Genomic DNA, 57,671 nt, shown 5'->3' on the forward strand with positions numbered 1-57,671 from the left:
TGCTTGGATTACGGGACAACGTAAAGATCAAAGCCACGGCACACGCAACCAACTGGATTTCGCTGAACTTGACGGCGCATTCAGCTCAAAAGACAAACCTCTTTACAAATTTAACCCGTTAGCCAACTGGTCATCAGAAGACGTTTGGAACTATATCAAAGTATTCGAAGTTCCGTTTAACGAATTACATCAAAAAGGCTTTATCAGTATCGGTTGTGAACCTTGTACACGTGCCGTACTACCGAACCAGCATGAACGCGAAGGTCGCTGGTGGTGGGAAGAATCAGAGCATAAAGAATGTGGTCTGCACATCGGAAATATCATTCCAACAAAGCAAGCCTAAATAAAAGCGCCTAAAGATCACTCTTTAGGCGCTTTTTCTTGAGTGCTCTTCAGGCTTTTTTTCAGCAATATGACTTTGCCAATGATGAACAAACTTCTCGTAGCAGTTACCTAAATCCTGCACATGCTTATATAGCACTTTTCCAGCTTCGGTTAACTCCGTCGAGCGACCGTGACGAATCAACAGCGGTTCGCCAAGTCCTTTTTCTAGCTTCTGAATATGCTGACTCACCGCAGGCTGGGTTAACCCAAGCTTACGAGCCGTCTGCGTGAAACTTCCTGTTTCTACTAGCGTTCTAAATGTGATGAGATGTTGTGTATTTAGCATAATGTTTCCTTATGATGGTGAACATTATGCCCACTCCAGCTGAGTCAGGCATTGACCTATATCGTATTTTAATGAAAGACTGCCTAGACAACATTGGTAGAGCCATAAAGCATGATAAACGACAATTTTGACCTAACCGAATGGATGGTCCGGCGCTCGGGCCCTCGCGTAGAAAGAAGTAACGATCATCGTGATGTGTACCAACGAGACAGAGCCAGGATCATTCACAGTGCCGCTTTTCGTCGACTTCAGTCAAAGACCCAAATCCTTGCTATACGCCAAAACGACTACAGTCGAACACGCCTCACACACTCACTTGAAGTTGCCCAAATAGGCGGCGGCATTGTTTACCAGCTGCAATCATCAAACCCTAGCAATGCACCATTTCAACCTTGGCTTGCCAGTGACTCGCTTATGGAAACCATTTGCTTGAGTCACGACATTGGTCACCCGCCTTTTGGGCACGGTGGCGAAGTGGCTCTCAACTATATGATGACGGAGCACGGTGGCTTTGAAGGTAACGGCCAATCCTTACGTATTTTAGGCAAACGCGGTTCCTATTCTGAAACCTATGGAATGGATGTGTCGCGTCGAACTATGCTGGGCGTTTTAAAGTACCCTGCGCTCTACCAAACGGTTGTTGGGCATTACCCAAATAAGCCTGATAACTTACGTCAATTCAAAGCCAAAGACTGGCATCCACCCAAGTGTATTTACCAAGAGGAAAGTGAACTCTTAGAGTGGATTCTCGCGCCATTTGAACACTCAGATCGAGATACTCTAAGCCAAGTAACACGCAACCATCCAAACGCTCATGGCCGAACGGAACACTGTGGTTTTGACACCTCCATCATGGATTTAGCCGACGACATTGCCTACGGCGTACACGATATGGAAGATGCCATAGTATTAGGCATGGTGACGCGCGACATGTGGCAACAGTATTTAAAACCCAAACTGGACGCGATCGACTGCGATTTTCTAAACCACAACCTTGAACGTATAGAATCTCAGCTGTTCAGCAAGCAAAGTCACTTACGCAAAAAAGCCATTGGTGACTTAGTTAGCTGGTTTATCACATCGTGTTATGTCATGGAAAAAGAAGCATTCAAGCACCCCTTACTCAGGTTCCAAGCGAATTTACCCGATGCAGAGCGTCAAGCACTGAACCTATTTAAAGAGTTCGAGATGCAACACATTATCCTGCGTCCTGAAGTGCAAATATTGGTTTATAAAGGGCAACAAATGCTGCTTGAAATGTTCGAAGCGCTGGCAGCGGATCCGGCTCGCTTATTGCCAAAAGATTTGGCTAAAGAATGGCGCCAAGACACTGAAAATGGAGGCCATGGTTATCGTATTATTTGTGACTACATGGCGTCGATGAGTGACGATTACGCGAGTAGAATGTACAAAACTCTGTTCGTACCCAGCTCAGGCTCTGTTTTTGAGCCTATTTAGTTTCACTACTAACGTCATCAAGTTGGCGACCTAATAATTTTAGGTCGCTGACAGCCCCACCGCTACGCACTACCGACGGTAAGGTCCCCCATTCAATAAAGCTATTTCGCAAAAAGAACTGCAGGCTGCTGTGATTATCAGACAAAATATAAGCCACTAAAGAGTGCCTATTGTGATCAACGCCATGCCGCTCCATTAATGCCAATAGCTCTGCGCCTAGGCCTTGTCGTTGATACCGTGCGGTAATATAGATCGCCACTTCGGCTACACCACCTAACTCAGGTAAACCGTAAAACGCTTCTAATCCACACCAAGCAATAACGGAGTCGTCTTTTTCAAGCACCCATAGAGGATATTGATCGCTCGCATTATCAATCCAGTCGATAACACTGAGGAGATTGATTCCTCCTTTAACGTCAGTTTGTTTTACTGATTCAAGGAAGATAGAAAGAATAGACGGCGCGTCATCTAAAGTAGCCGGACGCGCCGTTTTAGCTAAATCATTCACGATTAGCCTTGTTTTAACAACCTAACTAGGTCGATGATCTGTGCGTTCGCACGAGACATATAAGACGCCATAACCAATGAGTGGTTAGCCAGTAAACCAAAGCCACTGCCATTCAAAATAATTGGTGACCATACTGTTTCTTGCGTTGCTTCTAACTCACGAATAATTTGACGTAAACTAACCATGGCATTTTTCTTTTGTAGCGTCTGCGCAAAGTCAACTTCTACAGATTTAAGAATATGAATCAATGCCCAGCTTGCGCCACGTGCTTCATAGAACACATTATCAATCTGTGTCCATGGCGTCTTCACGTTCTGGTAAGAACCGTTTTCAGTCGATTGACGCGCTTCGGCATCGCCTGCCAAATCTGTATTTTCGCGCTCTTTTACAACACTGGCAGACAACCGCTGAGATAAGCTACCAAGACGCGTAGAGGCATCAGATAAGTAGTCCGCTAAGTTGTCAGCACGAGAATAGAACTGCGCGTTGTCGGCTTTATTGGCCAAACGATCTAGATATTTAAGCAATTCAGCGTTACCACGACGGTACTCACTTTCACTCGAAGGAAGTGCCCAGCTGCGAGTATCGAAATTGTATTGCGGTTCTGCAATTTTAAGATTCACATCTTCTGTAGACTGAGATTGGCTTCGACTGAACTCTTTTCGCAGAGAACGAGCCAAATCTCGGACCTGAACCATGACGCCAAATTCCCACGAAGGCATGTTATCCATAAACACGCCTGGAGGCATAATATCATTGGAAATAAAGCCGCCTGGTTTCTCAAGGAGTGTATCAACCAAGCTGTAAAGTGTATTGGTCATTGTGTAGCCAGTAACCAACTGCTTACTATTATTCAAATAGCCACGCTCTTCAGCACGCTCTTTTGCCACAGACACCACATCGAACTGATCTGGTTCAGAGTTCCAATAAATGCCCAAAGCAAACAAGAAAATGACCAGTACTACGACTGCTGCAGAAACAGACTTACCTGCTTTAGGTAGGCTGGGCAGTGTTTTCCAGAAGGCTATCTTATCGATAAATTTCGCCATTGATGCGTTCCCATGTTAATTGACTAAAACTTCAACTGTGTGTTTCGAACTATGAAAGGTCATGGCTCGCACACGAAAATTCGGTGTTCTACTATTAATGATTTGATACAGCAGTCGACCTTCTTTGTCGCTCGGCCAATTGATCTCAATTGAGCCTTGTGTCTTTTCAACTCTATCAATAATAGGCTGAATTTGAGTAAGAATCTTCTCTTCACTCAATTGAAAAAGGTTATTGGGCAGATAAAATACATCTTCCGATGTTGGCTGCTGATCTGCTCGCACAGAGTGGTCAATGACGACCCGCTTCTGCTTAACCCGCGTCTCAATTTCTTGAATACTTGGATCTCTTGGATTGACTTGTTTGGCCTGCTCGATAAATTGCTTAGCACTTTTAAAATCAGCAGCATTTGCTGACTGAATTGCCCAAGCCAAGTATTTATCAACAATCGCCGCAATGCCCAGCGTTGCGTCGTAGTTGCCTGGGTCTCGACCTAATGCAATTTGAAAGTACAAATTTGCATTATCCCCTTCTGGGGTCAACAAGCGATTTTCCGATAAGGCTATTTGCCCTTCACGAACAATATTCGCAGTTATTGTTTGCTTTCGCGTCACGCTAGAATTACGCGAAACGCCAGCCTTATTGTCAGTTCTCTGCGTTACGGGTGCATGCCTATACGCGCCATTTTGCTTTTTAGATGTCTCAACAGGCAGATCGGTATGCCACCAATTATCGCTCGATAACGTTGAACAAGCCGACAGAAACATTGCCGAAGTAAGTAAGAAAAGCGCTTTTTTTATCAAGAGAACTCCTAGATATTTGGAAACTTTCACGCCCGTTGTTAGTCTATAGCGCCTTTGATACTGAAGAAACCTCTCTCGCAACAATACGAGCTATATTCTATGATGCGTTTCATCGCTGTGATTACGACCCTACTTTTAACCAACGTCGCCCTGGCGTTCAACTTTAGCTCGCCTTTTAACTCTGAACCGGAGTTTCTTCCTGTTGATCAAGCTTTTAGTTTGTCAGTCAACAGCGACGCAGAAGGGCAAGTATGGGCCACATGGCACATCACCGATGGCTACTACTTATACCGCCATCAACTAAACGTCACAAGCGATCAAGAACCCTCGTTAGATTTCGCCGAGATTCCAAACGGTGAACTAAAACAAGACCCTTACTTTGGTGAAGTCGAAGTCTACCATGAACGTTTAAAACTCCCGCTTTCTTTGGATAACCGAGACACTTCCAAACAAGTCGATTTTATCATCAGCTATCAAGGTTGTGCTGAAAAAGGGCTGTGCTACCCGCCTCAGAAAGTGCCAATGTCAGTGGAGTTTCCGCCACAAGCTTTAGCTACAATAAGTAACAGCACTGACACGACCCCTACTAAAACATTCGAACTGTCCGAAGCACAGCAAGTAACAAACCTTATTAGCCAAGCGTCCTTTGTTAACATGCTGCTTATTATGTTTGGAATAGGCCTACTGCTGTCACTCACACCATGCGTGCTGCCTATGATACCAATAGTGAGTGCTATTGTTGTGGGCAGCAAAGCTAAAGGTTGGTCTGGTCTCTATCTTTCAGCAGTCTACGTCCTTGGTATGGCGACGACTTACGGCCTTATTGGCGCGCTGGCAGGCTGGTTTGGAACTCAACTAAACCTTCAAGCAGCACTTCAGAGCCCATCCATCCTGTTCGTCAGTGTCTTACTCTTCATTGCACTCTCACTGGCGATGTTTGGTGTTTATGAATTGCGTTTACCCAGTGGCCTTCAAGATCGCCTTGATAGACTTTCTAATAAATCTCAAAACAGTCGTTCACGTATACTCGGCATCTTTTTCGCTGGCGTATTTGCAACATTGGTCGTTTCCCCCTGTGTTTCCGCACCGCTAGCGGGAGTTGTACTGTATATCAGCACCACGTCAGATGCAGCCTATGGTGCAATGGCATTATTCAGTATGGGTCTTGGCATGGGAATGCCACTGCTGCTTGTGGGCGCACTGGGAAGCAAGGTGTTACCTAAAAATGGCGCTTGGTTAGAAGATATTAAAAAACTGATGGGATTTGCCATGCTAGGCCTTGCGATATGGCTTGCCAATCGCTGGCTAGCTGAAGCCTACCATCTGTTCATGTGGGGGTTACTAAGTCTATCCTTGGCAGCATTTTTCTTTCATCGTATCAGTACCGGCACGTCTCATCCGGTGCGATGGTTTATTGCCTTGCTTGCCTTCACTGTTGGCTTTGCAGAAATAATAGGCGGTTTTACAGGCAGTCATAGCCCAATAACGCCACTGAACCGGCTAACAACTGCGCAAAATAATGCTCAACAGCAGAGTATTAGCGTGCCCTATTATGAAACAATTGGTTCTTTAGAGGAGCTAAATGTCATTCAACAAAAAAGTACATTGCCTGTTGTTATCGACCTTTATGCCGATTGGTGTATCAGCTGCAAAATCACAGAAGAAGAAGTATTTAAACACCCTGACATATTACCACTTTTGAGCAAGGTCACCTTTGTTCAAGTCGATGTCACAGAGAATAACGAGCAAAACCAAGCACTGCTAAAACAATTTCAGCTGTTTGGCCCACCTGCCATGTTGTTTTTTGATACCAATGAACAACTATTAGACAACTATTCTTTAGTAGGTGAGCCAACCAAGGAAGAAGTAAAAGCACGTCTTGACGCCCTCTTGTCAAATAACCCAACCAAGATGGTATACTAGAGGTTAATTTTTAACCTCTTTTACAAGATATAGGTTTTTTATCTACAAAACTGGACAATATCGCGCTTTTTACTGATAATTTCCCGTTAATTGGATTTCTTACTGAGTTCTACTCTGCAGCCTAAGCGTTGCTTTTAGCTCTCAGTGCCGCCTGCCCTGTCGTTCCATCACAGGACAGAACTAGACTGAATACATAGACAGAGAAAAGAGAGTCAACATGGACATTCGCAAAATTAAAAAACTTATCGAGCTACTAGAAGAATCTAACGTATACGAGATCGAGATCAAAGAAGGCGAAGAGGCAGTTCGAATCAGTCGTGGCGGCGCTCCAGTTGCAGCCCCTCAATACTACCCAGCACCAGCACCTACAGCCGCGCCAGCGCCTGCAGCAGCGCCAACCGCTGAAGCTGCACCGGCAGAAGCCGCTTTTTCTGGCCACTCTGTAAATTCCCCAATGGTCGGTACTTTCTATGCGTCTCCAGCACCTGGTGCGAACGCATTTGTTGAAGTTGGCCAGAAAGTAAACGTTGGTGATACGATCTGTATCGTTGAAGCGATGAAAATGATGAACCAAATTGAAGCAGACAAAGCCGGTACAATTGGCGCTATCCTTGCAACTGATGGTGAGCCAGTAGAATTTGACCAACCGCTTGTTACCATCATTTAATCCACTGCCAAAGGTTTCATCATGCTAGATAAAGTATTGATTGCTAACCGAGGCGAAATTGCACTGCGTATTCTTCGCGCTTGTAAAGAACTCGGTATTAAAACGGTTGCGGTTCACTCTAAAATTGACCGTGAATTATTACACGTACGCCTTGCAGACGAATCGATCTGTATTGGCCCGAACCCATCAAAAGACAGCTATCTGAATATTCCAGCGCTAATCAGTGCGGCAGAATTGACTGATACGTCTGCGATCCACCCTGGTTACGGTTTCCTTGCTGAAAACGCAGACTTTGCGGAACAAGTTGAACGCTCAGGCTTTGCTTTCATCGGTCCACGTGCTGAAACAATTCGCTTAATGGGTGATAAAGTGTCTGCCATCAAAGCGATGCGTGAAGCAAACGTACCGACAGTACCTGGCTCCAATGGTCCAGTACCCTCTGACCCAGAAGCTTGTATGCGTATTGCTCGTGAGATTGGCTATCCAGTTATCGTCAAAGCAGCAGCCGGCGGCGGTGGTCGTGGTATGCGTGTTGTACACAACGAAGGCAGCCTTCTTAAATCAATCAGCGTCACACAATCTGAAGCAGGCTCTTACTTTGGCGATAGCACGGTTTATATGGAGAAATTCCTAACTAACCCACGTCACGTTGAAGTCCAAGTTCTAGCCGACGGCCAAGGCAATGCCGTACATCTTTACGATCGCGATTGTTCTTTGCAGCGTCGTCATCAAAAAGTATTGGAAGAAGCACCAGCACCTCATCTTGATCCTGAGTCTCGCGCGCAATGTCTAAAATCTTGTGTGGATGCGTGTATCAAGATCGGTTACCGCGGCGCAGGTACATTTGAATTCCTTTACGAAGATGGTCGCTTCTACTTTATTGAGATGAACACCCGTGTTCAAGTGGAGCACCCTGTAACCGAAATGGTAACAGGCATAGACATCGTAAAAGAACAGCTACGAATTGCCAGCGGCTTACCTCTTTCAATTACACAAGAAGACGTGAAGCTAAACGGTCATGCAGTTGAAGCACGTATCAATGCTGAAGACCCTAAAACCTTCATGCCTAGCCCGGGTAAAGTTAACTACTTCCATGCGCCTGGCGGCATGGGTGTACGAGTAGACTCTCACCTTTACAGTGGCTACACCGTTCCACCAACGTACGACTCTATGATCGCAAAAATCATTTGTTTTGCGAACACGCGTGAAGAAGCACTTAAACGTCTAGAAGTTGCATTGGATGAAACGTTCGTAGACGGTATCAAAACCAATATCGATCTACAAAAAGATCTTGTTACGGATTCCAACTTCATTGCTGGTGGCGTAAACATCCATTACTTGGAAAAGAAACTGGGCCTATAATGCGCTCAATTACTACACCTCCGCTCGGAGGTGTAGTACCCTCCTCTAAACATCAGAATTAACCGACTTACGATAGTCTCAACTGGACCTTACCCCATGCCTTGGTTGCAAATTCGCGTTCATACAACGCCAGAGCACGTACCCGCTTACGAAGATGCCATGCTTGAATGTGGCGCACTAGTCGTCACGTTTGAAGATGTTCATGATGACCCTGTTTATGAGCCGGATCTAAATACTACACCTCTTTGGAAGCACACCCGTGTCACAGGGCTTTTCGATGCCGATGCAGATCTAGAGCAAATTCGTAATGTTATTGAGCACAAAGCTCAACATTTAGGGCAATCTAACATTGACCTCAAAATCGAAATACTAGAAGACAAAGACTGGATTCGTGAATGGATGGACAGCTACCATCCAATTCAGTTTGGCAAGCGTCTTTGGGTTTGCCCAAGCTGGCGTGATGTGCCAGACGACAAAGCCGTGAATTTAATCCTAGACCCAGGTCTGGCCTTTGGTACGGGCACTCACCCAACCACAGCTTTGTGCCTTGAATGGTTAGATTCAATTGATTGTCAAAACAAGAGCATTATCGATTATGGCTGTGGCTCAGGTATTTTAGGCATCGCAGGCTTATTACTTGGCGCTAATAACATGGTGGGGATTGATATTGACCCTCAAGCGGTACAAGCGACCCAAGCCAATGCTGAACGCAACCACATCACCCCCGATCGCTACGAAGTGAAACTACCGCCTTACGACAGTGACGTTGAAGCAGATATTGTCGTGGCGAATATTTTAGCGGGACCTTTGGCTGAGCTGTCCGACACCATTTCAAAGTTAGTAAAACAAGGTGGATTACTCGCACTTTCTGGTATCCTTGAGTCTCAAGCTCACTCGGTTGTCGAAGCTTACAAACCTTGGTTTAAAATTGAATCCATCGTCGAAAAAGAGGAATGGATTCGGATTGTGGCAAAAAAGTTGTAGCCAATTAAGGAAACACCACGCTTATGTCTGAAAGCATGATCACACGCTGCCCTAAATGTTCCACTACTTTCCGCGTCACTCAGGAAGTCCTGAGTATGGCAAAAGGCAAAGTCCGCTGTGGTCAATGCTTTCATATTTTTACAGCAGCGCCAGCACAAGGTTCAGCCCCCACCCCCAACAAAGTCGCTGCCACCAAACCAACACCTCAACCCAAACCTGATCCTGCATCAGCGCCCAAAGTAACGGAGCCGCCAACCAATTCACCTGAACAAAAACCATCTGAGCCATCCAAACAAGAAACAGCAAAGCCACCTAGACCCATACAGCCAACTAAAGAAAAGGCACCAACGCCTGAAACCGTTAGCAATGATGGCAGTGTTAATCCTGATTGGCTAAACACTCTGTTTGATGAGGACGATCTTACGCCCTACTCGCCACCCAAAGGTACTGATGAGCGCTTTGTGGAAAGCATGGAAAAGGACGATCTCTTTGGCGATTTAGACACACCCAAAACCAAACCTACTCCACCTGCTTCTAAATCCAAGCAAGCAAAATCGTCACCGACTCAACCTGCGCGCAAAGAAGAGTTGGCACCATGGGAAGTTGAGCTAGCAGAGCTGGAATCACAGATGAGTGCTCAATCACCCGCTTCTGCGCCAGTATTCAGTGAACAGTTGCAAGCAAAACGTGAGTCTCAAACATCTAAACAGACATCGCCACCAGCAAACAGCATGAATCAAGTACTCGGAGCGGATGAGCCGGATTATATGCACGCGCTGCATTCTCTAGCTCAAGATGTTTCCAAACATGATACGTTATCGGATTCCGAATACTCTTCCCAAGAGTCAATGAAACAGCTAGCAGCTGAATACAGCCTCGCAACATTAACCGATACAGAACAACCTAAAAAGCGCCGTAAGAAAGCAAGGTTCACATGGTTATGGACGCTCGGAACCTTGGCTGCTCTTATCTTACTGGCCGTGCAAGTGGGGGTTGGCTACTTTGAACAAGGTAGCCGCTCAGCACAATTTCGCGGTTTCTACAAAGCAGCGTGCTCTTATATTGGCTGCACTCTGCCAACGTATGAAGATATAACGGCTGTCGACATCGAGCATGTTCGTATTCAAAGTCACCCAACACTGACCAATGCACTGCAAGTCAATGCCATTATGACTAACAGTAGCCGCTTTGCTCAACCTATGCCCAAGCTGGCCTTGGAATTCTACGATTTAAATGGCCGCCCTGTCGCTGCGCGCCTTTTTTCTCCACAAGATTACCTACACAAAGATTTCTTAGACATTACCTTCATGCCTCCTAGCACACCTATCCATATTGTTATCCCGATTCAGGACCCTGGTGCGCGTGCCGTTACACACCAAATTAAAGTCTTTTCTAACGGGACTCAGTCCTACTAAATGTGCATTTATTGAACACATTGAAAATAAGCACAAAAATTAGCCAATTTATGAGTTGTCAAGACTTCAAAAATTCGAATCCCCTAGGTATTATTCACGCCCGCTCGACGGTGTAGCAGATCTTTAACAACAGATTCGGTATTTAGAGACATCATGGCCTTCAATATTGGCAACTTCAGCATCGAAAAGCCCGTTATTCTTGCCCCAATGGCTGGTGTGACAGACTTACCCTTTCGACGTCTTTGCCACCAACACGGTGCAGGCTTAGTTGTGTCAGAAATGGTCACATCTGATGTACGTCTTTGGGACACCAATAAAAGTCGTATGCGCTTGGTTCATGACGCAGAGGTAGCACCTCGCTCAGTACAAATTGCTGGCGCAGATCCCGTAATGATGGCTCAAGCGGCTCGTCAAAATGTGGAACTGGGCGCGCAAATCATTGATATAAACATGGGTTGCCCTGCTAAGAAGGTACTCAACAAAGCGGCTGGTTCTGCTTTGTTACAAAACGAGTCCTTAGTACAAACAATACTCGAATCTGTGGTAAGTAGTGTTGACGTTCCTGTAACGCTTAAGATCCGTACAGGTTGGTCTCTTGATCAACGCAACGGCTTAACAATAGCGAAAATTGCCGAACAATCAGGTATTCAAGCTTTAGCAGTGCATGGCCGCACACGCGCTTGTAAGTTTAAAGGCGACGTAGAATACGACACCATTGCAAAGATTAAGCAATCGATTTCGATTCCAGTCTTTGCCAATGGCGACATTCAAAACGCGCAGCAAGCGAAGCAGGTTTTAGACTATACCAAAGCAGACGCTGTCATGATTGGTCGCGCCGCTCAAGGACGCCCATGGATATTTCGGGAAGTCAATCACTACCTAGAACACAACGAGCTTTTACCGCCCCCTTCATCGGATGAAGTTAAAGCCATCGTTATCAATCATGTGAAAGCATTGCATGATTTTTACGGTAGCTACATGGGAACAAGAATTGCGCGTAAGCACGTTGGTTGGTATCTGCAAACACTGGCAGACACAACGCCATTTCGCAGCCAGTTTAATCGCATCGAAGATGCACAAGAACAGCTCGATCTGTTGAATGAATTCTTTGTTTCTTAGCGCATTAAGAAACATTTCTGGTACCTGAATAGTGTACGAAGTCACTCACTTCGCAGACGCTTATTTCAAAATGGTTAGCTTTAAAATAGAAGGTTATTCTGTGGTAGATCAAACACATACTCAAACGTTTCAAACAGCTTCGGCTGAGCAATCGCAAACCCTGCGCGATAATGTAGAAAAAGCTTTGCAAAACTACTTTGCTCACCTAGACGGCCAACCTGTAACTGATTTGTACCAACTAGTGTTAGCAGAAGTAGAGGCTCCTCTACTTGAGTCAGTAATGAATTACACTAAAGACAATCAAACTAAAGCGTCCGCGATTCTAGGCTTAAATCGTGGTACGCTTCGTAAAAAGCTGAAGCAGTACGGTATGCTGTAAATAAAAAAGGGCGTCTGCGCCCTTTTTTCGTTTTACCCGTTCCCCTAACTTTATAAATCGTTAATCACATTACGAGAAGCATCATGGCAAACACGACTCCAATTAAACGCGCCCTTATCAGCGTTTCAGACAAAACTGGCATTGTAGAATTTGCACGCGAATTGGCCGACCAAGGCGTGGAAATCCTTTCTACAGGTGGTACTTACAAACTGTTGCTAGAAAATAACGTCGCAGCAGTTGAAGTATCTGACTACACAGGCTTCCCTGAAATGATGGATGGTCGAGTTAAGACGCTTCACCCTAAAGTACACGGTGGCATCTTAGGTCGTCGTGATATCGACGGTGCCATCATGCAAGAACACGGTATCAATGAAATTGATATGGTCGTTGTTAACCTTTACCCATTCGAAGCGACCATTGCTCGCCCTGATTGCGACCTACCAATGGCGATTGAAAACATCGACATCGGCGGCCCAACCATGGTTCGTTCTGCCGCAAAGAACCACAAAGACGTCGCAATTGTTGTGGACCCTTCTCACTACCAAGGCATCCTTGCATCATTGAAAGAAAATGGTGGTCTTACATACGACCAACGTTTCGACCTAGCCGTACAAGCGTTTGAACACACGTCAAACTACGATGGCAACATCGCAAACTTCCTAGGCAAGAAAGTAGAAGGTGGCAGCGAAGACTTCCCTCGCACGTTCAACTTGCAATTCAATAAGCAAGAAGAAATGCGTTACGGCGAAAACCCTCATCAAAAAGCGGCGTTCTACGTAGAATCAAATCCACAAGAAGCGTCTATCAGTACAGCTAAGCAGTTACAGGGTAAAGCACTGTCTTACAACAACATTGCTGACACTGACGCAGCACTTGAATGCGTTAAGAGCTTCCGAGAGCCTGCTTGTGTGATCGTTAAACATGCAAACCCATGTGGTGTTGCAACCGCTGAAAACCAGCTTGAAGCTTACGACCTAGCTTTTAAAACAGACCCAACATCTGCTTTCGGTGGCATCATTGCTTTCAACCAAGAGCTAACCGCTGAAACAGCACAAGCCATTGTGGATCGTCAGTTCGTCGAAGTCATCATTGCTCCTAAAGTCAGTGCTGCGGCGCTAGAAATCGTTGCGGCGAAACAAAACGTTCGTCTACTTGAGTGTGGCGAGTGGTCAGCAGACAAACCTGCGGCGCTTGACTACAAACGAGTGAACGGTGGCCTACTGGTTCAAGATCGTGACGACGGTGCTGTAGAGCTGAGCGACCTTAAAGTCGTTTCTAAGCGTCAGCCTTCTGAAGAAGAACTAAAAGATCTTTTATTTGCTTGGAAAGTTGCGAAATTCGTAAAATCTAACGCTATTGTTTACGCTAAAGCAGGCCAAACTATCGGCGTGGGCGCTGGCCAAATGAGCCGCGTTTACTCAGCTAAAATTGCGGGCATCAAGGCGGCAGACGAAAGCCTACAAGTAGAAGGTTCTGTCATGGCATCGGATGCCTTCTTCCCGTTCCGTGATGGCATTGACGCTGCGGCAGCGGCAGGTATCACAGCGGTTATTCAACCAGGTGGCTCTATGCGTGATGACGAAGTTATTGCAGCTGCAGACGAAGCTGGCATGACGATGGTCTTCACTGGCATGCGCCACTTCCGTCACTAAGCATAGGAATAGGACACAAGCATGAAGGTTCTTGTAATTGGTAACGGCGGGCGCGAACACGCGCTTGCTTGGAAAGCAGCTCAATCTGCAGACGTTGAAACCGTTTTCGTTGCCGCTGGCAATGCCGGCACAGCCATCGAGCCAAAACTTGAAAACGTTAACATCGACGGTGAAGACATCGACGCCCTAGTGACGTTCGCAAAAGAAAATGACATCGCTCTAACCATCGTTGGCCCTGAAGCGCCTCTGGTCATTGGGTTAGTGGATGCGTTTGAAAAAGAAGAATTGCCGATCTTTGGTCCAACAAAAGCAGCAGCACAGTTGGAAGGCTCAAAATCTTTCACAAAAGACTTTTTGGCACGCCATAACATCCCAACAGGTTCATACGGTAACTTTACCGAGATTCCTGCTGCGGTGGCTTACATCAAGCAGCAAGGTGCTCCGATTGTCGTGAAGGCCGACGGCCTAGCGGCTGGTAAAGGCGTTATTTTAGCGCAAACCGAAGAAGAAGCCATTGCCGCTGTAGAAGACATGTTAGCAGGTAACGCGTTTGGCGACGCTGGGTCACGTGTTGTCATCGAAGAGTTCCTATTTGGCGAAGAAGCTAGCTTCATAGTTATGGTCGACGGTGAGACTGTTCTACCGATGGCGTCTAGCCAAGACCATAAAGCACGCGATAACGGTGACTTAGGACCGAACACAGGCGGCATGGGGGCTTATTCCCCTGCTCCAGTAGTAACACCTGAAATTCATGATCGCATCATGAACGAAGTTATTATGCCAACTGTGAAAGGCATGAATGCCGAAGGCAATCGTTACCGTGGTTTTCTTTACGCTGGCGTTATGGTTGCACCTGATGGCACACCTAAAGTACTTGAGTACAACTGCCGTTTTGGTGACCCTGAAACACAGCCTATTATGATGCGTTTACGCTCTGACTTGGTTGCCATGTGTTTAGCTGCTGTAAACGGTGAGCTGGACTCTGTTGAAGCCGATTGGGACCCTCGCGCGAGTCTGGGTGTTGTTTTAGCCGCTGGCGGCTATCCTGCGTCTTACAACAAAGGCGATGTAATTTCAGGGTATGACGCTGAATTACCCGAGCACCAAAAAGTCTTTCATGCGGGAACAACGCAAAAAGACGGCAACATTGTTACCAATGGTGGCCGTGTCTTGTGCGCCGTCTCTTTAGGCAATACGGTTGCCGAAGCGCAAGCTGGTGCTTACGAAGTCGTTAAACAAATCTCTTGGGATAAGGTTTACTTCCGTACCGATATCGGCCACCGCGCCGTATCTCGCGAACAACAGAAGTAATCTTTACTACTCAAAAAAGGCCGCTTACCTCAGGTAAGTGGCCTTTTTTTATGTTCTTAAGTAGCCGTTGTATTACTTGCCTAGGTTAGCCTGTTTTTTGTCCAACCAAGCCTTAAATTTCTTCCCAACTTCTAGAACAATCAAGCCAAAAATAACACCGGCCATCCATTCAAAATCCAATAAAAAACCGATTGCGCCTAACATGGCGTAGCCATACAAAAAGTTAGTTCGAGTCTGTCCTTGATGCACTCGAGTAAACCAAGTCACCGCTAATAGTGCGATACACCACCAGACATAATATTCCACCAAGATTGGATATAGCATTTCACACCCTAACTAGTTAATAATGTAGGCCTTCAGGAGGCCATTTTGATAAAACACTGTTCGCAAGCGCTCATTCTACTCGCAATTTTATTGCTGACCAATACAGCCTATAGCGCCCCGATGATGGCGATATTGGATGAGAACAATCAACGCGTCAACGTTGGCTCGGTTGGCAGTTATTACATTGATGAGACCGGCAGCCTCACTCTTCGCGACTTGGACTCTGAGCAATTACGTAAACGCTTTATTCCTCTTAAAGATGACTTTCTGCAATTTGGGTTAACCAAAGGAAATGTCTGGATTCAAGTCGATATCGCGCCAAAGTTACAACCGGGGCAATCGGCGCTATTGCATATCAAGGCACCACGAGCCCAAGAAGTCGATGTGTATACCCACAATCTTCCTAATAGTCAGGTGTTTGCCGAGATGGGCGATGCTCGTCCCTACCAAAACCGTCCACTGGCATATCCTGACTATATTATTCCTCTGCCTGTTAACACCACACCGGTTTACACTGTTTACATTAAAGTATCATCCAGAATCCCAATTAGCCTAATCATAGAAGTTAAAACCCTGTCAGCACTGAGCAATGATATTCAGAAAGACTCTCTGATCACTGGGTTGTTAATGGGTATTTTACTCATTTTATTAGCCAGCTATTTGTTTTTTTATCTACGGACGCTGCATCCGATGTACCTGATTGGTAGCTTTTTGTTACTCGGTATTGCTGGCTTGCATTTCTCTCTTCATGGATTGATATACCAGCTTTTCCCAATGCACACGGGACTTCAAGAAAGGGTATATAACTTCTTTTCCCTTTCTTCTGTCGCTTTAATCAGTTGGTTTACACGCTATTATCTAGACACCCCAGTCAACCTACCCCGCGCCAATAAACTTCTATTTTTTGTTATCGTATGTAACTTGGCCCTTGCGTTTATATACACGCTAGCCCCCCAAGAGCTTAGCATTGCACTGCTAAGTGCCAGTGCCGCATCAACACTATTAATACTACAAGGGGTTGCTTTGTATGGCGTGTGCCTAAAAATCCCCTATTCGCAGTTTTATCTTGTAGCTCGACTTGTTCTTTTGGTTGGCTATTCACTTTGGGCGCTCGCTATCTACGGCATTTTATCGCTACCATTTTGGTATGAATGGGGGCTTACGATTGCCATCACTTTAGAAGCCTTAGTGCACTTTGCGGGTATGATTGCCCGACATACCCCTATGCGTACCAATACAATGAAAGTAGATGATAGCTACCAAGAGGAGCTACTTTCAGAATTAGCATCCAAACTTAAGCGCCAAACAAATATTATTGATCATCAATATTCATTGCAGGAGCCAAGTAATGAGCAATTGAAGCGCGCCTATAAAAACTTATCGAATTTAGCCGAACGAATTTCTATTATCCAAAACTTGCATAACCCGCAAACAAACAGCTCAAATCGCCCTGCCAACTTACAGCTATTGATCGATGAAGCCACGCTTAACTTTTATGCGCTAGACCAAACTGATGCTGAGATAGAGATGCAATATAAAGGTACGTTGAACTGGGAGTTGCTCTCTCACAGTCGAACAATTAAACATATTTATCAAGCTGTTATGGAGGAGCTCAAACATCATACGGATCAAACACTTCATATAAACAGCGCCGTAGAGGCCAATGATAGAGATGGTCAACACCAACTCATTATTCGAGCATATCCTATCCCAAGCTCTATTTCGTTAGAAAGCGAACACTATTTTGGTCCGCGCTACTTGCAAGAGTTAGTCGAGAAATTAGAAGGTACGCTTTCTTTAACAGGTGATGGCCGTGGTCGATCATTAACCTGTCAAATACCCGTTAATGCACGTCCAGTGGAGGCCAGTGAATTAGCCAGACTCACACAATCAGAAGACATTACTATGCTTCTGATTGGTCACCAAGACTCAGAACTACTGGAACGGACGGGGAATTTCTTATTATCGCGCTTGTTTAGCACGAGCCATATCGATAAAGTTGAAGAGCTGCATCAACGCCTAATCGATCGCACAGAGCATGAACGTTTTGTCATCCTACTGTTTGAAGATCAACAAAATTTTGGCGCCTCCGAGCTTGCTGGTTTTGCAAGTTTTTTACATGAACGCGATTCATGCTTCCTGATTTCAAACAATGTTAATATGTCGCAAGACTACGCAAGCGCCTTAGGCTTCGACGGTTTTGTTTACAGTGCCCAAATTGAGACTAAATTGTTGCCAGATATTGAGCGCGCACAAAGAGTGACTCACACAGTGTTGCCTAGAATCAAAAGAACACTGTAATACACTTGTGATTGATGACTTTTAACAAAATAATGAACACCGACTTAGGAGAATTAAATGGACTGCTTGTTCTGTAAACTTGTCAACGGTGACATCCCAGCCAAAATACTTTACCAAGACGAGGATGTGATCGCCTTTGAGGACATTGCCCCTCAAGCACCCACACATTTCTTAGTGATTCCAAAGCGCCACATCAGCACGTTAAATGATCTGTCGAATGACGATGCGGCACTGGTTGGCAAACTGCCTATTACAGCAGCAAAAATTGCCAAAGAACTAGGTATCGACGAAAGCGGTTATCGTGTCGTGATGAACTGTAACGAGATGGGTGGCCAAACGGTCTATCATATTCACATGCACGTCCTTGGCGGACGCTCAATGACGTGGCCACCAGGCTAATAGAAGGTAGTGTTTATGCACCTAACAAAACTTGATAAAGCTTTGATGCAATTCGATCGCGCCCTGCAGACGTTAATACCAAAAGCGGCAACAGCGGCTCGTCCCTCGCCAGCTCGCCTTCATGAAGAAGCCCCACTAGAACCTTCAGAACGAAAGCATTCGATTGGGTTGATGCGCATCAACCATACTGGCGAAGTTTGTGCGCAAGCTTTATATGCAGGCCAAGCAACGACAGCAAAGCTTGATACCGTTAGAACAGAAATGGAGCATGCCGCCAACGAAGAGATTGATCACTTGGTCTGGTGTGAAGAGCGCTTACTAGAGCTAGGCAGTCAGCCAAGTATTTTAAACCCTTTGTTTTACGGTGCTTCTTATTGTATCGGTGCAGGTGCCGGTCTTATTAGTGATAAACTCAGCCTAGGCTTTGTTGCCGCGACTGAAGATCAAGTCTGCCTTCATTTAGACCAGCACATGTCTGCTCTACCCGCGCAAGACCAACGTTCACGAGCAGTACTCGAGCAAATGCACATAGATGAAGCCAAGCATAAACAAATGGCATTAGATTCTGGCGGTTATGAGTTTCCACAGCCCGTTATGAACATAATGACACTGGTATCAAAACTCATGACTCACTCGACTTATCGGATTTAAATTATGAATCGCGACCTACAATCATTACGCCGAGATTATCAATTTGATGACCTAACGGAAGAAAAAGCAGGCTCCGACCCGCTTGCTTTGTTTGATGCATGGCTTGATCAGGCCATAGAAGTCTGTCCTGACGACCCTACAGGCATGCTACTTAGTACTGTCGATAAAGAAAACCGTCCCCACTGTCGTACTGTGCTCTTGAAGCAACGCGACGCTAATCACTTTAGCTTTTTTACTAACTATGAAAGTGATAAAGGTGAAGACATCGCGCTCAACCCTAATGTTGCTCTGACGTTTTTTTGGCCGGCCTTATCTCGTCAGGTTCGTATTGAAGGCATTGCACAGAAAGTTTCGCGAGAAGTCTCTGAGGCCTATTTTGCTACCCGCCCGAAAGGCAGCCAGCTCGCGGCCAGTATTTCACGACAAAGCCAAGACATCCCCTCACGAGATGTTCTGTCTAAAGAATTTGCAAAATTAGAGCAAGAGTACCAAGACAAAGATCTACCGTGTCCTGATAACTGGGGAGGATATTCTGTCACTGCGACATCCATTGAGTTTTGGCAGGGTCGGCCGAGCCGACTGCACGATCGCATTGTCTTTACACTTAACGAAAGTGGCAAATGGAAAGTGGTAAGAAAAGCACCTTAATCGAATATCCCGTCACCCTCTATAGCCGTATAGAAGCTTCAGATGTGTCTATACGGCTTTTTTACGACCAATAGAATTTAACTGAATGCTCGCCTCTAATTTGCCCGTCATACGTTATAACTTGCTGGATAATTATCGTGGCCTAGCGGTCATTTTAATGATCATCTTTCATTTTTGCTGGAACTTAAAAGACTTCGGCTTTGTTCATTTTGATGCCTACAGCGATTTTTGGGTAAACTTTAGGGCCTTAATAGTCTTTATGTTTGCCAGTGCCGTAGGCTGGTCAAGCTACCTTGCTATGCTTAATCATCAGCCAATCACACGTTTCTTAAAAAACCAGTGCAAAGTCGCCTTTGCCGCCAGCTTGATCACTGTCGGTACTTACTTAGCACTACCAGACCAATGGGTATTTTTCGGCATATTGCACTTTATCTTTTTAGCAGGCTTTATTGTTCGTCCATTATCAGTACACCCTTATACCTCTTGTCTACTAGGTTTATCACTCATTGCCACTAGCTTCCTATTTAATATCAGCTCCATCAGTGCGCACAAATGGTTTATTCAGGCTTTTTCTGTACCCAGCACAACTCTGGATTTCGTCAACCCTATTTTATGGTTGGGGGTCGTTTTGATTGGTCCAATATTTGGTTACATGAATTTGCATAAAGTACACATCCCTCAAAGCCAGCTAACTAAACTGTTCTCGTTTTTAGGGAAACATGCACTATTGGCCTACCTATTACACCAACTCATTCTTTATCCACTGGTTATGGCGGCTTACTTTATCGTTAACTAATTGACCAATGATCAGCTTGTAGCCATTACGAAAAACGAAAGAAAATTTGTTAATTTAGTATTGCAATTACTGGTTCGAGAACTATTGGGCACGCTCACGTAAGTGGTCACTTCATTGCGCGGTAAGGCTTAAAAATTTGCATTTTTCAAGCCTTGATTTTCATCGCCATGAGCACTATTGTTCGTGCCATCAAAATCGAATTACACTACATCTAGTATCAAGCAGTACTTGTAAATACTATATACAGTATATCCACAGGTTTTACTGCAGCAATGGGAATCTAAGGCATGAGCACTCTGACAGTCACCAAGCGGAACGGCACCACCGAGAACATTAACCTTGATAAAATCCATAAAGTTATCACTTGGGCGGCTGAAGGGCTGGAAAATGTTTCCGTTTCCCAAGTAGAGCTCAAAGCGCAAATTCAGTTCTTTGAAGGTATTCGTACAACCGATATTCACGAGACTCTAATCAAGTCTGCAGCCGATTTAATCTCTGAAGACACACCAGATTACCAATATCTTGCCGCGCGCTTAGCCATTTTCCACTTACGCAAAAAAGCATTTGGTGAATTTGAGCCACCGCATCTACAAGAACATGTTCGCAGCTTGGTTGAGCAAGGCCGTTACGACAAACAAATTCTTGAGAAATACAGCGCCGAAGAGTTAGACACTATCAATGACTTCATTGATCACTCTCGTGACATGGATTTTTCGTACGCGGCGGTTAAACAATTAGAAGGTAAATACCTCGTTCAAAACCGTGTAACTGGCGAGATCTACGAGAGCCCACAGTTTATTTACATTCTGGTTGCGGCTTGTCTGTTCGCCGAATACGAAAGCACCATGCGCCTTGATCTGATTAAGCGCTTCTATGATGCGGTTTCCAAATTTAAGCTATCGCTTCCAACACCGATCATGTCAGGTATTCGTACACCGACACGTCAGTTCAGCAGCTGTGTATTGATTGAATGCGGTGACTCCTTGGATTCTATTAATGCAACGTCCAGCGCTGTCGTAAAGTACGTGAGTCAACGCGCAGGCATTGGTATTAATGCTGGCGCTATTCGTGCCATTGGTAGCCCGATTCGTGGTGGTGAAGCATTCCATACAGGTTGTATTCCATTCTACAAACACTTTCAAACAGCCGTTAAAAGCTGCTCTCAAGGCGGTGTGCGCGGTGGTGCAGCAACGGTATTCTACCCAATTTGGCACCTAGAAGTTGAAAACCTGTTGGTTCTTAAGAACAACCGAGGCGTAGAAGAGAACCGCGTACGCCACCTAGATTATGGTGTTCAATTTAACCGTCTAATGTATCAGCGCCTGATCAAAGGCGGCAACATTACACTGTTTAGCCCATCAGACGTGCCAGGTCTTTACGATGCCTTCTTTGCCGATCAAGAAGAGTTCGATCGCCTGTATACCATGTATGAAGAAGATAAAAATATCCGTAAGCACACGATCAAAGCTTCTGAACTGTTTACTCTATTCGCTTCTGAGCGTGCTAGTACGGGTCGTATTTACCTACAGAACGTCGACCACTGTAATACTCACAGTCCATTCAATCCTAAAGTAGCGCCGGTAAAACAAAGCAACCTATGTCTAGAAATCGCGTTACCGACCAAACCCCTGAATCGCATTGACGATCCAGAAGGTGAAATTGCTCTATGTACTTTGTCTGCTTTCAACCTAGGTGCGTTGAAAAACCTAGACGAATTAGAAGAACTCTCTGAGCTTATTATTCGCGCGCTCGATAGTTTATTAGATTATCAAAACTACCCTATTCCAGCTGCGCAACGCGCAACTGAACAGCGTCGTACGCTAGGTGTGGGCGTTATCAACTACGCGTACTACTTAGCTAAGAATGGTGTACGTTACTCTGATGGCAGTGCCAATGACCTAACACACAAGACGTTTGAAGCGATGCAGTACTATCTACTAAAAGCATCAAACAAACTGTCGAAAGAGTTTGGCCCATGCCTTGGCTTCGACGAAACGACTTACGCTCAAGGTGTCTTACCAATTGACACCTACAAAAAAGAGATCGACAACATCGTCAGTACAGAGCTGCAATATGATTGGGAAGCGCTTCGTGAAGACATCAAAGCACACGGCTTGCGCAACTCTACTTTGTCAGCATTAATGCCATCTGAAACTTCCTCTCAGATCAGTAATGCAACCAATGGTATTGAGCCGCCACGTGGCTTTGTTTCAGTTAAAGCGAGTAAAGATGGCATCCTGAAGCAAGTTGTACCTGAGTTTGATCGCTTAAAGCATAACTACGAGTTACTTTGGAGCATTCCATCAAATGATGGCTATCTACAGCTGGTGGGTATTATGCAGAAATTTGTCGATCAATCGATCTCTGCAAATACCAACTACGATCCAACTAAGTTTGAAGCAGGCAAAGTACCAATGAAGGTCATCTTGAAAGACTTGCTAACGGCTTACAAGCTGGGCATCAAAACGCTTTACTACCACAACACACGTGATGGTGCGGAAGACAAACAAGACGATATGGCTGATGATTGCGCAAGCGGTGCTTGTAAGATCTAAATCGCCAAGCCCTGCGTACTAGTGACGTGGGGCTTTCTACCCAATTACCTTTTAATTGTTAGACGATCATATTTAAGGATCACCGACAGCAATGAGTTACTCTACTTTCAATCGCAAGAAATTTGACAGCTTACAACAACCGATGTTTTTCGGGGAAAACGTAAATGTAGCGCGCTACGACCAGCAAAAGTACCCTATTTTTGAAAAACTGATTGAAAAACAGTTGTCTTTTTTCTGGCGCCCAGAAGAAGTAGACCTATCTAATGATCGCAAAGATTTTGTGAAGCTTGAGGAACATGAGCAGCATATTTTCTTAAGCAACCTAAAATATCAAACACTACTAGACAGCGTGCAAGGCCGCTCACCGAACGTTGCTTTGCTACCGATTGTCTCTCTTCCTGAATTGGAAACCTGGATTGAAACGTGGTCTTTCTCTGAGACCATTCACAGTCGCTCTTACACACACATCATTCGTAACATCGTCAATGATCCAACTAAGGTCTTCGACGATATTATCGTGAATGACGAGATCGCTAAACGCGCTGTTAGTGTGTCTAAATACTACGATGACTTAATCGAACTTGTTAGCTTATACAATACTATGGGTCTAGGTGTGCACCACGTTCCTGAACGTGGTGACATAACAGTCTCTATGAAGGCACTCAAAAAAGCGCTGTACCTAACTGTTGCATCGGTCAACGTATTAGAAGCCATCCGTTTCTACGTGAGTTTCGCCTGCAGCTTTGCTTTTGCCGAGCGCACATTGATGGAAGGAAATGCAAAGATCATTAAACTGATTGCACGCGATGAAGCCTTGCACCTAAATGGCACACAACACATGCTAAACCTAATGACGTCCGGCCGCGACGATCCTGAAATGGCTGTGATTGCACAAGAGTGCAAACAAGATGTAATTGATATCTTTGTTGAAGCAGCTCAGCAGGAAAAGGAATGGGCTCAATACTTGTTCAAAGATGGTTCTATGATTGGCTTAAACGCTCAAATTCTAGGCCAGTATGTTGAATATATTACTAACGTACGCATGCAAACAGTCGGTCTTGAACCATACTTTAGCACTAAAAATAATCCAATCCCTTGGATCAATGCTTGGTTAGTCAGTGACAACGTACAAGTAGCACCACAAGAAGCGGAAATTAGTTCTTACCTTGTGGGCCAAATTGATAACGATCTAGATGGTGCCGACTTTGACGACTTCGACCTCTAATAAAGGCCACGAAGAAGAAGCCGAAGTCCATCGCGTGTTACTGGGAAAAAAGCAGATTCTTGTCACTGAAGACGAGCCTCTGCTTCCTCAACTTGAACGAGCAGGCGTGCTCGTTGAATATCAGTGCCGCGAAGGGTATTGCTCGTCTTGCATGATCAAACTGCTTTGGGGCAAGGTCAGTTATCCCGTAGAACCCTTAGCATGGGTGCACAGCGGCTATTTGCTGACATGCTGCGCCATTGTTAAAAGTGACATCGAAATCGCTTTGCTGGGCTAAAGGTCGGCTTTGCTCAGCATTCGGTAGGCGGCCCAAATACGGGTACCAGTGGTCACCCAGCATAACAAGCCAAACACAACAGCAATGATCGCAAACTCGCTAGGCCAGAGGCACATTAAGACAAAACAACCTATGGTTTCAGCACCTTCTGTAATACCTCCCAAAAAGTACAGTGACTTTTTGCCATAGTCTAGTTGCTCAATCCCCCTTTTAGCCGCCATAACAGAAAAGGCTAAAAAACTACTGCCCGTTCCCATAAACGAAAAGATCAGAAACGCCGCCGCTAAGGCATGATGTTCAGGGTTCGCCACTGCAAAGCCAAATATAACAGCCGAATAGAAAATGAAGTCCAACACAATATCTAAGTAACCACCAGCATCGGACGCACTGCCATTCAACCTTGCCACCGCGCCATCTAGTCCATCAAAAATACGATTTATCAGTATCGCGATGAGCGCCACACTATAAAGTGCTTGGGTAATAGCCACTGCCCCCAACATACCAACCACAAAACCTATTACCGTTATTTGATTTGCGGTCACGCCTTTAGCAAGCAGAGGCTTCGCGGCTGCGTTTAAGGGCCACTTAATCACGGCAATAAAATACTTATCGAACACCTTGAATCCTTAGGTCAGACGTACGCTCAAAAGAATTAGTTTGTTACTATAGAGCAACGCTCACAGTCACAGCACAGGAAAATATGTATGATCCACGCAATTCAATACGGCCAAAATCTTCCACCATTAGTCGTCTTACATGGACTTTTTGGTAACGCCGATAATTGGCACTCTATTGCGCAAAAGTGGTCTGAGTATTTCACAGTGTATTGCTTAGACCTACCTAATCATGGCCAGTCATCCGCGCTAGATCCTGTCACGTTTCCTGCTATGGCAGATGCTATCAATGAATGGCTCGAACAAGAACAGCTAGATCACATCTATTTATTAGGACATTCACTTGGCGGCAAAGTTGCGATGCAGCTCACCAGTGATCATCCTGAAAAAGTTCGTAAACTCATCGTTGCCGATATTGCTCCCGTGGAGTATCAACCCAGTCACACAAAGATCTTTGAAGGCCTACAGGAAATCAACCACCAGAAGCCCGAGAACCGAAAGCAAGCAGACAAAATTTTATCTGCTTTCGAGACAAATGCAGGCATAAGACAATTTCTTCTTAAAAACCTGAAGCGAACAGACCAAGGACATGCGATTAATCTGGGCTTAGAGGAATTGCACAAAGGCTATAAAACAATTCTTAAAAAACCAGCACTAAACAATGATATTGATACCCCAACATTGTTTATAAAAGGTGAGAATTCATCGTATATTTTGCCAGCTTATCAGGCACAAACCTTACAGCACTTTCCCCACGCAAGTGTAAAAATGATTCCTGAAACGGGGCATTGGCTGCATGCCGAAAAACCGACTGTTTTTGCAAGCTTAGTAAAACGCTTCCTGACAGCCTGACTCTGGGCAGACACCAAATGTATCTATCAAAAATTGATCTGTCGGCAACACTAACCCATACATACGAATCAAGTATGGGTTAAACGCTACTCTTAAAGGAGAAGGGTAGCTTGAAGGCAATAACGTTGCGCTGGCCTTAAACACATCAATATAGGAACTAGTAAGTGCCAATTTATCTTGTGAGGTACTGTAGACTGAGAATAAAGCCCCTGCTCTGACTAGCTGAAGAGAATGAGCCGCTAACGATTTTTTCTTGTGGAAAATCAAACGAATCGCATCTTTAGAAAACTGCGCATCAAATAACATTGAGTCATAGAGAGACAGCACTAAATTCGAGCGCTCAAGCACATTGGTTAATGACTTTAGCTTTTCCTCACGACTGCCTAAAGGAATTGCACTCGTAATAATCTCAAACCTCTTATCCTCTGCGACACCTAATGTCTCGTTAGATACGTTTAATCCCTCACTATAGATAATCCCTAACGGCGCATGATCATCCCAAAAGGTACTCAATATGTCTAAACGAAGAGACATCGGCGCACCGGAAAATATTGCCGTAGATGGCTTACTGCAATGTTGTTTTAGTTGATTATATTCTTCCTCTCCGAGAAACAGAGCAATCAGCACGACACTCTGGTTGACATCGCACACTTGCCGAAAACTGTCTCGGCCAACAGTGATAACTAAGTCGCCATCAACGAGTTGATTATCAGGAGAGAGGAGCGCAGGAACATCAACATCGGTTGAGGCACTCAAAGACAAAGACAACACTCGAGAGACGGTTTCACGTCCATCATGGTATACGTAGGTACTGGCATGAGCCAGTACCTGAAGCATACAACCAATTAACACTATGAAAATCCGTCTCATAATTTCAATTTATGCTCTTAAAAAGATACGTTTGCGAACATAAATACGCTGGTCTTATCTTCCGTTACATTGTTAACACGGATATATGGATTATTATCCAAACGAGTATTTCCTCCTAAACCAGCTGTAAATGTGTTCGATCCTTGAACCATACGATAAGCTAACCATAGACTTAAAAATTCATGATCGTATGATGCGACTTCCTTACCATAAATATAGCGAGAATTTATAGAAATACTATCACTGACCGGTATACTCGCAAAAAGTGTTGTAACAAACGGCGCAACAGTTTCAATAATATCTTCTTCATCCGTTTTAGTGTCTTGATAAGCAATAGTGGCGCGCAGCAATGTTCCTTGGGCGGAACGCCAATCCAACTCTGCCTCTATCCCATCAATCGTAAACGCGTAACTCTCATTAGGTGTTAAAAGCCCGCCATCTTCAATAGCGTCTTCATATTTCTTGTTCGAGCCAGATAGATTCATCAATTTCTCACGATAAGCCGAAATATCATAAGACAATCCTAATGTCGGAATATTGTGATAAAAGCCAACTTCGTATGAGGTGATTTTCTCAGCAGGTATACCTGTTGAATAGGCAGGAATGGAACGAATACCATTAAACACATAAGACCATTTTGCTTTTTGATCGTACAAGTCTGGCACTCGATACGCTTGTGATATATTAGCTCGAATCGAAGACTGCTGTGTCAATTTATACGTAGCCCCCAGCTGAGGTGACGTGTAATCACCTGTCAACTTACTATGCTCGTACATGACACCACCATTAATAATAAGCGGGTCAAAGGCTCGATAACTTAAATTAGTTGAAGCCCTAAACAGCTCCTCTTTGTAATCACCGTCAAAATACGTCTTAGAACTAACACGATCTTGTCGATAAGACAGGGTATTAACTAAGCGGTAATCACTGGTCGGCGTCCAAATACTTTGCACTTCAACATCGTGTCGATTCTCATCTAAATCCGAAACCAAGTGCCCTTTGTAAATTTCATTTGCCGGCAAATCTTGGGCAAACAGCTGATTCAATACCATACCGTAGACATCAATGTCATGATCTTCAATTCGTTCAGAACGGTCATAATAATACTGTGCTCTGAGCGTGTGTTGCGCAGACTGATCGACTTCCCAACTGACTTTAATGTGCTCTCGATCGCGATCTAAGACAGGTCTGGTATTGTCATAACTCACACCAGGTACTTCGTAGAACTCCACATCTGCGGCTAAATTAGCGGCACCGATATCGATGTCGACCTTCTGTTTATTGTCTTCATATAAAAAGAACATATTGCCAGATGTTTGGACATGACCATCATTTCTAGGATCACCATCCCCTTTACGCGCATATCCATCTACTGTGCCTCGGGACGCCGATACTCGGTAACTCCAGTTTCCAGATAAGCCACTATGCTGGGCGTACATCCGGCGATTACCTTGATCATCTGTAGCAAACGCAAGGTCAGAGCCAAGTGTCTCGATTGGGCTGCGCGTGATGATATTGATCACCGCTAAAAAAGAATTACTGCCATAACTTGATGCATTAGGCCCACGATTTACTTCTACTCGCGCAACATCTTCAATACTCAACGCTAAACTAGCCCAATCTACGCGCGCGTAGGCAGAGCTATAAACTGAACGGCCATTGACGAGAACTTGGATACGCCGAAAGCGATCTTTTTCAGTACCATGATAGGCCACCACTTTACGGTAGGAATTCCAGTAAGGCCCTACATAAAACCCTGGCACATAGAACAATAGGTCTTCCACATATTGTACGTTTGATCGGCGAATAAACTCCCCCGACAATACCGATAATGTAGAGGATACCTCTACTCGTGGCTGTTCAACTCGAGCTGGGGTTACTACTGCCGGGATATTGTCCCCTAACAATAAACCTTCTAAACTGGCTAATGAGTTATCTATTGTATCGGCTGATGTCAAACCAGCATAAGTGGCCAGCAAGGTGCCTGTAGCGTATCGGATCATATTATCCTCACTTACGAAACGAGTCAGCATAATACGTCCCTAATATACGTACTTCCTCGGAAAAGAAACGAAGCTCCTCCAATGCAGCCTGCATTGCCGGAGATTGGAAATGTGCTTCTACATCGACATAAAACTGGGTCGCAGTAAACTGACCATCCAGCATATAGCTTTCTAACTTCAGCATATTAATGCCATTCGTTGCGAAGCCACCCATTGCCTTGTAAAGCGCAGAAGGGATATTCCTTACTTTAAATAAAAACGAGGTAATATAACGCTGCTGCTCTTCATAGATTGGCGTTTTTTGCTGTTTCGCAAACACCAAAAAACGTGTGGTATTACCTTCTACATCATTAAAGTGTGATTGTAAGATCGGCAACCCATATAAATCCGCCGCTAACGACGACGAAATCACGGCCAAGCCTTGCTGCTTTGATTCTGCTAAATGCTTCGCAGCACCCGCAGTATCATACATAGCTACTTGCTGAGCCCCTAAGCGACTTATATTGTGGTTACACTGAGCCAATGCTTGAGGGTGACTGCCAACTAATTGGACATCTGCTAACATCATATCTGGTGTGCCGATCAAACAGTGATTCACTGGCTCAAAGTGCTCTTTCACTACATACAATTGTGTTCCTTTCAACTCTCGGTAGATTTCCTCTACTCGACCAGCTGTCGAGTTTTCGACCGGAATCATGGCATAATGTGCATTGCCCTGTTCAACTTTCGCAAGTGCTTGGCTAAAACTGGCACAATGAACCATATCCCAATCAGGAAAACAGTGTTTGCAAGCTAAATGCGAGTAAGCGCCAGGCTCTCCTTGATACGCTACAATTTGGTCTGCATGCAGAGGTGTCGCGGATTGGGTCATGGTTTAAATACCAACTATTGGATATAGAAGATCAAGAACTTTACCAATTTTTTGCTATTTCCAACACTAAAATTGACAGTAAAACCAAACATTTACCTTGATAGAAGGCACCTGTGAAGAAAATCTTTATAAAATTTGTCCGTATCTATCAGTACTTGGTCAGTCCTTTGTTAGGTAATAACTGCCGCTACTACCCTACTTGCTCCGCGTATATGATCGAGGCGATTGAACGTTTTGGTATTCTAAAAGGGACTTGGTTGGGAATAAAAAGATTGGGACGCTGCCACCCTTTCCATGAAGGTGGCATCGATTTAGTTCCAGATAAGAGGTGCAACTCGCATACTTCATGCAAGTCATCACATAAAGACTCTAGTTAAGCTGCAAGTTTAAATCACTGACCACTAGCACCGCTTGAGTACGGTTGTTAATATTAAGTTTTCGGAATATAGCCGTAATATGCGCCTTTACAGTGGCTTCTGAAATATTCAGCTCGTACGCAATCTGCTTATTCAAAAGCCCCTCATGAAGGTAACACAATACTTTGTACTGCTGCGGCGTTAGCTCAGCAACACGACGCTGCATATCCAAATTTGGGGCAGGTTGATTTTCTAATTTATCCGCCATACCAGCCGGCAGCCATGTGTCACCCTCTAAAATAGCGCCAATAGCTTCTAGATAAATACTCGGCTCACTGGTCTTAGGAATATACCCTAACGCACCGGCTTCAATAACTTTCGCAACGACTGGAACCTCATCACTGCCAGATATAACCGCCACAGGGATATCCGGATAGTCGGCACGAATACGTATTAATCCATATAAATCACCACTGCCCGGCATATTGAGATCCAGAAGCAACAAATCCACATCAGGATTTGCTTTTAAGCTACCTAATGTGGATTCAAGGTCATGTGATTCTTGGATCTCTACTTCACCGAGTTGTTCGCGTAGCGCGCCCGTAAGGGCGCTGCGAAATAAGGGGTGGTCATCAGCGATAAGAAGTGAAATCACTAGGTTTCCTTAACAAAGATGTATGGTTTACTTATTTAACCTGTTATCGATCAAATCATCAACCACACTTGGATCCGCTAAGGTACTTGTGTCACCTAATGCGTCATGTTCATTGGCGGCGATCTTACGCAATATGCGCCGCATGATCTTGCCTGAACGCGTTTTCGGTAAACCGGTTGTGGCCCAGTGGACTAAATCAGGTGTAGCAATTGGACCCACTTCTTGGCGTACCATCATCTTCACAGACTTAGTAAGTTCTTCATCTGGCTCAATACCCGAGTTAGGGATAATGTAGACGTAGATACCTTGTCCTTTTAGATCATGAGGATAACCGACAACCGCCGCTTCCGCGACAGAAGGATGTGCCACCAAAGCACTTTCGATCTCAGCCGTACCTAGACGGTGACCCGATACATTTAATACATCGTCCATACGCCCCGTGATCCAATACGCACCGTCTGCGTCACGACGAGCGCCATCACCGGTAAAGTATTTACCTTCAAACGTACTAAAATAAGTCTGTTCAAAACGCTCATGATCGCCATAAACCGTTCGAGATTGACCCGGCCATGAATCAAGAATGACTAAGCCACCTTCGACGTCTTTACCCATTTCGGTAATTAGATTACCTTCAGCATCCACCAAAGCAGGCTGAACGCCATACAAAGGCGCTGTACAAGAGCCTGGTTTCGGATTCTTTTCCGTCACACGTGGCGTCATCATCAGGCCACCGGTCTCGGTTTGCCACCACGTATCTACAATCGGACATTTACCATTGCCGATGTTTTTGTGATACCAAACCCATGCTTCAGGATTAATTGGCTCACCAACACTGCCCAATACTCGTAAAGAATCACGGGAGCTGGTCGCCATAGGTTCATCACCTTTTGCCATCAAAGCGCGAATGGCCGTCGGTGCCGTATAGAGTTGTGTCACCTTGAACTTATCGACAACTCGACCAATTCTCCCAGAATCCGGAAACGTCGGCACACCTTCAAATAAGACACTGGTCACGCCATTAGCAAGTGGCCCGTATACCATGTAACTGTGCCCAGTAATCCAGCCGACATCGGCGGCACACCAATAAATATCATCAGGTTTGATATCAAACACTAATTCGTGCGTAAGAGACGCGTATACAAGATACCCGCCTGTTGTGTGCACCACACCTTTAGGTTTACCAGTAGAACCGGACGTGTACAGAATAAATAACGGATCTTCAGCATTCATTGCCTCTGGTGTCGCGTCAGCGCTTTCTTGGAATGTAAGTTCCGCCCAATCTAAATCACGACCTTCAACCCAATTTACATCCGCTTTGGTATAACGGTAGACAATAACGTTTTCGACAGACGGACAAGCGTTGTTGTCTAAGGCTTTATCCACGTTATTTTTAAGGGGTACAAAGTTACCGGCGCGCTTACCTTGGTCCGCCGTGAGAACAACTTTAACTTTACAGTCGTTTAGACGATCAGCAATTGCAGACGCAGAGAAACCACCAAAGATCACACTATGAATTGCACCAATGCGAGCACATGCAAGCATGGCATAGGCTGCCTGAGGAATCATCGGCATATAAATCGCAACACGATCTCCTTTTTGAACCCCCTGCTTACGTAGAAGGTTCGCAAGGCGCCCTACTTCATCATACAACTCCTGATAAGTAACAACGCTGTCATTACCCTCTAAGTCGCCTTCAACATAAAAAGCCACTTTGTCGGCTTTTTCTGGCAAGTGGCGATCAATACAGTTGTACGCCGCGTTCAGCTCACCGTCTTCAAACCATTTGATACTAACGTTGCCACGCTCGAAACTTGTGTTTTTAACTTTTGTATACGGCGTAGACCAATGTAGGCGCTTACCTTCTTTGCCCCAAAATGTCTCTGGGTCATTAACGGACTCTTGGTAATGCTGTTCAAATTCAGCTGGGCTTACATTTGCGTTGGAGTAGGTGTAATCCATCTGCTCCGTATAAGATGACTGTGACATGACTCGCTCCATTGTTATTTTTAAATAAGGATGCTGAAAACTACTATATAGCTTGGCCTCGGACAGGCTATCCCACTTTAGTCTAAGTCATTGACCGACTACTCCGAGAATGAACCCGCGTACACAAAAAAAGGAAACTTGGCGGGTACTTTTTCCAACGGGTCTTTCCAAACGTATTCAATCGCTTTTTCAGCTTCTTGAATTTGAAAGTCTCCATGTTTTTCGACCATAATTTGTGATGCAGACCATGACCGCATAAAGGCAAACGCTTGCGTCATGGTCCAATGGCACTCCAAGTCAAATGAAGGCGACTCGATTTGTGTAAACGGAAAATCAACCGAAAGATACTGCCCGCGCAATAGCGCTGTTTGTTCAGGCCAGAAAGGCTGTAAAATAGGCAGTAAATGCTCTTTGATCGCTTGATCTAAACCATCCCCAAACTGAATCCAATTGTAACCCCAGATAAATAACTTGCCCCCAGGTTTGAGGACGCGTTTCACTTCTTGCCAAAACGTATTCAAATCAAACCAATGCAAAGCATGGGCCACACAGACAGCATCAAAATAGTGATCTGGAAAGTTAGTTTTTTCCGAAGGTTGTACAGAATAGTTGACCTTACGATGTGGCGTTGCTTTTGCAATTTGAGCTTCTGATATATCGGTCGCTTCTACGTGTTGAAAATAAGCAGCAAGATCAATCGAGGCCTGCCCAGTACCGCAAGCACAATCCCAAACACGCTCGGTTTGTTTGACTTGATGACTTAACCAGTAATACAACTCTGGAGGATAAGTCGGTCTAACTAGAGAGTAGTTAGCCGCCGAAGAGGGATCGAACGTACGCATAAATTTTCCAAATCAATCGGTATACAGAAACAGTATCTACTTAATCACACTATATGTATAAAGGATTTCTTGTGCACATGCGATACCTTTGACCTGCTCCGCCTGAATCCCCTTTGTAATAGCGGCCTCCACATTTATTTGATTATCATCTAAAAACAAAATCTTTTTGGGTTCAACACCTAACTCATTAATAACATGATCAAATACGTTTAAATCCGGCTTCACCAACCCTATTTGATGGGACGCAAAGTAACTATGGAATAAGCCTGCTAACCCCATCTCATCCAACAAACGCCCCCAGTGAGCATCATTGGTATTGGACAGCACCGCACGATGATAGTGAGGCGGTATACTTCGCACCAGTTCAACTGCCCCTTGAAACAACCCTTTGGGCCAATTGATAAAGCTCTCAGTGAAATAATGAGGATCGATGTTAGAGCGCGTTTCCTTCAGCAAACGCTCAACAAATACCGGCAAAGATATCTGACCACTATCAAAGGCTTTCACCGAAGGCGACTTAAGCCACATACCCCAAAGCTCTGACTCACTGCCCGCTTCCACTTGGAAAACTTTAGCAAAATCCTCCTGTGTGCCTAAATCGACCAACACATTGCCAAGGTCAAATAGAATTACTTTTATATCAGCCATTATTTATGAAGATAACCTTATGAAACAAAAATTAATTTGCATTGTATTACTTAAATTAACTAAAGTTTTGAATATTCATGACGAAAAACAGAAATGGTCTAATCTATAAAGGTAATACACCATGAAAAAGATTTTCAAATATCTACCTATAGTTGCTTTACCTGCCATTGGCATGTCATCGGCCTTTGCCCTTGAGCAGGTGAATGGGTCAGCAACCGTTATTGTACAAAACTCCTTTACCCTACAAGAAGACAGCGGCCTTGACTTTGGTACAGTGCGAGCTTCAGCTGACACAACTGGTACAACTGTTGCGACCTTAACGCTTCCAGCTGACGGGTCGGCTTCTTCTGTGGTACAAGGAACAAACGCTACCATCCAAGAGATCACCCCTGGCGCTGCAGCAACTTTCTCAATCAGTGGTGCAGCCCCTTCGACCGCTCTTACTCTAACACTACCGACCTCGACTACCTTGACAACTGGCGGCGGCACAGCATCATTTACCGTTAATAATTTTATTGCTGAAGTAACGAGCGGCCCTAGCAATGGTTCAACCTATGCTGCGTCAAATCTCATAACCGACACGGCTGGAGCTGTAACTTTCAGTGTAGGTGCTGACTTAGTTACTGACGATGGAACACCTTCTGCAGACTACCTAAATGGTACGTATACTGGCACATACCAAGTGTCTGTTGACTACTAATCAATCAAACATGCGCATCGACAAAGCTAGTTTTGCTTTTGTTGCAATCTTGTTTATGGACATGGCGTGGGGCGATATTATTGAAGTATCGTCCCTCGACTTTGGCACCGTTGCAGTTTCTCAAAACTCAACCCCGGGTCAGGTTGATGTGAGCTTTACTGGACTTGTGAATTATACTGGTGGTATTTATGGGATTACACCTCCCAGTAGAGGGGAGTTTTTTCTAAACAACTTCCCACCCAATCAGTCCCTGTTTATCACAAGTTCCAGTATACAGGCGACCACCAATAGCGATAGCACTTCACAGGATCAGTTCACACTTGACAGCATCAATGCACCCTCTGTCATTACAACAGACAGTAGCGGAAACGCCACTCTTTATGTCGGTGGGGTATTAGAAACTTCTGCTGATGGGACGAATAACTATACAAATACTCGCTACACCATCTCCTATCAAATTTCAGTGAACTATTAAAAATGATATATATCAGACCGAAAGTTTTAATTAAGTCAGCACTTTTAGTCACTATAGGACTAATCGTTGCCACTCAAACCTATGCCAGTTTACTCATATCACCTGTTCGAAGTGTATTAAGTGAACGAGATCGCACTCAAGTAATTACTTTAATTAACACTGGAAATGAAACACGAAGCTACCGAGTTGAATGGCGACAATTGATAGCTGTCCCAGAAGGTGGCTATCGGGAATACACTGAGGAGGAAAAAAAGCGTATTGCAGGGCTTGAGAAAATAGTTCGCGTGACCCCGAAGCAAGTAAGTTTACAACCGGGACAACGACAGTCTGTGAAAGTCCTACTTAGAAAGCCAGAAAGTTTGGCTGAAGGTGAATATCGCTCGCACCTAAGTTTTGTTGCACTTCCACTTAATTCAGCTCAAGAAAACAACCAAAGTGAAACATCACTTAAATTGCAGCTGCTGATGAGCTACTCCATGCCCGTCATTTACCGTGTTGGCTCCGTTTTCGTGAACCCACAAATCACTGATATTTCTCTTGTCCATAAAAAACAAACCGGCACCACCAATATCAAAGTGGATCTTTTCCATGATGATTTATTCAGTACTCATGGGCGACTCATTGCTTTTTGGACCCCTAAAAATGGGCAAACCAGACAGGTGGGCCTATTAAATGGATACAACTTTTATCCAGAAACCAAAAATGCGACGACTCAATTCCCGTGGCAAGACTTTAAGCTTGAGCCAGGAACCTTAGAAGTACGTTACGAGGGGCAAAGTGAATTTGCAGGTCTGTTATTAAGTCAAAAAATGCTGACGATTACGCAGCAGATGGTCAATTCCGTTAGGTAATTATTATGCGCAGTCTTTGCTTCGTTTTACTTGCATCTTTGGCTGCGCAGCCTTTATACGCGAATGATGCCTTCGAGCGCTTAAAGGCCAAATATAAAGCCTTACAAGACGGCGAAACAGCGTTACCCAGTTTGACTGATACCGTCATCACAGAGCCTCTGACTACAGACAGCATTACACAAGTCATGCGCCCTGAGGACTTATCCGGCACCATCCCTGCGGGCGAGGAACTGATTTTAGGTGTACAGCTCGGCAAGTTGGTTCTAGGACAGGTCTTTGGCTTTAAAACCGAAAGTGGCGCTAAACTGAGCTTATTCGATATGACACAGGCCTTTGATTTCGCTATCGAAACAGACTTTGACAACGAATCCGCATCAGGTTGGATTCGTAACCCTGCGAATACGTTTAAGCTTTCTCATCTTGAAAACGGTAACTGGTCAGTTATCGAGAATGGACGAGCCTCTACTCTTCATGCTCAACAAGTCAGTTTAGAAGACGATTTCTATATTGAACTCGGCCTTTACGAGCAATGGTTTGATGTGAGTTTTGATGCCGATTACGGTACGTTGACCCTTAAAACTCAGAGTAACCGCCCGCTTCCTATCGAAGAAAAGCTGGCCCGTGAGCAGCGCGCTAAAGATTCGTACCGCACACGAAATGAAGCCCGTGCTCCTCTACAAAAGCACGATTACCAGCCAATTTCTAAGCCATTATTGGATGTTCAGGCATCGGTTAATGCCAGTGAGCACAGCGATACCAGTCATAATATTTCGATACTGGGCTCCAACGATGTGGCGTATTTTAATACGCAATACTACGTTGCCATAAATGATGATAACGAGATTAACTCAGCACGATTATCTGGCCGCCGCTACTCTAATGACGCCGACCTATTGGGGTTTCTAAACGCCACCACAATTGAGTTCGGTGATATCAGAAGCACGCAAATCAACCCTCTTCAGAAAAGTAACACCTACCTTGGTGCTCGTTTTAGCAACACCCCACTCTCCTACAATGGCGGTAACAGCATTAACTTGATTGGAAATATTCAAGCGGGCTGGGATGTGGAGGTATATCGGAATCAACTGCTACTAACCAGCCAGTTTAATGTCACCGACGGCCAATATGAATTTCAAGATTTACCCTTGGTGTTTGGCTACAACGAAATAGAGTTAGTGTTTTATGGCCCTCAGGGCCAAGTAAATCGGGAGAATCGCAGTTACTACGTCAGTTCAACTGGCCAATCTGCCGGAGAATTTGTTTACGACATTTCGTTTGTAGACGAAGGTGAACGCTTATTTGATCAAAACACTCTCAACGATAACGACAAACATGGTTTCAGCACATTGATCCGTGCGGATTATGGCGTGACAGATTGGTGGTCTCTAAGCATTGGCTCGCAGATACATCATGAACAAGGCTTTGAACAATATGACCAGCAATCCTTTGGCAGCGAAATTTCTCTGTTTGGTGAAGCGTTATTGTCTATTGATTCTCTTGAGCAAGATAACGGTGATTATGAGCACCGCTATCAAGTTGACACCAGCGTATGGGATCAATCACTCAGTTTTATTCATAGAGAAAACCAACGCACTAATAGAGACGACGGTGACATCAATTCCTTTGAGTCGCAAGAGTTGAGACTTTCAGGCGCCATCCCAAGCTTGAAACTGTCTTACCAACAATCCATCGAGCAAATTACGCCAGACAATGAAGAAGAATACTTACGGCTCACAAACCAAATCGGTACCAGCATTGGTAGCAGTTACTTTTCTAACCGTTTGACATGGACGGATCGTGACGATGGCGAAACAACTGGTGACTGGCAAGTCCAGCGCTATTTAAACGATTTTTTTTGGCGTTTAGGCAACGATTACACCATTTCACCAGATTTTGATATTCAGTCATTTTTCACTGAGATCAGTGGTGATATGAGCGCCAACACCAGTGGCCGCGTAAGATGGATTTATGATTTAGAGAATGATGCCAGCGAAACGACACTGATTGCTAGCTGGCAACCAAATGAATTCAGTCTTACTTCCAACTTTTCTTATAACGATCGGACTGGTTGGCGCGCCTCTCTACTAGGGCGTGTCGGCATTGGCCTGACCCAAAACAACAGCACCTTTTTCACGCGAATGCCTGTCTCTTCCCAAGGCACACTGTCTACACGAGTCTTTTTAGACAACAACCGTAATGGTCGTTTTGATTTAGGCGATCGTCCTCTGCAAAATGTCGAGGTTGAAACCCTACAGAGCTATCGCAAAGCCACCACCAACTCACAAGGGATAGCAGTGCTAACGGCCTTGCCAAGCTATCAACAAACCGATATCGATATCGATTTGAGACAACTGGACGATCCCTATTTAATTCGTGCAGATCAAGGGGTTTCCATTGCGCCACGCCCAGGCTCTGTGCAAACCCTAGACATTCCAGTAGTGCCCTCCTTGGAGATTGAAGGCTATGTCAAAGAGCTCCAACAGAACGGCAATTTAGCTAACAAAGCCCGCGTCCCTGTATTGCTAAAAGACGCCTCTGGCACTGTTATCAAAGAAGTCACCAGTGAATTTGATGGCTACTTCTTAATCACTGAGATCGTACCAAAAGCCTACACATTAGAGATTGATCCGGTTTACCTACGCAATTTCAAATTCCAACAGGGGACTCAAATCCCGCTTACTGGTGCTGAGTCCGGAATATTGGAAGAGCAGAATCTGATTTTACGCAAGTCATTCGAAGTACACGGCTACAGCGCACAACTGGCGTCCTTCAGCCGCCTTGAATCTTTGCGTGGTTACTGGCGCATACTGACTAAACGCTTGCCTGAAATCACTCAATATCGTTATTTTTATAACCAAACGGCGGCAGGCTATCAGCTGTATGTAGGATTTTCAGAAGACAATCAAGAAGCCAACAGCCTATGTACTCTATTGACAGAGAATGGTGTAGATTGTGCGGTCACAGGCATCACTCGCCGCTAACTTTCAGCTAGCGGCACTTCCATTTTACAACGACAAGAACGGCTCACCTTTATAACGCGTAACCAGACAGTCCTGTTGCATTTGCTTCAGCATGTTACAAAAGTCGACACTGTAGGCTTTCTTAAGAAATGGTCCAACAATAAGCTGATGGTAAGTTTTACCATCAATTTTATGCTGATTAATCAATGGTGCAGTATCAGCAAACTCTTCAGCGTATTTCTGCGTAATCGAACGCCAGCCTTGAATGGCTTGTTTCTCGGATGCGTACGCCGCTAACTGTACGCCGTAGTATGGCACATCCGATTTCGTTTCGGAGCCATCATAAAACTCCGCTGTCACGGCATTACTAGGTGGGGCTTGACGAAACGGTTTCTCATTGCGACTGGAAGTAGAAGCGTTTACCAAAGCCTCTTCTTTGGGAGCATTAATATCCGCTAAAGCAGCGGAAGGCATCACGGGGGCTTGATTCGCTTGTTGAGCAGCTTCTGCTTTCGGGGCCAGTTCTTGTGTTAGACTTTCACTGGATTCAGGAACGGTATCTAACGTTTCCACCAACAGTTTCAAATCTGATTCCAAAGCAAGCACTCGCTGCAGCTGAGGCTTCATGTCTTGCCACTCTTGCTGCTGTTTCTGAAGTGCTTCTTGTAATTCTACATTTGACATGGTGCCAGTTTTTTCAGGTGTCAGTGTACACCCTGCCAACCACACGGCCCCTGTGCATATCACTAATAACTTCAGTCTCATAATTCCCTCCATCACTCGAGACATCTTACGATAACACTAGGGCGTTTGTCCCCCAAATAAGTGCACCATAACGCATGCTTTTTCCAACAACGATCCAAATAAGACTTTTAAACCAATGCAATTTAGCGACACCAGCAGCCAAACATAAGCCATCACCTATGAGCGGCATCCAGCTTAACAGCAAAATCGGCTGTCCATATCGATGAAATATTTTCTGCACTTGCGCCAAACGTGACGCTGAAACAGGAAACCAACGACGATCTTGAAAATGAAGCAAATAGGAGCCCAGCCACCAGTTCGTCATTCCACCCAAGGTGTTGCCTAGCGTCGCAGAACACCATGCATGCCAAGCAAACTCCGGATGCTGATTAACCACACCTAACAACAATAATTCTGAACCCAGAGGCAATAAGGTTGCAGCCAGAAACGACACAAAAAATAAGCTGAGTAGTTCTGGCACAATATCAGTGAAAATCACAGTAATTGGATTATCCTTACGTTAAAGCTGTCATACTCATCGCAACATTAAGAAACGCAGCAGATATCGTCATTATGCTACGAAACATGGTACTAATGAATTCAGCACACATTAAATCTTCATATTCTTACGACAGAATACTAAACATTCGTATCTGTCTTAAGGTTTTACCTATTAAGGCCTTAAACTTGCATAGGCCAATACACGCTCACACTTTGAAAGGGATCTTTTTATATGTCGATTGATATTGCATCTGAGCTCGACTCCCTCTACCAGCACATTGATAAAGTTATATTGTCACGCCAACACCCCGTGACAGGACTGTTTCCGGCTAGCACCAGCATTAATAATCATGGTGATTATACTGACGCATGGGTACGCGACAACGTCTACTCTATTCAAGCTGTCTGGGCGTTATCGTTAGCGTATAAACGAGCGTCCAACCCAGATAACAGAGCTCATGAACTGGAGTATGCGTGCATCAAAATGATGCGCGGCTTACTGTTTGCTATGATGCGTCAATCTCATAAGGTAGAAGTATTCAAAGATACACTCGATCCGAAAGATTCATTACACGCAAAATACGACACTAAAACCGGTTTGGAAGTGGTCGCGGACGATGCATGGGGGCACTTACAAATCGATGCCACCAGCCTATATTTGCTGACGCTGGCACAAATGATTAAGTCAGGCAGCAGTCTAATTTATTCTCGAGACGAGTTTAATTTTATTCAGAATTTGATCTATTACATTTCTCGAACCTACCGTACACCCGACTTTGGTATCTGGGAGCGTGGCAATAAGGTCAATAACGGAAAAGCTGAAATTAACGCCAGTTCGGTAGGCATGGCGAAAGCAGCTCTTGAAGGTCTGGATGGCTTAAATCTTTTTGGTGAACAGGGTCCAGAATGGGCTGTTGTACACTCCTTTGCGGATGCTGTCGCGCGCGCTGAATCAGTCCTAGAATCCTTGCTTCCTAAAGAGTCTCGCTCTAAAGAAGTGGATGGTGCATTACTTAGTATCCTTGGCTTCCCCGCTTTTGCCGTTAACGACGAAAAACTTAAACGCAAAACTCGTCAAGAGATTATCGATAAACTAGGCGGTAATTACGGCTGCAAACGTTTCTTACTAGACGGGCACCAAACGGTTATTGAAGATCATAACCGCATCTATTATGAATACGATGAGCTTATTAACTTTGAACACATTGAGTCTGAGTGGCCATTGTTTTTCACTTATCTGTACATTGACCGTCTCTTTGCTCGAGATTGGGAAAGCGCCAATTATTATCGTTACCGACTAGAAAGTCTGATGGTCGAAAAAGATGGGGAACGCCTGCTGCCTGAACTGTATTACGTCCCTGAAGAACACATACTGGCGGAAAAAGCCAACCCAGGCTCACAACCCCGTGTGCCCAATGACAATATACCTTTAGTTTGGGCCCAGAGTTTGTATCTGGTCGGTCGCATGCTGGATGACGAATTAATTACGACAGAAGATCTGGATCCATTAGGGCTTCATCGTAAACAGCACAGTCGCCAAAACGTAAATATCTCTATGGTCGTGCTGGCCAAAAACAATAAAATCAAACAACAGCTTTTAGACGCAGGCTGTCTATGCCAAACCATCGATGAAATCGCCCCTATTCAGGCCATCAGTTCGGAGCAATTAATCGAGCTATATCAAAATGTCGGCGCCTCAAAGTCATTGGGACTAAGCGGTCGTCCGAATCGTGCGTTAGGCAGCTTGGCCATTGCGCAGCCATTTGTCATTAATAACCAACGATGTTTGTGCCTATCTTGGTTCCAAAATGAAGACCGAGATTACCGTAAAACCGATCCTGCACTATTCGAAGAGCACATTCGCAACGAATTAGCGAGTATCTCCGAATATTGGTATTACCCAGCAAATGCCGTGTTTGCGGTATTAATTGATGAAGCTGTCGCAGAAATGGGCGGCTCCGAAGAACTGTTTGAGTTCATCCGGCGCCTACAAAATCGTGAAGTAAGCGAATTTCGTATCATACCGCAGTCGGCTAAGAATGCCTTTAAATCGGGCAGTCGTCGTGTCATGAATTTTGACGTGCCATATGGCCATGAATTGGGCACGAAGCTCCCTATGTATGAAGCACCGTGGCCTCTGTCCTCAAGCACAGAGAATGAGATCCATGACTACCGAAGCTGGAGTGTAAGCAGTCTTATCCAACATCTACAAGATACTCCAAGCCTTGAAGGCGCTACAGAAATTTTGCTGCAACTTGGACTGCGCGACGCATTACATGAGCAAGTCATCAAAGAAAACGATCAATGTATTAGTATTCGCAGTATTTTAGATTCGGTATACACTAATGCTTTGGTAAATAGAAATTGGTTTTGCGCTCGTCAACTTTACTCGCTGATGCTGAAACCGACAACGGATATGGCCACGCATGCAGCAGAAATCACTGTACGTCAGCGTGTTCTTATCATTGGTTCAAAAGCCGACCAACAAATCAGCATATCAACGCCGTTACACCAAGATGAAGTCTTTAAAGCGTTTGTTGAAAGCTCTGATTCACTGATTGCACAGGTGGTTTACCACGAACTTCTGGCCATCACCGGCACACTTATGAAAATACATCCTGAGTATTTTTCAGGCGTAAGAACGATACGCCTACACAATCTTAGTTTGCTGTGTGCGGATGAAATAGCCGATATTGAGGTAAATGAGCAAACGGATGTCATTGATATCTTGGCACATCAATCACCTATGACGCTTTACAGCACTTTAAAACAAGTGCTCATAGAAAAGCACAAAGAGTTTACTCACGTTGTTGCCAGCGTGGGCTATCAACGCTTAGACACAACAGACGTCAAAGCCAAAGACATTGATTGGTTTGAGTGGCGTACAGGTCAAGGGCTTATCACCAAACTCCCTGAAGCCATGTTGCTACAATTGTGGGACAGCTTGAATCAAACAGATCGTATCGTATTTGGTGATTTGCAAAGCAACACAATTCTTGACAGTAAAAGAACCCTTAACTCCATGACACCAGGCGAAGACACATTCGCCCTGCTGATCGAGTCACTCACCTCAGACATTGCTCCAAGCTGGTATAAAAGCCTGATTTTTGAAGGTCTGTATGCATTTATCCAATTCTGTGAGAAACATCCCAACGGCGAGTTTATTGAAGAAGTGAATTTACCGGTTTTAGTTTCCAAAGCCGCGATGGATCATGTAAAACAGTATAAGAACGCTCACCCTGAAGTGGATAATTTTGACATGGCATTAGACGAATTTGCCCAATTAACACCAAACAGGGTAAATCACTATTTAAGCTGGGCTGTTTCAAAGCTACATAGCCAGCAACGTCACACATCTAAACATTTGTAATAGGTTGGAGAAGTAAATGGATCTTCTGAACGACGTCATCAACGCTCGCTGTTCCGACCCTTTTAAATGTCTTGGTTTAAAACCAAACCAAGACAAAGGATTGACACTAACAGTATGGCGCCCTGATGCGACAAAAGTCGAGGTGCTAGAAATTGATTCTGACAAAATTATTGGCACCATGACAACCGGTCAAAACGGTGGAATATTCCTATTTGACTGGCAAAAAAAACGCACACAAACACACTACCGACTAAGAATCCATTACGGCGACAGCCAGTTTACTATTGTTGATCCGTACCAATTTCCAGAAGCTACTTTCTCTGACCCTGAGAATCACAGTGCAACCCTTTATCACAAAGAAGGGGCGATCATTCGCTCAGCAACGGTTAATAACAAATTAGCGATTCGCGGTACGCGGTTTGCTGTCTACGCGCCCGCCGCACGCTCGGTATCTGTAGTGGGCGACTTTAACAGCTGGGATGGCCGTCTACACCCGATGTCGAGTAATGGCGATGGCGTTTGGCGCTTATTCATACCTGACGTAGTAGAAGGCGCGCGCTACAAATATGAAATTCGCGCCGCCAATGACGATATCCTGCCACACCGCACCGATCCGTTTGCCAAAACCATCGAACAATTCCCTTCTTTTGCCAGTGTTGTCTGTGCACAAAACAGTTACACCTGGCAGGACAAGGATTGGACAGAGCGCCCCATTGTCGATATTTATGAACAGCCTATGAGCATTTATGAAGTGCATTTGGGCTCATGGCGTAAGAAAGCGGACGGCGACGCATTAAGTTATCTCGAACTCAAAGAACAGCTGGTACCGTATATTGTCGATATGGGCTACACCCATGTCGAGCTGTTACCCGTGATGGAGTTTCCGTTTGATGGCTCATGGGGTTATCAGCCTATTGGCTTATTCGCCCCCACATCACGCTACGGCACCGCCGATGAATTCCGAGAGTTGGTAGACGCTTTTCACCAAGCGGGAATCGGCGTCATTATGGATTGGGTACCGGCCCACTTCCCTACAGACAGCCACGGCTTAGCCAGCTTCGATGGCAGTAAACAATACGAGTATCCGGACCCTAAAAAAGGCTGGCATACTGAGTGGAATTCATTGATTTATGATTTTGGCAAAGATCATGTGGTCGATTATTTGATCAGTAACGCTAACTACTGGTTAGATGAATTTCATATCGATGGCCTACGTGTTGATGCCGTTGCCTCGATGCTCTACCTAAACTATTCGCGCAAAGAAGGCGAGTGGATTCCTAATGTCGATGGCGGCAATCATAACTATGAAGCCATTAACTTCCTACGTAGACTTAACGAAACCATCTACTTAAATCACCCACGCTGCTTTACCGCGGCGGAAGAATCGACGGCGTTCCCAGGCGTATCCAAGCCCACTTATATGGATGGTTTAGGATTTGGCTTTAAGTGGAACATGGGCTGGATGAACGACTCTCTCAGCTATATCAGCAAGGATCCAATCTATCGCCAACATCATCAAGGGGATTTAACCTTCTCGATGGTTTATGCCTACGATGAGCAATTTATTTTGCCGCTCTCTCACGATGAAGTCGTACACGGCAAAGGCTCCATGATTACCAAAATGCCAGGGGATGCATGGCAAAAATTCGCCAATCTGCGTGCGTTTACCAGCTACATGTATTTCCATCCTGGCAAAAAACTTAACTTCATGGGCAATGAGCTTGCACAAGGCCAAGAATGGAGCCATGAGCGTTCTTTGGACTGGCATTTGTTGGATGTGGATTATCACCAAGGTCAACAACAAGTCACTAAGGCTTTGAATCATTTATACCAAACAGAAGCCGCGCTTCAGCTTGATCATTTGCCTTCAGGGTTTGAGTGGATCAGTTTAGATGACAGCACTAATTCAACACTGGCCTTTGTGCGACGAGAAAAAGAGTCGGCTGAACACATATTGGTACTAGTGAATTTTACTCCGACCCCACACGGAAACTACCGTATCGGCACGCCACAGGCAGGTCGTTATGAATTGATCTTTAACTCAGATGAAACGCGTTTTTCTGGTAGCGGCTACCCTGTCAAAACATCGTACAAAACGACAAATCAAGCCAGCCACGGCAAAGAGCAAAGCATCGAAGTGAAATTACCACCGTTAAGCACCATTGCATTCAAATGGCACGCTAAATAACGCATAAGGAACAAAGTATGACTCGCAACTGGCACACGCAAGAAGGATTCCCTTTGCCTCTAGGGGCCACAGTAACGCCAGGAGGAGTCAACTTTGCCGTCTTTTCAGAGCATGCAGAGCAACTCTATCTATGCCTCTATAATGAAGCTGGTGATGAGCTTTCTAAATTACCTTTTACTCATAAGCAACGCGGTATCTGGCATATGGAAGTCCTCGATGTTCACGAGGGACAACATTATGGGCTCCGTGCTGAGGGGCCATTTGACTTAGAAGCGATGCACCTATTCAATCCAAGTAAGCTACTCATTGACCCTTATGCAAAGCGCTTAAGCAGTCGTTTGGTCTTTCATGATGAACAAATCACGCTGACACCTAATGGTCAATTAGACACCCGTGACTCTGGCGCTTGCGTCCCAAAAGCCATTGTCACAACTTCTAGTCCGAGCAAGCATTCACTCACAGCGAAACCAAAAGCCTCCGCAAGAAGCCTTTACGAGATGCACATTAAGGGGTTCAGTCAACAGCTCGATATTGACGCATCTCTTCAAGGCACTTACCTTGGAGCCTGCAGTGAGTCAGCCATTAATCACTTGACCTCATTGGGCATCTCAACCATTCAGCTAATGCCGTGCTTCGCCTTTGCTGATGAGATCCATTTACAAGAAAAAGGCCTGTCTAATTATTGGGGTTATAACCCGATCAACTTCTTCACGCCTGATGATCGTTATGCCATATCTGACGCAGTGGAAGAATTTAAAACGATGGTGGCAACGTTTCATAAGGCGGGTTTTGAAGTCATCCTAGATGTGGTTTATAACCACACGGCTGAAAGCGAGTTAACGCATGGGACGACCTGTTACAGAGGACTCGATAACAGCAACTACTACCGCCACATCCAAGGTCAGTATCTAAACTTTACCGGCTGTGGCAACTGCGTTGATACTTACCACCCAGCCACCGTTAGACTGGTCTGTGACAGTATGCGCTATTGGGTAGAAACCATGGGGGTGGACGGTTTCCGCTTTGACTTAGGTGTCGACTTAGGCCGCGAGCAGCATGACTTCTCGCCTAATGCACCCTTGTTGCAAGCCATCTTACAAGACCCTGTTCTAAGCCAAACAACATTAGTGATGGAGCCATGGGACATCGGTCCAAACGGCTATCAAGTGGGGCATTTTCCACGTGGTTTTATCGAATGTAACGATAAATACCGCGATACCATCCGACGCTTTTGGCGTGGTGATGCCAACACAATACAAGAATTTGCAACCCGTTTAATGGGTTCTAGAGACCTGTTCCACAAGGGTCACAAATGCGCGTTGCATTCGGTTAACTACATTACCTATCACGATGGGTACACGTTACGCGACCTTGTGTCATACCATCGTCGTCACAACTTAGACAACCGAGAAAACAACCGTGACGGGCATACTGATAACATCAGTCAGAACTTCGGTGTTGAAGGCGAGACGAACGATGTACGCATCAGAGAAGCGCGTCTTACTCAACAAAAATGCTTTATGGCCACACTCCTGTTTAGCCAAGGCACGCCTCATATATTAGGTGGCGATGAGTTGTCACATTCACAAAACGGCAATAACAACGCCTATTGCCAAGATAACGAAATCACTTGGTTAGGCTGGCACGATAGTGAAGAACGGCAAGTACTCAGCAACCTTATTTCCGAAGCATTATCGTTAAGACAACAGTATCCTGTTTTAGCTGAAGCCCTACTTCCAGACGATCCTTTATATCGACATAAAACGGCTGATGACATCGGCTGGTTTAATGAATTTGGACAGTCTATGAGCCTCGATGACTGGCAACATCCAGAACGAGATTACCTATCGGTTCAAATGATTGAGTCATCTAGCAACACCAAACTTTGGTTGGTATTTTATCGAGAGGATCAACCTATCAAGGTCCGCACACCAGATGGTTATGAAATAAAAAGCGTGCTATTTTGTACTGATAACAATGTTCAAACCCAACAAAATGAGTTCGAACTGACTAGACGCTCAGTGTTATTGATTGAACTTACCTCTTAGTAGAACGAGTTCCTTCTGATTTAAGCCGAGCCATATGAGAGAGGCGACACGTGGCAGAAGTAAGCATTCCTGATTTTAATAACCTTAAACCATCAAACGAAGGGGCGAGTAACGCTTCGGTTGCGAATAAACGTGTATTAATCGTCGAAGACATCGGTGAGATGCGTCTCATGTTGAAATCCTTAATGACCAGTCTTGGTTACAGTAAGATTGAAATTGAACCTTCAGGTCAGGCTGCTTTAAAACGTATTTTAGAGGGACGTTACGACATTGTTCTATCAGATTATAATTTAGGTGGCAGTGTCGATGGTCAGCAGCTTTTAGAAATCACTCGTAAAACATACTCGCTAGATCATTCGACCATTTTTATGATGATCACAGCCGATACCGCTTATGAAGCCGTTGTCAGTGCTTTAGAATATCAACCGGATAGTTATTTAGTTAAACCCTTCCCACCAGAATCTTTTATGCGCCGATTGGGGCGTGTGATTAAACAAAAACAAGCATTTCATAACTTAAATCAAGCTCGCTTAAATGAGGACTGGGACCAAGTTATGGAAGAAGCTAAGTATGTTATGAGTAAGCATGCTCCCTACGCCAGCCTTTGCTTAAAATCCATTGGTGAAGCGTTATTTGCAAAGGGCGAGTACAAACAAGCTAAAACGCACTATATGCTGATTACTCAAAAACATAAAAATCTCGCATGGGCTTATTACGGTATTGCCCAATGTGAAATGGAAATGGAACAATACGCTGGCGCCGCTAAAAACCTTCAAACGACCATTAACCTTAGTAGACACTTTTTATCGGCTTATGACCTGCTAGCAGATGCCTACGAGAAACTTGAAGATTTAGAGCAAGCGCAAGCGGTTTTACGCTCAGTTCTTGAAGTCTCCCCACGATCTCCAGAGAGAAGCAAACGTATGGGGGATATAAGCGCAAAACTAAACGACTGGTCTTCAGCGGAACAAGCGTATGGTCGAGTCATTAGAGTTAGCCGCGACACGATTAATGAAACAGTTGAGATGTATTACGATCACCTCCAAGCCATTACCAATTTAATAAACTCTGGCGAAGAAGGTAAAACACTCAATGACAAGTTTAAACGCTCATTAACGCGCTTACGTATTATCGGCAAAGCGAGCCCAGTATCGGTCACTAACTCGTTTCGCATCGAAGTACAGCAGTACGTAACACGTAATCATATGGGCGAAGCCATAAAAACTTGGCACAATTGGAATCGTCTAATTGCCGATGGTAAAGCATCGCCCCTATCAGAAGGTCAAGAATACTCGCTTAAAAAACGTCTAGGCCTACTTTAACCCCTTTTTGAATGAGTAATATGGCCACTTCCAGCGACCACCCTTACAGTGCATTAACGCCCGACACCATTATGGATGCAGTAGAGTCAAAAGGACTTTACTGTGATTACCGTTTGTACCCTTTAAACAGCTATGAAAACCGCGTTTATCAAGTCGGCATTGAAGACTCTACGCCTCTTATCGCTAAATTCTATCGGCCACAACGATGGTCTAAAGCGCAAATCCAAGTCGAGCACGACGCCTTACACGCACTCGAAAAAGAGGACATTGCAGTCGCTGCCCCCATCACTCTTGATAACGAAAGCCTGTTTGAACATAACGGCTTTTACTTTTCGCTAACACCCAAGATCATAGGTGACTCACCTGAAGCAGGGGATTTAGACCAGTTATTTCAAATCGGTGAGTTGATTGGCTCAATGCACGCGGCGTCGGTTGACTGGACAACCGATGCAAAGCCTTTCATAGATTCCTTACAGCGCGTTAAACAAGCTAAGAAGAAAGTCGAAGCATGCCCTTTTGTACCGAAATCGATGCGTGATGGATATGAGAAAGTTGTCGTATCTCTCGGCAAAAAAATGGAAACGATGTTAAAAACGCACTCAACGGCCCGTATTCGATTTATTCATGGGGACTGCCACCGCAGCAACATCATCAATGATCAAGGCCGCTTAACCTTGGTCGATTTTGATGACTGCAAAATGGGTTACGCAGTGCAAGATTTATGGTTACACATTACGGATGCCTCGGCGAAACAAACACAACTGAGCGAACTTATAGAAGGCTACGAAAGTTTTTGCTCATTTGATGCTCAAGAGCTGGATTTAATTGATGTCATGATGGCCGAGCGCCATATTAGTTATACGGCGTGGATTGCTGAACGCTGGAATGACCCCGCTTTTCCTGCCATTTTCCCTCACTTCATTGGCGAAGACTTTTGGCGCCAACATTTGCATGACCTAAATGATATTGTGGCTCATTGGGGAAAATGGCGCTGATTCATTACTCGCTGCTTCCGAGCTACAAATCTGTATAAGGTTGTTATCTGGGTCATTGAACGTGAACAATACGAAGCTACCACGATCAATTGGCCCTTCTAACAGCTCGATGTCGAGCTGTTCAAAATGCAAAATAAGTTGTTCAGCGGTTAAATCGCTTAACAAAGAGAAATGTGCTGCACCTTCTAATGCATGATGACGCATTTCTTGCCCAATGCTTTGAAATACTAGCTTCTCTTCACCTAATAACACGCCATGTCCCTGCTCACTGGGCAATAACTTCAACCCCAGCACGGTTTGATAAAAGGCCAAGGATTGATCAATATCCGCGACGGTGAGCACGACTGAATCAAAACGTCTAATCATTTATATTACCTTCCATTTCTGACGCCCTATCACTCTTATCGACATCCGCTTGAGCAAATAATTCAGGGAATATGCACGTGATACTGGTACCGCCTACGACTAACTTATCTTTGGTCGTACGAGATAAGCGTTTCACTCTGTATTCGAGTTGCATAGCCAATTGCTTATGACAGACCTGCTCATACCAAACTAATGTTAAAGGCGCTTTGCCTTTTAAAAATCGTGCACCTTTACTTCCGCCAGCTTGATGTTCTTTAAAGCGGCGCTCAACATCTTTCGTGACACCCGTATACAAGGTGTTCTGACACGTTTTAATCATGTAAATATACCAAGGTAAACTCATTTTAAAAGTGTACTCACACACCAAGTTGATAAAAATATTTGCTATGCCGAGAGGCACTTAACTCATGGTTATTAAACTAATAGTCAGAAAGCATGTCTATTCATTACAGAGCTGTTTACACTGCTAAGTTGTGTTATGTAAATCTATGAAAAGTGTCTAGTCTTTGTGAAGGTCATCCTTCATATTCCTGTTGAATCTACCTAAATAGTACGGAAGCCTAACCCAGTGTTCTCTTCGAGACTCATTTCTTTGCTACTTACAGCCATTTTAAGTCTTAGCTTAATCGGTTGTAGCGTAACGCCTTCTGAGCAACAGAGCCATTCTCAAAACGCGAATAACACCTTAGCAGCTGAAAACCAACAACTGTTCAATCGCGGCCTAAGTACTCAACAAACAACAACGTTATTAGACTTAATACCAGACCCAATTCTTTTGAATTTAATAGAGCAGGCACTCAAAGGCAATCCGAGTCTACAAAGGACTGCATTGTCACTCGAAGCCAATCGGTTATCTGTAAACGTCTCGCGCGCAAACCGTTTACCTCAAGCCAATGCCAGCGTATCGGCTAATCAAGTGGAAAATAGTGATACGCGTTACTCTAGTAGTGTCAATATAAGCTGGCAATTGGATGTTTGGTCCAAGCTTGCCGACGCCGACAACGCCGCTCAGAAAAATCTTGCTAGCGCCCATGAACTTTTTCGAGCCAGTCAGGCGACACTTGTCAGCAGCGTCATGAAAAATTGGTTGCAGCTTGTCGCCAATCAACATGCAATCTCGATTGAGAAGAAGCGTTTAGCTTTGCTGGAAACTAACGAGCGCTTGATTGTACAGCGATTTCGAAATGGCTTGGGAACGTTAGAAAATCTAGACGAAGCTAAGACTGCGACGTCTCAATCCCGAGCATCGCTTGCTCAATATCAAGAAGAATTCGCCAGCAGCAAACGAGCACTACGCCTATTAATGGGCTCAAATCAAACGGAGCCGTTTACTGTTCCAAAGAATTACCCTTCGGTTTGGCTAGATCTCAATCGATTGCCGATACAAGACTTAAGTCAGCGCCCTGACTTACGTGCCGCTTATCTGAGCATTGAAGCCGCTGATTTGGAGACCAGTGTCGCCTATAAAGATATGCTTCCATCGCTTAGTCTGAGTGCCGCATTAAGCGATAGCGGATCGTCATTGCGAGACGCATTATTTGTGTCTCCTATTTGGTCTTTGCTTGGACAACTTAGCGCGCCGTTATTTCAAGGTGGCCGGTTAAAAGCGAACTATAAAATCGCGCAATTAGAGACAGCACAAGCCTATCAAGATTACCGTGAAACACTGTTAACGGCCGTGAACGAAGTGGAAAATACACTGGGTCAAGAGCAAGTACTCACCCAACGCCGACAATATCTGCAAGCCGCCCTCAACAGTGCAGAGAGTAATCGCCAACAATACGAGCAAAAATATCGCTCCGGAATTGTTGCACTGAACGATTTAATCAGCGCGCAACAGGCCGTGTTTAATCTTCAAGCACAACTCGATACCTTGTTATTTCAGCAACTGAGTAATCGCGTGGATTTAGGCCTCGCTTTAGGACTAGGAATCACCCAACCATGAAACGTTTTTTTCCTTGGATTACCCTAGGTCTTTCTATCATCGTGTTAGCCGCCGTTTACGTTTACATCAGTGCCGCGATGCATAAACAGGACGCCTCTTTTAGCCGGCAACGTCCGCCGGCTCAAGAAACGCCCTTAGATGTCAGTGTCATTACAGTCAATGTTTCGTCTCATGCTGCGGCCATCGGTGCGGTAGGGATTGCTCAACCGCATCAAAACCTGACACTCACCTCTCAAGTCAGTGGCGAAGTCATGACACTTGCGGATCAATTTGAAATCGGCTCTCAGGTTAAACAAGGTCAAACATTATTAACGTTAAGCAATATTAGCCTAAAATCTGATCTAGCCAGTGCGCAGAATCAGTTAGCCAATGCGGCTCTGGCATTGAAAGAAGAACAGCGTCAAGTCGAACAAGCCAATGCAGAATGGCGCGCAGCGGGACTTGACGGCGATCCGGCTTCGGACTTAGTACTGCGAGCACCACAATTAGCCTCCGCAAAAGCGGATGTCACCGCCGCAAAGGCGGCATTAGCGCTCGCAAAAGACAACGTTGAAAAACTATCTATTAAGGCCCCTTTTGACAGCATTGTCGTTTCCAAGGATGTCTCTCTTGGCAGTTACCTAAGCAGTAACACACAAGTTGCGACGCTATACAGCACAGGTCGTGTCATGATCAATATTGAATTGAGTTTGCAAGATTGGCAGAAACTGCCCGATGCGCAGACGTTAATAGCAGAGAGGTGGCCCGCCACCGTTCAATCGGTAAACGGTCATAACACATGGCAAGGCTATGTCAAACAAGCAGGGTTTCATGTGGATTCAGCCTCAGGATTACGCAGTTTATTTATCGCCGTAGATCGCCCCCTCGAGCAAACACCTGCACTACTGCCAGGCAGCTATGTCAAAATTGCGCTCGAGGGAGCCCAGCAACAACGCCTTTGGCAACTGCCAAATTCCGCACTCAGCCAAAAAAGCCAAATTTGGTATATTGACCAAGATAATCGCTTATCGAACTTTGATACAACACCGGTATTCGTAGACCAAACGTCTGTCTATATTGAACCGCCTGCCGTCTTGCAAAACACTCCGCAACAAGTACTGACACACCCTTACAACAGTTATTTGACAGGGATGTTAGCTAACCCGCTACAGAGAGCGACGCAATGAATTCTGAACAAGCCAGAGGTATTATTCCTTGGTTCGCGAACAACCCAGTTGCCGCTAATTTATTATTAGTTCTGGTCATTGCGCTGGGCGTTATCAATATGGACAGCCTAAACCGAGAAGCGTTTCCAAGCTTAACGCCAAATGAAATCTCGGTCTCCATTCGTTATGACAGCGGCTCAGCCCAAGCCACTGAAGAAGGTGTTTCAATTCCAATGGAGCAAGCACTCCAAGATGTACTGGGTATAAAATCCATCACCACGACATCAAGTGCCAGCAGTGCCAGTGCTCGTATTGAGATGCAAGATGGCTATGATATTGACGAATTAATGGATGATATTAAAGACGAGTTGGACCAAGTTACGTCTTTTCCAGATGAAGCTGACCCGCCTGTCGTCAGTAAAGCCATGCGTCAAGAACACGCGATTTGGATTCAACTGTATGGTGATTCGGACCGACGGACATTACAAACATTAAGCAAAGAGCTCGAATCAGACTTACTTGAACAGGCGAATGTAAATTCTGTCTCTATCTCCGGTTGGCTGGATCCCACCATGCTTATCGACGTTGATAAGACAAAGCTTGAAGCCTATGGCTTAACCTTATCGGACGTAGCGACTGCAATTAACAGTGAATCCAGTCCTGCACGTGTGGCCACTCTTCGTAACGAAGACCTTTACTTGCATGTTCGCGCGTCTTCTCAAGCATACGTCAAACAAGAGTTTGCTAACATTCCTGTTCGTACGTCTAATAGCGGTGCTGTATTACGCCTAAAAGACATCGCTACCATTACCGATGCCTTTGATGACGAAGATTTTATGCTATCTCGTTTTAACGGCGAATCGAGTTTAGCATTGCAAGTACTGACAACAGGCCGCGATGACATCAGTAAATCTGCCGAAGCGGCCAAACAGGTGGTTCAAGAATGGCGACAAAGCGGGCGCTTGCCACAAAGTGTGTCATTAGACACTTGGTACGACCGCAGCGAATCCATCAACAGCCGTTTGTCTCTGATGATCAAAAACGCCATCACAGGGATTGTGCTGGTATTCATTATGCTGGCGATATTCTTGAACTTAACCGTCGCTTTTTGGGTAGCGATGGGGCTGCCCTTTATTTTCTTCGGCACCCTATTTGTAATGGGCTTGGACAGCATCGCGCTGACGCTAAACCTGTTTACCACTTTTGGCTTTATTATGGCGCTGGGGATCGTCGTCGATGATGCCGTGGTGATTGGCGAAAGCGTCTACAGCGTTCGTTCAAAAGAAGGTGACACACTCGCAAACACCATAAAAGGCACCATGCGCGTGGCCGTCCCCACCTTGTTTGGTGTTTTTACGACGGTTGCTGCATTTTGGGCACTATCGAATATAGAAGGACGACTGGGACAGCTATACGCTCAATTCGCCGCCGTTGTTGCCATTTGTTTAATCTTGTCTGTTATTGAGTCTAAACTCATCTTGCCGGCTCATTTAGCCCATCTGAATACACACCGGAAAGCGCGTACCAATCTATTGGCTAGAGGATGGGGCAGCATTCAGAACTCAGCTGATGCGGGCTTGCAGTGGTTTAATCACCGCATCTACGCCAAGCTGATACATCATTCGATCAACCATCGTTATGCTGTCTTAGTACTCTTTATTACGGTATTCGCCTTAGTCATCTCAATGCCCTTTACGGGTGCCATCCGCATGAGTTTTTTCCCGAATATACCTGGGGATACCATTCGTGCCAATGTATCGATGTACAGTGATGTGAGTTATGGTCAAACACACCGTGTGCTTACCTTACTCGAACAAACCGCACGTGCAACGGATGAAACCCTACGCAAGGGTTCCGATGCGCTCGGCATAGAGCATTTACAAGTCACCGCCAATGGCGATCAATCAGGCCGACTACGTGTCGAATTAGCGTCCTCAGCCCCCTATTCCGCTGCAGAGTTTGCTCGTACTTGGCAATCGTTATCGGGTTCACCGGAAGGGGTAAGCAATCTGCGAATCAGAAGCTCCTGGCAATCTATTGATGCCCTACGCATTGAGCTTCGCGGCAGCGACAACACGGTACTAGAAGGTGCCATGGAAGAACTGACCAACAAACTAGGTAGCGTCTCTGCGGTTCGAGGTCTAGAGCAAAGTGATTCAGCCACTGAGTCTCGATTGGTATTACGGCTAAACGATCAAGGTCGCGCCTTAGGATTATCGACCAATACGCTAGCGGGTCAGATCATGAGCAACTTTGATGGGCAGGTGGTCCAGAAATATCAGCGCGACAATGCGGAAATCGAAGTTCGCATTGGTTATCCGGATAACCAAAGAGAAAGCCCGGCGAATATTTTAAACACATTGGTGACTTTAAACGATGGTACGCGCGTGCCACTCGACTCGGTGGCGACGCTAAGTCAAGAAACCGCTCAAACGAAGATCACTCGCATCGACAGCAAGCGCTCTATTTACTTGTCCGCCGAAGTAGATAAAGACTTGATGTCGGCGACAGAAGTCGTGGATTACTTAAAGAATGCCATCGAACCTGAAATGAATCAGCGCTTCCCATCCGTAGACATGTATTACTCTGGTGAAGCTGAGGAGCGTGAAGAAACAGAATCGTCTATGGTGCAAATGTTTGCTATCGCCCTGTTGATTATTTACGGGTTGTTGGCCATTCCATTAAAATCTTACAGCCAGCCCATCATCATTATGATGGCCATTCCGTTTGGGATTGTTGGCGCATTACTGGGTCATTGGTTTTATGGTTTAGCGCTGGGTATTTTCTCGCTCAATGGGATCATTGCCCTGTCAGGCGTTGTGGTCAATGACAGTCTATTGCTTACCGCTCGCTTTAATGAGTTGCGCAAAGAGACAAAGCACTTACGCAAAGCCATTATAGAAGCCTGTCAAAGTCGTTTGCGTGCCGTATTGCTCACCTCAGTCACGACTTTTGCGGGGCTAATTCCGATCCTTGGAGAAACATCAAGACAGGCACAAGTCATGGTCCCCGCTGCCATATCCTTGGCCTACGGTATTCTCTTTGCAACGGTAATTACACTGGTTTTGATTCCTGTATTATTGATGATTCAAGAAGACTTCAAACAGCTCTTACGTCGAATCAAACCTCTGCTGTCAAATGACAGCCGCGAATCGACTTCTGACTCACCAAAATAGTACTAAACAGCTCCCATGATAAAAGCGCCAGCCCACACCGTGGACTGGCGCTTTTTATTGGCTAAAAACATTTCAAATTGCTGTTTTTATGCACTCTTCGACTAAAGTCTCAATTCTTCTTTACATCGTCACTGCTACATTCAATGTGCAAATAAAAATAACAAAGGAGTCGACGATGTCGGATCATACTCAAAACCAAGAAAACTACTGGAAGGCGAACGTCAGATTGATATTTGGCTGTTTAATCGTATGGGCACTTGTCTCGTACGGTTTCGGCATTCTGCTTCGTCCAATGCTATCAGGGATTGAAGTCGGGGGGACTGATTTAGGATTCTGGTTTGCTCAACAAGGCTCAATTATCAGCTTTATTGTCCTAGTGTTTTTCTACGCATGGCGTATGAATAGCCTAGATAAAGAATTTGGACTTGAGGAGTAATGACCATGAGTCAATTCACGATTAACTTGTTGTTTGTAGGGGCATCCTTTGCACTCTACTTTGGTATCGCGATTTGGGCACGCGCAGGCTCAACAAAAGAGTTCTATGTTGCTGGCGGTGGTGTCCATCCGGTCATGAATGGTATGGCCACTGCAGCTGACTGGATGTCTGCGGCATCCTTCATTTCCATGGCTGGCTTAATTGCAGCAGGTGGTTACGCCAACTCTACTTTCTTGATGGGTTGGACAGGTGGCTACGTATTGTTGGCAATGCTGTTG

At 45.0% G+C, this 57,671-nt stretch carries 52 protein-coding genes (2 of these 52 only partly in view); 35 read left to right on the forward strand and 17 right to left on the reverse strand.

Annotation, left to right across the window (positions count from 1 at the left end; genetic code table 11):
* A protein-coding gene (locus AYW76_RS01080) for a phosphoadenylyl-sulfate reductase (protein WP_067214726.1) crosses the window boundary here: on the forward strand, positions 1–343 show its 3' portion. It extends 392 nt beyond the left edge of the window; the window shows 343 of its 735 coding nt (coding positions 393–735); its start codon lies off the left edge, out of view; its stop codon occupies positions 341–343.
* Positions 344–367: 24 nt separating this feature from the next.
* Here the strand turns inward: AYW76_RS01080 and AYW76_RS01085 are convergent, their stop codons facing one another.
* Positions 368–670 carry a LysR family transcriptional regulator gene (locus tag AYW76_RS01085; RefSeq protein WP_067034332.1) on the reverse strand — a complete coding sequence of 101 codons (303 nt, stop codon included), beginning with the start codon at positions 668–670 and terminating at the stop codon, positions 368–370.
* 111 nt (positions 671–781) lie between these two features.
* Here AYW76_RS01085 and AYW76_RS01090 point away from each other — a divergent pair, with 111 nt between their 5' ends.
* Positions 782–2,128 (forward strand): anti-phage deoxyguanosine triphosphatase, encoded by a 1,347-nt coding sequence (locus AYW76_RS01090; protein ID WP_067214728.1) that lies wholly within the window; start codon positions 782–784, stop codon positions 2,126–2,128.
* Here the strand turns inward: AYW76_RS01090 and AYW76_RS01095 are convergent.
* The 3 genes from AYW76_RS01095 to AYW76_RS01105 are packed head-to-tail and all read right to left on the reverse strand — an operon-like array spanning position 2,121 to position 4,486.
* Positions 2,121–2,636, reverse strand: a complete 516-nt coding sequence (locus AYW76_RS01095) for a GNAT family N-acetyltransferase (protein ID WP_067214731.1) — start codon at positions 2,634–2,636, stop codon at positions 2,121–2,123. The genes AYW76_RS01090 and AYW76_RS01095 overlap by 8 nt on opposite strands.
* Before the next feature lie 2 nt (positions 2,637–2,638).
* Entirely contained in the window at positions 2,639–3,685 is a 1,047-nt protein-coding gene (locus AYW76_RS01100) for a DUF2333 family protein (RefSeq protein ID WP_067034341.1), read from the reverse strand.
* Positions 3,686–3,700: 15 nt separating this feature from the next.
* On the reverse strand, positions 3,701–4,486 hold the full coding sequence (locus AYW76_RS01105) for a hypothetical protein (RefSeq protein WP_067214735.1): 786 nt from the start codon (positions 4,484–4,486) through the stop codon (positions 3,701–3,703).
* Between the two features lie 99 nt (positions 4,487–4,585).
* Between AYW76_RS01105 and dsbD the strand changes: the two genes are divergently transcribed.
* The 9 genes from dsbD to purD all read left to right on the forward strand — a co-directional run bounded on the left by dsbD (position 4,586) and on the right by purD (position 15,298).
* Positions 4,586–6,409, forward strand: coding sequence for a protein-disulfide reductase DsbD (dsbD, locus tag AYW76_RS01110; RefSeq protein ID WP_231872514.1), 1,824 nt, complete (start codon positions 4,586–4,588; stop codon positions 6,407–6,409).
* A 217-nt stretch (positions 6,410–6,626) separates the two neighbouring features.
* Positions 6,627–7,076 (forward strand): acetyl-CoA carboxylase biotin carboxyl carrier protein, encoded by a 450-nt coding sequence (gene accB, locus AYW76_RS01115; protein WP_067034347.1) that lies wholly within the window; start codon positions 6,627–6,629, stop codon positions 7,074–7,076.
* 21 nt (positions 7,077–7,097) lie between these two features.
* Complete coding sequence (gene accC, locus AYW76_RS01120; RefSeq protein WP_067034350.1) at positions 7,098–8,438, forward strand: acetyl-CoA carboxylase biotin carboxylase subunit; 1,341 nt, start codon at positions 7,098–7,100, stop codon at positions 8,436–8,438.
* 96 nt (positions 8,439–8,534) lie between these two features.
* Positions 8,535–9,422, forward strand: coding sequence for a 50S ribosomal protein L11 methyltransferase (prmA, locus tag AYW76_RS01125; protein ID WP_067034353.1), 888 nt, complete (start codon positions 8,535–8,537; stop codon positions 9,420–9,422).
* Positions 9,423–9,445: 23 nt separating this feature from the next.
* On the forward strand, positions 9,446–10,837 hold the full coding sequence (locus tag AYW76_RS01130; protein WP_067214738.1) for a zinc-ribbon and DUF3426 domain-containing protein: 1,392 nt from the start codon (positions 9,446–9,448) through the stop codon (positions 10,835–10,837).
* A 153-nt stretch (positions 10,838–10,990) separates the two neighbouring features.
* A complete protein-coding gene (gene dusB / locus AYW76_RS01135) occupies positions 10,991–11,956 on the forward strand; it encodes a tRNA dihydrouridine synthase DusB (RefSeq protein ID WP_197467743.1) in 966 nt (321 codons plus the stop codon).
* A 100-nt stretch (positions 11,957–12,056) separates the two neighbouring features.
* Entirely contained in the window at positions 12,057–12,335 is a 279-nt protein-coding gene (gene fis, locus AYW76_RS01140) for a DNA-binding transcriptional regulator Fis (protein ID WP_067034794.1), read from the forward strand.
* Between the two features lie 83 nt (positions 12,336–12,418).
* Positions 12,419–13,987, forward strand: a complete 1,569-nt coding sequence (gene purH / locus AYW76_RS01145) for a bifunctional phosphoribosylaminoimidazolecarboxamide formyltransferase/IMP cyclohydrolase (RefSeq protein WP_067214744.1) — start codon at positions 12,419–12,421, stop codon at positions 13,985–13,987.
* Between the two features lie 21 nt (positions 13,988–14,008).
* Positions 14,009–15,298, forward strand: a complete 1,290-nt coding sequence (purD, locus tag AYW76_RS01150) for a phosphoribosylamine--glycine ligase (RefSeq protein WP_067214748.1) — start codon at positions 14,009–14,011, stop codon at positions 15,296–15,298.
* Positions 15,299–15,370: 72 nt separating this feature from the next.
* On the opposite strand, the gene AYW76_RS01155 is transcribed toward purD, so the two are convergent.
* Positions 15,371–15,622: a hypothetical protein gene (locus AYW76_RS01155; protein ID WP_067034368.1), complete on the reverse strand. Its 252-nt coding sequence runs from the start codon at positions 15,620–15,622 to the stop codon at positions 15,371–15,373.
* Positions 15,623–15,667: 45 nt separating this feature from the next.
* On the opposite strand from AYW76_RS01155, the gene AYW76_RS01160 reads away from it, so the two are divergent.
* The 8 genes from AYW76_RS01160 (at position 15,668) to yfaE (ending at position 24,474) form a co-directional block, all read left to right on the forward strand.
* Positions 15,668–17,923: a 7TMR-DISM family protein gene (locus AYW76_RS01160; RefSeq protein WP_067214753.1), complete on the forward strand. Its 2,256-nt coding sequence runs from the start codon at positions 15,668–15,670 to the stop codon at positions 17,921–17,923.
* 57 nt (positions 17,924–17,980) lie between these two features.
* Positions 17,981–18,322 carry a histidine triad nucleotide-binding protein gene (locus tag AYW76_RS01165; RefSeq protein ID WP_067214756.1) on the forward strand — a complete coding sequence of 114 codons (342 nt, stop codon included), beginning with the start codon at positions 17,981–17,983 and terminating at the stop codon, positions 18,320–18,322.
* Between the two features lie 15 nt (positions 18,323–18,337).
* Positions 18,338–18,973 carry a 2-polyprenyl-3-methyl-6-methoxy-1,4-benzoquinone monooxygenase gene (coq7, locus tag AYW76_RS01170; RefSeq protein WP_067214760.1) on the forward strand — a complete coding sequence of 212 codons (636 nt, stop codon included), beginning with the start codon at positions 18,338–18,340 and terminating at the stop codon, positions 18,971–18,973.
* Positions 18,974–18,976: 3 nt separating this feature from the next.
* Positions 18,977–19,621 (forward strand): pyridoxamine 5'-phosphate oxidase, encoded by a 645-nt coding sequence (gene pdxH, locus AYW76_RS01175; RefSeq protein ID WP_067214764.1) that lies wholly within the window; start codon positions 18,977–18,979, stop codon positions 19,619–19,621.
* A gap of 85 nt (positions 19,622–19,706) precedes the next feature.
* Positions 19,707–20,417: a heparan-alpha-glucosaminide N-acetyltransferase gene (locus AYW76_RS01180; protein WP_067214768.1), complete on the forward strand. Its 711-nt coding sequence runs from the start codon at positions 19,707–19,709 to the stop codon at positions 20,415–20,417.
* 287 nt (positions 20,418–20,704) lie between these two features.
* Entirely contained in the window at positions 20,705–22,972 is a 2,268-nt protein-coding gene (gene nrdA, locus AYW76_RS01185) for a class 1a ribonucleoside-diphosphate reductase subunit alpha (protein WP_067214770.1), read from the forward strand.
* A gap of 91 nt (positions 22,973–23,063) precedes the next feature.
* On the forward strand, positions 23,064–24,197 hold the full coding sequence (gene nrdB / locus AYW76_RS01190; RefSeq protein WP_067034390.1) for a class Ia ribonucleoside-diphosphate reductase subunit beta: 1,134 nt from the start codon (positions 23,064–23,066) through the stop codon (positions 24,195–24,197).
* On the forward strand, positions 24,178–24,474 hold the full coding sequence (gene yfaE / locus AYW76_RS01195; RefSeq protein WP_231872515.1) for a class I ribonucleotide reductase maintenance protein YfaE: 297 nt from the start codon (positions 24,178–24,180) through the stop codon (positions 24,472–24,474). Before nrdB ends, yfaE begins: the two co-directional genes overlap by 20 nt.
* On the opposite strand, the gene AYW76_RS01200 is transcribed toward yfaE, so the two are convergent.
* Positions 24,471–25,091: a CDP-alcohol phosphatidyltransferase family protein gene (locus AYW76_RS01200; RefSeq protein WP_067214777.1), complete on the reverse strand. Its 621-nt coding sequence runs from the start codon at positions 25,089–25,091 to the stop codon at positions 24,471–24,473. The two genes, yfaE and AYW76_RS01200, sit on opposite strands and share 4 nt — an antisense overlap.
* A gap of 87 nt (positions 25,092–25,178) precedes the next feature.
* Here AYW76_RS01200 and AYW76_RS01205 point away from each other — a divergent pair, with 87 nt between their 5' ends.
* Positions 25,179–25,940, forward strand: a complete 762-nt coding sequence (locus AYW76_RS01205; protein ID WP_067214780.1) for an alpha/beta fold hydrolase — start codon at positions 25,179–25,181, stop codon at positions 25,938–25,940.
* On the opposite strand, the gene AYW76_RS01210 is transcribed toward AYW76_RS01205, so the two are convergent.
* From AYW76_RS01210 to AYW76_RS01220, 3 genes are read right to left on the reverse strand one after another with little or no spacing between them, the layout of a single operon-like run.
* A complete protein-coding gene (locus AYW76_RS01210) occupies positions 25,914–26,792 on the reverse strand; it encodes a hypothetical protein (protein WP_067214782.1) in 879 nt (292 codons plus the stop codon). The genes AYW76_RS01205 and AYW76_RS01210 overlap by 27 nt on opposite strands.
* A 35-nt stretch (positions 26,793–26,827) precedes the next feature.
* Complete coding sequence (locus AYW76_RS01215; protein WP_067214784.1) at positions 26,828–28,843, reverse strand: TonB-dependent receptor plug domain-containing protein; 2,016 nt, start codon at positions 28,841–28,843, stop codon at positions 26,828–26,830.
* Positions 28,821–29,684 carry a prephenate dehydratase gene (locus AYW76_RS01220; protein WP_067214787.1) on the reverse strand — a complete coding sequence of 288 codons (864 nt, stop codon included), beginning with the start codon at positions 29,682–29,684 and terminating at the stop codon, positions 28,821–28,823. Before AYW76_RS01220 ends, AYW76_RS01215 begins: the two co-directional genes overlap by 23 nt.
* 113 nt (positions 29,685–29,797) lie before the next feature.
* Here AYW76_RS01220 and yidD point away from each other — a divergent pair, with 113 nt between their 5' ends.
* The gene (yidD, locus tag AYW76_RS18890; RefSeq protein ID WP_082866046.1) at positions 29,798–30,061 is read left to right on the forward strand and encodes a membrane protein insertion efficiency factor YidD; all 264 of its coding nucleotides are present in this window, start codon (positions 29,798–29,800) and stop codon (positions 30,059–30,061) included.
* Here yidD and AYW76_RS01225 read toward each other — a convergent pair.
* The 4 genes from AYW76_RS01225 to AYW76_RS01240 all read right to left on the reverse strand — a co-directional run bounded on the left by AYW76_RS01225 (position 30,054) and on the right by AYW76_RS01240 (position 34,171).
* Entirely contained in the window at positions 30,054–30,695 is a 642-nt protein-coding gene (locus AYW76_RS01225; protein WP_067214789.1) for a LuxR C-terminal-related transcriptional regulator, read from the reverse strand. The two genes, yidD and AYW76_RS01225, sit on opposite strands and share 8 nt — an antisense overlap.
* A gap of 27 nt (positions 30,696–30,722) precedes the next feature.
* Positions 30,723–32,681 (reverse strand): acetate--CoA ligase, encoded by a 1,959-nt coding sequence (acs, locus tag AYW76_RS01230; RefSeq protein ID WP_067214792.1) that lies wholly within the window; start codon positions 32,679–32,681, stop codon positions 30,723–30,725.
* A gap of 98 nt (positions 32,682–32,779) precedes the next feature.
* Entirely contained in the window at positions 32,780–33,523 is a 744-nt protein-coding gene (locus AYW76_RS01235; protein ID WP_067034416.1) for a class I SAM-dependent methyltransferase, read from the reverse strand.
* 36 nt (positions 33,524–33,559) lie between these two features.
* On the reverse strand, positions 33,560–34,171 hold the full coding sequence (locus tag AYW76_RS01240) for an HAD family hydrolase (protein ID WP_067214793.1): 612 nt from the start codon (positions 34,169–34,171) through the stop codon (positions 33,560–33,562).
* Positions 34,172–34,292: 121 nt separating this feature from the next.
* On the opposite strand from AYW76_RS01240, the gene AYW76_RS01245 reads away from it, so the two are divergent.
* From AYW76_RS01245 to AYW76_RS01260, 4 genes are read left to right on the forward strand one after another with little or no spacing between them, the layout of a single operon-like run.
* A complete protein-coding gene (locus AYW76_RS01245; protein ID WP_067214795.1) occupies positions 34,293–34,871 on the forward strand; it encodes a DUF4402 domain-containing protein in 579 nt (192 codons plus the stop codon).
* Positions 34,861–35,346, forward strand: a complete 486-nt coding sequence (locus AYW76_RS01250) for a DUF4402 domain-containing protein (RefSeq protein ID WP_197467744.1) — start codon at positions 34,861–34,863, stop codon at positions 35,344–35,346. Before AYW76_RS01245 ends, AYW76_RS01250 begins: the two co-directional genes overlap by 11 nt.
* A 2-nt stretch (positions 35,347–35,348) precedes the next feature.
* Positions 35,349–36,197, forward strand: coding sequence for a fimbrial biogenesis chaperone (locus tag AYW76_RS01255; RefSeq protein ID WP_067214801.1), 849 nt, complete (start codon positions 35,349–35,351; stop codon positions 36,195–36,197).
* Positions 36,198–36,202: 5 nt separating this feature from the next.
* A complete protein-coding gene (locus AYW76_RS01260) occupies positions 36,203–39,178 on the forward strand; it encodes an SPOR domain-containing protein (protein WP_067214803.1) in 2,976 nt (991 codons plus the stop codon).
* Positions 39,179–39,202: 24 nt separating this feature from the next.
* On the opposite strand, the gene AYW76_RS01265 is transcribed toward AYW76_RS01260, so the two are convergent.
* Together AYW76_RS01265 and AYW76_RS01270 are read right to left on the reverse strand one after the other, a co-directional pair.
* Positions 39,203–39,922, reverse strand: a complete 720-nt coding sequence (locus AYW76_RS01265) for an SPOR domain-containing protein (protein ID WP_067214807.1) — start codon at positions 39,920–39,922, stop codon at positions 39,203–39,205.
* A gap of 25 nt (positions 39,923–39,947) precedes the next feature.
* Positions 39,948–40,400 carry a YqaA family protein gene (locus tag AYW76_RS01270; RefSeq protein ID WP_231872516.1) on the reverse strand — a complete coding sequence of 151 codons (453 nt, stop codon included), beginning with the start codon at positions 40,398–40,400 and terminating at the stop codon, positions 39,948–39,950.
* 234 nt (positions 40,401–40,634) lie between these two features.
* Between AYW76_RS01270 and AYW76_RS01275 the strand changes: the two genes are divergently transcribed.
* Genes AYW76_RS01275 through AYW76_RS01295 form a run of 5 tightly spaced genes read left to right on the forward strand, consistent with a single transcriptional unit; the run spans position 40,635 to position 50,325 of the window.
* The gene (locus tag AYW76_RS01275; RefSeq protein ID WP_067214809.1) at positions 40,635–43,772 is read left to right on the forward strand and encodes a glycoside hydrolase family 15 protein; all 3,138 of its coding nucleotides are present in this window, start codon (positions 40,635–40,637) and stop codon (positions 43,770–43,772) included.
* A 16-nt stretch (positions 43,773–43,788) separates the two neighbouring features.
* Complete coding sequence (gene glgB / locus AYW76_RS01280) at positions 43,789–45,960, forward strand: 1,4-alpha-glucan branching protein GlgB (RefSeq protein ID WP_067214812.1); 2,172 nt, start codon at positions 43,789–43,791, stop codon at positions 45,958–45,960.
* A gap of 17 nt (positions 45,961–45,977) precedes the next feature.
* The gene (glgX, locus tag AYW76_RS01285; RefSeq protein ID WP_067214815.1) at positions 45,978–48,008 is read left to right on the forward strand and encodes a glycogen debranching protein GlgX; all 2,031 of its coding nucleotides are present in this window, start codon (positions 45,978–45,980) and stop codon (positions 48,006–48,008) included.
* Positions 48,009–48,058: 50 nt separating this feature from the next.
* On the forward strand, positions 48,059–49,330 hold the full coding sequence (locus AYW76_RS01290) for a response regulator (protein ID WP_067214817.1): 1,272 nt from the start codon (positions 48,059–48,061) through the stop codon (positions 49,328–49,330).
* A 20-nt stretch (positions 49,331–49,350) separates the two neighbouring features.
* Complete coding sequence (locus tag AYW76_RS01295; RefSeq protein WP_067214820.1) at positions 49,351–50,325, forward strand: serine/threonine protein kinase; 975 nt, start codon at positions 49,351–49,353, stop codon at positions 50,323–50,325.
* Here the strand turns inward: AYW76_RS01295 and AYW76_RS01300 are convergent.
* Both AYW76_RS01300 and AYW76_RS01305 read right to left on the reverse strand, forming a co-directional pair.
* Positions 50,287–50,691, reverse strand: coding sequence for a VOC family protein (locus AYW76_RS01300; RefSeq protein WP_067034444.1), 405 nt, complete (start codon positions 50,689–50,691; stop codon positions 50,287–50,289). The genes AYW76_RS01295 and AYW76_RS01300 overlap by 39 nt on opposite strands.
* Positions 50,684–51,010 carry a GIY-YIG nuclease family protein gene (locus AYW76_RS01305; protein WP_231872517.1) on the reverse strand — a complete coding sequence of 109 codons (327 nt, stop codon included), beginning with the start codon at positions 51,008–51,010 and terminating at the stop codon, positions 50,684–50,686. The genes AYW76_RS01300 and AYW76_RS01305 overlap by 8 nt, the downstream gene beginning before the upstream one ends.
* A gap of 273 nt (positions 51,011–51,283) precedes the next feature.
* Between AYW76_RS01305 and AYW76_RS01310 the strand changes: the two genes are divergently transcribed.
* From AYW76_RS01310 to AYW76_RS01330, 5 genes are all read left to right on the forward strand, one after another.
* Complete coding sequence (locus AYW76_RS01310; RefSeq protein ID WP_231872518.1) at positions 51,284–52,636, forward strand: TolC family protein; 1,353 nt, start codon at positions 51,284–51,286, stop codon at positions 52,634–52,636.
* On the forward strand, positions 52,633–53,802 hold the full coding sequence (locus AYW76_RS01315) for an efflux RND transporter periplasmic adaptor subunit (RefSeq protein WP_067214827.1): 1,170 nt from the start codon (positions 52,633–52,635) through the stop codon (positions 53,800–53,802). Before AYW76_RS01310 ends, AYW76_RS01315 begins: the two co-directional genes overlap by 4 nt.
* Positions 53,799–56,957: an efflux RND transporter permease subunit gene (locus AYW76_RS01320; protein WP_067214829.1), complete on the forward strand. Its 3,159-nt coding sequence runs from the start codon at positions 53,799–53,801 to the stop codon at positions 56,955–56,957. The genes AYW76_RS01315 and AYW76_RS01320 overlap by 4 nt, the downstream gene beginning before the upstream one ends.
* 175 nt (positions 56,958–57,132) lie before the next feature.
* Complete coding sequence (locus AYW76_RS01325; protein WP_067034454.1) at positions 57,133–57,393, forward strand: DUF4212 domain-containing protein; 261 nt, start codon at positions 57,133–57,135, stop codon at positions 57,391–57,393.
* Between the two features lie 5 nt (positions 57,394–57,398).
* Positions 57,399–57,671: the 5' portion of a sodium:solute symporter family protein gene (locus AYW76_RS01330; protein WP_067214833.1), read on the forward strand. Its footprint extends 1,494 nt past the window's final position; the window shows 273 of its 1,767 coding nt (coding positions 1–273); the start codon lies at positions 57,399–57,401; its stop codon lies off the right edge, out of view.

This window comes from Marinomonas gallaica (genome assembly GCF_001639745.1).
In the GTDB taxonomy this organism is placed as follows: Bacteria; Pseudomonadota; Gammaproteobacteria; order Pseudomonadales; family Marinomonadaceae; genus Marinomonas; species Marinomonas gallaica.

Coding starts and splice junctions, on each gene's coding strand:
- AYW76_RS01085 (WP_067034332.1), bottom strand. CDS start 670: ATGCTAAATACACAACATCTCATCACATTTAGAACGCTAGTAGAAACA.
- AYW76_RS01090 (WP_067214728.1), top strand. CDS start 782: ATGATAAACGACAATTTTGACCTAACCGAATGGATGGTCCGGCGCTCG.
- AYW76_RS01100 (WP_067034341.1), bottom strand. CDS start 3,685: ATGGCGAAATTTATCGATAAGATAGCCTTCTGGAAAACACTGCCCAGC.
- dsbD (WP_231872514.1), top strand. CDS start 4,586: ATGATGCGTTTCATCGCTGTGATTACGACCCTACTTTTAACCAACGTC.
- accB (WP_067034347.1), top strand. CDS start 6,627: ATGGACATTCGCAAAATTAAAAAACTTATCGAGCTACTAGAAGAATCT.
- accC (WP_067034350.1), top strand. CDS start 7,098: ATGCTAGATAAAGTATTGATTGCTAACCGAGGCGAAATTGCACTGCGT.
- prmA (WP_067034353.1), top strand. CDS start 8,535: ATGCCTTGGTTGCAAATTCGCGTTCATACAACGCCAGAGCACGTACCC.
- AYW76_RS01130 (WP_067214738.1), top strand. CDS start 9,446: ATGTCTGAAAGCATGATCACACGCTGCCCTAAATGTTCCACTACTTTC.
- dusB (WP_197467743.1), top strand. CDS start 10,991: ATGGCCTTCAATATTGGCAACTTCAGCATCGAAAAGCCCGTTATTCTT.
- purH (WP_067214744.1), top strand. CDS start 12,419: ATGGCAAACACGACTCCAATTAAACGCGCCCTTATCAGCGTTTCAGAC.
- purD (WP_067214748.1), top strand. CDS start 14,009: ATGAAGGTTCTTGTAATTGGTAACGGCGGGCGCGAACACGCGCTTGCT.
- AYW76_RS01155 (WP_067034368.1), bottom strand. CDS start 15,622: ATGCTATATCCAATCTTGGTGGAATATTATGTCTGGTGGTGTATCGCA.
- AYW76_RS01165 (WP_067214756.1), top strand. CDS start 17,981: ATGGACTGCTTGTTCTGTAAACTTGTCAACGGTGACATCCCAGCCAAA.
- coq7 (WP_067214760.1), top strand. CDS start 18,338: ATGCACCTAACAAAACTTGATAAAGCTTTGATGCAATTCGATCGCGCC.
- pdxH (WP_067214764.1), top strand. CDS start 18,977: ATGAATCGCGACCTACAATCATTACGCCGAGATTATCAATTTGATGAC.
- AYW76_RS01180 (WP_067214768.1), top strand. CDS start 19,707: ATGCTCGCCTCTAATTTGCCCGTCATACGTTATAACTTGCTGGATAAT.
- nrdA (WP_067214770.1), top strand. CDS start 20,705: ATGAGCACTCTGACAGTCACCAAGCGGAACGGCACCACCGAGAACATT.
- nrdB (WP_067034390.1), top strand. CDS start 23,064: ATGAGTTACTCTACTTTCAATCGCAAGAAATTTGACAGCTTACAACAA.
- AYW76_RS01205 (WP_067214780.1), top strand. CDS start 25,179: ATGATCCACGCAATTCAATACGGCCAAAATCTTCCACCATTAGTCGTC.
- AYW76_RS01215 (WP_067214784.1), bottom strand. CDS start 28,843: ATGCTGACTCGTTTCGTAAGTGAGGATAATATGATCCGATACGCTACA.
- AYW76_RS01220 (WP_067214787.1), bottom strand. CDS start 29,684: ATGACCCAATCCGCGACACCTCTGCATGCAGACCAAATTGTAGCGTAT.
- acs (WP_067214792.1), bottom strand. CDS start 32,681: ATGTCACAGTCATCTTATACGGAGCAGATGGATTACACCTACTCCAAC.
- AYW76_RS01235 (WP_067034416.1), bottom strand. CDS start 33,523: ATGCGTACGTTCGATCCCTCTTCGGCGGCTAACTACTCTCTAGTTAGA.
- AYW76_RS01240 (WP_067214793.1), bottom strand. CDS start 34,171: ATGGCTGATATAAAAGTAATTCTATTTGACCTTGGCAATGTGTTGGTC.
- AYW76_RS01245 (WP_067214795.1), top strand. CDS start 34,293: ATGAAAAAGATTTTCAAATATCTACCTATAGTTGCTTTACCTGCCATT.
- AYW76_RS01255 (WP_067214801.1), top strand. CDS start 35,349: ATGATATATATCAGACCGAAAGTTTTAATTAAGTCAGCACTTTTAGTC.
- AYW76_RS01260 (WP_067214803.1), top strand. CDS start 36,203: ATGCGCAGTCTTTGCTTCGTTTTACTTGCATCTTTGGCTGCGCAGCCT.
- AYW76_RS01265 (WP_067214807.1), bottom strand. CDS start 39,922: ATGAGACTGAAGTTATTAGTGATATGCACAGGGGCCGTGTGGTTGGCA.
- AYW76_RS01275 (WP_067214809.1), top strand. CDS start 40,635: ATGTCGATTGATATTGCATCTGAGCTCGACTCCCTCTACCAGCACATT.
- glgB (WP_067214812.1), top strand. CDS start 43,789: ATGGATCTTCTGAACGACGTCATCAACGCTCGCTGTTCCGACCCTTTT.
- glgX (WP_067214815.1), top strand. CDS start 45,978: ATGACTCGCAACTGGCACACGCAAGAAGGATTCCCTTTGCCTCTAGGG.
- AYW76_RS01295 (WP_067214820.1), top strand. CDS start 49,351: ATGGCCACTTCCAGCGACCACCCTTACAGTGCATTAACGCCCGACACC.
- AYW76_RS01300 (WP_067034444.1), bottom strand. CDS start 50,691: ATGATTAGACGTTTTGATTCAGTCGTGCTCACCGTCGCGGATATTGAT.
- AYW76_RS01305 (WP_231872517.1), bottom strand. CDS start 51,010: ATGATTAAAACGTGTCAGAACACCTTGTATACGGGTGTCACGAAAGAT.
- AYW76_RS01315 (WP_067214827.1), top strand. CDS start 52,633: ATGAAACGTTTTTTTCCTTGGATTACCCTAGGTCTTTCTATCATCGTG.
- AYW76_RS01320 (WP_067214829.1), top strand. CDS start 53,799: ATGAATTCTGAACAAGCCAGAGGTATTATTCCTTGGTTCGCGAACAAC.
- AYW76_RS01325 (WP_067034454.1), top strand. CDS start 57,133: ATGTCGGATCATACTCAAAACCAAGAAAACTACTGGAAGGCGAACGTC.